The sequence below is a fragment of the Streptomyces sp. NPDC015220 genome, from assembly GCF_043079345.1.
Classification (GTDB): domain Bacteria; phylum Actinomycetota; class Actinomycetes; order Streptomycetales; family Streptomycetaceae; genus Streptomyces.
Window position 1 is genome coordinate 227,951 of record NZ_JBIBUK010000011.1, and the last position, 47,096, is coordinate 275,046.

Annotated in this window: 41 protein-coding genes and 3 pseudogenes; 19 read left to right on the forward strand and 25 right to left on the reverse strand. The window is 74.0% G+C overall.

Annotated elements, in window-relative coordinates; all coding sequences use genetic code 11:
- The first annotated feature begins 95 nt into the window (after positions 1–95).
- Positions 96–317 (forward strand): hypothetical protein, encoded by a 222-nt coding sequence (locus ACF061_RS22765; RefSeq protein ID WP_392268762.1) that lies wholly within the window; start codon positions 96–98, stop codon positions 315–317.
- Positions 318–334: 17 nt separating this feature from the next.
- On the opposite strand, the gene ACF061_RS22770 is transcribed toward ACF061_RS22765, so the two are convergent.
- From ACF061_RS22770 to ACF061_RS22780, 3 genes and pseudogenes are all read right to left on the reverse strand, one after another.
- Positions 335–634: a hypothetical protein gene (locus ACF061_RS22770; RefSeq protein WP_392268763.1), complete on the reverse strand. Its 300-nt coding sequence runs from the start codon at positions 632–634 to the stop codon at positions 335–337.
- A 161-nt stretch (positions 635–795) separates the two neighbouring features.
- On the reverse strand, positions 796–1,359 hold the full coding sequence (locus tag ACF061_RS22775; RefSeq protein ID WP_392268764.1) for a hypothetical protein: 564 nt from the start codon (positions 1,357–1,359) through the stop codon (positions 796–798).
- 49 nt (positions 1,360–1,408) lie between these two features.
- Positions 1,409–1,846, reverse strand: a pseudogene (locus ACF061_RS22780) (RNase A-like domain-containing protein); the annotation flags it as partial.
- A gap of 254 nt (positions 1,847–2,100) precedes the next feature.
- On the opposite strand from ACF061_RS22780, the gene ACF061_RS22785 reads away from it, so the two are divergent.
- Positions 2,101–3,486: an MFS transporter gene (locus tag ACF061_RS22785; RefSeq protein WP_392268765.1), complete on the forward strand. Its 1,386-nt coding sequence runs from the start codon at positions 2,101–2,103 to the stop codon at positions 3,484–3,486.
- A 47-nt stretch (positions 3,487–3,533) separates the two neighbouring features.
- Here the strand turns inward: ACF061_RS22785 and ACF061_RS22790 are convergent, their stop codons facing one another.
- From ACF061_RS22790 to ACF061_RS22815, 6 genes are all read right to left on the reverse strand, one after another.
- A complete protein-coding gene (locus tag ACF061_RS22790; RefSeq protein WP_392268766.1) occupies positions 3,534–5,498 on the reverse strand; it encodes a helix-turn-helix domain-containing protein in 1,965 nt (654 codons plus the stop codon).
- Between the two features lie 76 nt (positions 5,499–5,574).
- Positions 5,575–6,375 carry a 3-hydroxybutyrate dehydrogenase gene (locus ACF061_RS22795; RefSeq protein ID WP_392268767.1) on the reverse strand — a complete coding sequence of 267 codons (801 nt, stop codon included), beginning with the start codon at positions 6,373–6,375 and terminating at the stop codon, positions 5,575–5,577.
- 54 nt (positions 6,376–6,429) lie between these two features.
- Complete coding sequence (locus tag ACF061_RS22800) at positions 6,430–6,909, reverse strand: NUDIX domain-containing protein (RefSeq protein WP_392268768.1); 480 nt, start codon at positions 6,907–6,909, stop codon at positions 6,430–6,432.
- Positions 6,910–6,974: 65 nt separating this feature from the next.
- Complete coding sequence (gene lnt / locus ACF061_RS22805; protein WP_392268769.1) at positions 6,975–8,585, reverse strand: apolipoprotein N-acyltransferase; 1,611 nt, start codon at positions 8,583–8,585, stop codon at positions 6,975–6,977.
- Between the two features lie 236 nt (positions 8,586–8,821).
- On the reverse strand, positions 8,822–9,364 hold the full coding sequence (locus tag ACF061_RS22810; protein WP_392268770.1) for a hypothetical protein: 543 nt from the start codon (positions 9,362–9,364) through the stop codon (positions 8,822–8,824).
- Between the two features lie 56 nt (positions 9,365–9,420).
- Entirely contained in the window at positions 9,421–10,206 is a 786-nt protein-coding gene (locus ACF061_RS22815; RefSeq protein WP_392268771.1) for a glutamate racemase, read from the reverse strand.
- A gap of 57 nt (positions 10,207–10,263) precedes the next feature.
- Between ACF061_RS22815 and ACF061_RS22820 the strand changes: the two genes are divergently transcribed.
- The gene (locus ACF061_RS22820; RefSeq protein ID WP_392268772.1) at positions 10,264–11,445 is read left to right on the forward strand and encodes a glycosyltransferase; all 1,182 of its coding nucleotides are present in this window, start codon (positions 10,264–10,266) and stop codon (positions 11,443–11,445) included.
- A gap of 50 nt (positions 11,446–11,495) precedes the next feature.
- Here ACF061_RS22820 and ACF061_RS22825 read toward each other — a convergent pair whose 3' ends face one another.
- A complete protein-coding gene (locus ACF061_RS22825) occupies positions 11,496–12,806 on the reverse strand; it encodes a TerD family protein (RefSeq protein ID WP_392268813.1) in 1,311 nt (436 codons plus the stop codon).
- 285 nt (positions 12,807–13,091) lie between these two features.
- On the opposite strand from ACF061_RS22825, the gene ACF061_RS22830 reads away from it, so the two are divergent.
- From ACF061_RS22830 to ACF061_RS22850, 5 genes are all read left to right on the forward strand, one after another.
- On the forward strand, positions 13,092–13,523 hold the full coding sequence (locus ACF061_RS22830; protein ID WP_392268773.1) for a DUF6643 family protein: 432 nt from the start codon (positions 13,092–13,094) through the stop codon (positions 13,521–13,523).
- A gap of 41 nt (positions 13,524–13,564) precedes the next feature.
- Positions 13,565–14,389, forward strand: coding sequence for an MOSC domain-containing protein (locus ACF061_RS22835; RefSeq protein ID WP_392268774.1), 825 nt, complete (start codon positions 13,565–13,567; stop codon positions 14,387–14,389).
- A gap of 164 nt (positions 14,390–14,553) precedes the next feature.
- Entirely contained in the window at positions 14,554–15,159 is a 606-nt protein-coding gene (locus ACF061_RS22840; protein WP_392268775.1) for a hypothetical protein, read from the forward strand.
- Between the two features lie 154 nt (positions 15,160–15,313).
- A complete protein-coding gene (locus tag ACF061_RS22845; RefSeq protein WP_392268776.1) occupies positions 15,314–17,749 on the forward strand; it encodes a right-handed parallel beta-helix repeat-containing protein in 2,436 nt (811 codons plus the stop codon).
- Positions 17,750–18,618: 869 nt separating this feature from the next.
- On the forward strand, positions 18,619–19,446 hold the full coding sequence (locus tag ACF061_RS22850; RefSeq protein ID WP_392268777.1) for a DeoR/GlpR family DNA-binding transcription regulator: 828 nt from the start codon (positions 18,619–18,621) through the stop codon (positions 19,444–19,446).
- Between the two features lie 168 nt (positions 19,447–19,614).
- Here the strand turns inward: ACF061_RS22850 and ACF061_RS22855 are convergent, their stop codons facing one another.
- On the reverse strand, positions 19,615–20,739 hold the full coding sequence (locus ACF061_RS22855) for a PLP-dependent cysteine synthase family protein (protein WP_392268778.1): 1,125 nt from the start codon (positions 20,737–20,739) through the stop codon (positions 19,615–19,617).
- A 407-nt stretch (positions 20,740–21,146) separates the two neighbouring features.
- On the opposite strand from ACF061_RS22855, the gene ACF061_RS22860 reads away from it, so the two are divergent.
- From ACF061_RS22860 to ACF061_RS22870, 3 genes are all read left to right on the forward strand, one after another.
- A complete protein-coding gene (locus ACF061_RS22860; RefSeq protein ID WP_392268779.1) occupies positions 21,147–21,470 on the forward strand; it encodes a hypothetical protein in 324 nt (107 codons plus the stop codon).
- A gap of 196 nt (positions 21,471–21,666) precedes the next feature.
- On the forward strand, positions 21,667–22,218 hold the full coding sequence (locus ACF061_RS22865) for an ATP-binding protein (protein WP_392268780.1): 552 nt from the start codon (positions 21,667–21,669) through the stop codon (positions 22,216–22,218).
- A 964-nt stretch (positions 22,219–23,182) separates the two neighbouring features.
- On the forward strand, positions 23,183–24,199 hold the full coding sequence (locus ACF061_RS22870) for a zinc-dependent alcohol dehydrogenase family protein (RefSeq protein ID WP_392268781.1): 1,017 nt from the start codon (positions 23,183–23,185) through the stop codon (positions 24,197–24,199).
- 45 nt (positions 24,200–24,244) lie between these two features.
- Here the strand turns inward: ACF061_RS22870 and ACF061_RS22875 are convergent, their stop codons facing one another.
- Positions 24,245–25,483 (reverse strand): ROK family protein, encoded by a 1,239-nt coding sequence (locus tag ACF061_RS22875; protein WP_392268782.1) that lies wholly within the window; start codon positions 25,481–25,483, stop codon positions 24,245–24,247.
- Between the two features lie 36 nt (positions 25,484–25,519).
- Positions 25,520–26,170, reverse strand: a complete 651-nt coding sequence (locus ACF061_RS22880; protein ID WP_392268783.1) for an alpha-ketoglutarate-dependent dioxygenase AlkB family protein — start codon at positions 26,168–26,170, stop codon at positions 25,520–25,522.
- A gap of 68 nt (positions 26,171–26,238) precedes the next feature.
- Between ACF061_RS22880 and ACF061_RS22885 the strand changes: the two genes are divergently transcribed.
- Positions 26,239–27,372 carry a methyltransferase gene (locus ACF061_RS22885; RefSeq protein ID WP_392268784.1) on the forward strand — a complete coding sequence of 378 codons (1,134 nt, stop codon included), beginning with the start codon at positions 26,239–26,241 and terminating at the stop codon, positions 27,370–27,372.
- On the opposite strand, the gene ACF061_RS22890 is transcribed toward ACF061_RS22885, so the two are convergent.
- Both ACF061_RS22890 and ACF061_RS22895 read right to left on the reverse strand, forming a co-directional pair.
- Positions 27,362–28,234, reverse strand: coding sequence for a ketose-bisphosphate aldolase (locus ACF061_RS22890; RefSeq protein ID WP_392268785.1), 873 nt, complete (start codon positions 28,232–28,234; stop codon positions 27,362–27,364). The genes ACF061_RS22885 and ACF061_RS22890 overlap by 11 nt on opposite strands.
- Positions 28,235–28,263: 29 nt before the next feature.
- Positions 28,264–29,145: an SIS domain-containing protein gene (locus ACF061_RS22895; RefSeq protein WP_392268786.1), complete on the reverse strand. Its 882-nt coding sequence runs from the start codon at positions 29,143–29,145 to the stop codon at positions 28,264–28,266.
- Between the two features lie 124 nt (positions 29,146–29,269).
- On the opposite strand from ACF061_RS22895, the gene ACF061_RS22900 reads away from it, so the two are divergent.
- Positions 29,270–30,049 carry a DeoR/GlpR family DNA-binding transcription regulator gene (locus ACF061_RS22900; protein ID WP_392268787.1) on the forward strand — a complete coding sequence of 260 codons (780 nt, stop codon included), beginning with the start codon at positions 29,270–29,272 and terminating at the stop codon, positions 30,047–30,049.
- A 107-nt stretch (positions 30,050–30,156) separates the two neighbouring features.
- Here ACF061_RS22900 and ACF061_RS22905 read toward each other — a convergent pair whose 3' ends face one another.
- A complete protein-coding gene (locus ACF061_RS22905) occupies positions 30,157–30,540 on the reverse strand; it encodes a luciferase family protein (RefSeq protein WP_392268788.1) in 384 nt (127 codons plus the stop codon).
- Between the two features lie 382 nt (positions 30,541–30,922).
- Between ACF061_RS22905 and ACF061_RS22910 the strand changes: the two genes are divergently transcribed.
- Both ACF061_RS22910 and ACF061_RS22915 read left to right on the forward strand, forming a co-directional pair.
- Entirely contained in the window at positions 30,923–31,495 is a 573-nt protein-coding gene (locus tag ACF061_RS22910) for a hypothetical protein (protein ID WP_392268789.1), read from the forward strand.
- A gap of 107 nt (positions 31,496–31,602) precedes the next feature.
- Entirely contained in the window at positions 31,603–32,802 is a 1,200-nt protein-coding gene (locus tag ACF061_RS22915; RefSeq protein WP_392268790.1) for an MFS transporter, read from the forward strand.
- A gap of 10 nt (positions 32,803–32,812) precedes the next feature.
- On the opposite strand, the gene ACF061_RS22920 is transcribed toward ACF061_RS22915, so the two are convergent.
- Positions 32,813–35,356, reverse strand: a complete 2,544-nt coding sequence (locus ACF061_RS22920; RefSeq protein WP_392268791.1) for an ATP-dependent Clp protease ATP-binding subunit — start codon at positions 35,354–35,356, stop codon at positions 32,813–32,815.
- Positions 35,357–35,741: 385 nt separating this feature from the next.
- Here ACF061_RS22920 and ACF061_RS22925 point away from each other — a divergent pair, with 385 nt between their 5' ends.
- On the forward strand, positions 35,742–36,497 hold the full coding sequence (locus tag ACF061_RS22925; RefSeq protein WP_392268792.1) for a maleylpyruvate isomerase family mycothiol-dependent enzyme: 756 nt from the start codon (positions 35,742–35,744) through the stop codon (positions 36,495–36,497).
- Between the two features lie 32 nt (positions 36,498–36,529).
- Here the strand turns inward: ACF061_RS22925 and ACF061_RS22930 are convergent.
- Together ACF061_RS22930 and ACF061_RS22935 are read right to left on the reverse strand one after the other, a co-directional pair.
- Positions 36,530–37,012 (reverse strand): annotated as a pseudogene (locus tag ACF061_RS22930) (LuxR C-terminal-related transcriptional regulator); the annotation flags it as partial.
- Positions 37,013–37,305: 293 nt separating this feature from the next.
- Positions 37,306–37,995, reverse strand: a complete 690-nt coding sequence (locus tag ACF061_RS22935; RefSeq protein WP_392268793.1) for a TetR/AcrR family transcriptional regulator — start codon at positions 37,993–37,995, stop codon at positions 37,306–37,308.
- A gap of 127 nt (positions 37,996–38,122) precedes the next feature.
- On the opposite strand from ACF061_RS22935, the gene ACF061_RS22940 reads away from it, so the two are divergent.
- A complete protein-coding gene (locus tag ACF061_RS22940; RefSeq protein WP_392268794.1) occupies positions 38,123–38,575 on the forward strand; it encodes a nitroreductase family deazaflavin-dependent oxidoreductase in 453 nt (150 codons plus the stop codon).
- Here ACF061_RS22940 and ACF061_RS22945 read toward each other — a convergent pair.
- Entirely contained in the window at positions 38,565–39,842 is a 1,278-nt protein-coding gene (locus ACF061_RS22945) for a geranylgeranyl reductase family protein (RefSeq protein ID WP_392268795.1), read from the reverse strand. The two genes, ACF061_RS22940 and ACF061_RS22945, sit on opposite strands and share 11 nt — an antisense overlap.
- Positions 39,843–40,058: 216 nt before the next feature.
- On the opposite strand from ACF061_RS22945, the gene ACF061_RS22950 reads away from it, so the two are divergent.
- Positions 40,059–41,414: a dipeptidase gene (locus tag ACF061_RS22950; protein ID WP_392268796.1), complete on the forward strand. Its 1,356-nt coding sequence runs from the start codon at positions 40,059–40,061 to the stop codon at positions 41,412–41,414.
- Positions 41,415–41,619: 205 nt separating this feature from the next.
- Here the strand turns inward: ACF061_RS22950 and ACF061_RS22955 are convergent, their stop codons facing one another.
- The 3 genes from ACF061_RS22955 to ACF061_RS22965 form a co-directional block, all read right to left on the reverse strand.
- Complete coding sequence (locus tag ACF061_RS22955; RefSeq protein WP_392268797.1) at positions 41,620–42,660, reverse strand: NUDIX domain-containing protein; 1,041 nt, start codon at positions 42,658–42,660, stop codon at positions 41,620–41,622.
- Positions 42,661–42,805: 145 nt separating this feature from the next.
- On the reverse strand, positions 42,806–43,009 hold the full coding sequence (locus ACF061_RS22960) for a hypothetical protein (protein WP_392268798.1): 204 nt from the start codon (positions 43,007–43,009) through the stop codon (positions 42,806–42,808).
- An 85-nt stretch (positions 43,010–43,094) separates the two neighbouring features.
- The gene (locus ACF061_RS22965; protein WP_392268799.1) at positions 43,095–44,051 is read right to left on the reverse strand and encodes an ROK family protein; all 957 of its coding nucleotides are present in this window, start codon (positions 44,049–44,051) and stop codon (positions 43,095–43,097) included.
- A 194-nt stretch (positions 44,052–44,245) separates the two neighbouring features.
- On the opposite strand from ACF061_RS22965, the gene ACF061_RS22970 reads away from it, so the two are divergent.
- Positions 44,246–45,319, forward strand: coding sequence for a LacI family DNA-binding transcriptional regulator (locus tag ACF061_RS22970; protein ID WP_392268800.1), 1,074 nt, complete (start codon positions 44,246–44,248; stop codon positions 45,317–45,319).
- A gap of 170 nt (positions 45,320–45,489) precedes the next feature.
- Here the strand turns inward: ACF061_RS22970 and ACF061_RS22975 are convergent, their stop codons facing one another.
- Both ACF061_RS22975 and ACF061_RS22980 read right to left on the reverse strand, forming a co-directional pair.
- Positions 45,490–46,794, reverse strand: a complete 1,305-nt coding sequence (locus ACF061_RS22975) for a DUF6986 family protein (protein WP_392268801.1) — start codon at positions 46,792–46,794, stop codon at positions 45,490–45,492.
- Positions 46,795–46,985: 191 nt separating this feature from the next.
- Positions 46,986–47,096: pseudogene (locus ACF061_RS22980) on the reverse strand (electron transfer flavoprotein subunit alpha/FixB family protein); the annotation flags it as partial.

Below are 47,096 nucleotides of genomic sequence, written 5' to 3' on the forward strand. Positions count from 1 at the left end.
CCGGCCTGCGACTACGTCGGTGCACCGGCGAGTATCGCCAATCACGCGAAGCGAGCCCACCCGCCCACAGCCGACCGAGCCTGAGGAGCAGGACAATGACCGAGCCTGCCTCCAGCCGGCGCGCCGACCTGGAGAGGGCGGTGCACAGGTACGGCGGCTACTGGGACACCGAACACAGCCTGCGCACGCTGCGCGACGCCGGGCACGACCCACAGGACAAGCACATCCGCCGGATCCTCCGGGACCTCGCGGGCGCGGGTTGGCTGGTGAAGGTGGAGGACCGGCCCGTCAGGTACCTCCTTGCTGAGCCGGAATGAGCAGGGAGCGCATCACCTCAGCGTCGGCCCGGTACCTCTCCGCGGCGCGCCGTGTCCCCTCCCCGTGACAGCCGTACCGCTTGCCCTTCGGTGTGCCGGCCGTCGGCCGGCACACCGAAGGGCTCACTGACGACCGCAGCGGAACACCCGAGCCACCACAGCGCGATCGCCGCGACCCGGGTGCCGCCCTCGGCAAGAGCGTGTACCCCGACGTAGTCGAGGGTCCAGGACGCCTCCGCCGAGTTCCGGCCCGGGTGCCGCAGCACGCGGGGCTCGCCCCAGTCGGGCACCGCGACGAGCGCCACGTCGAGCGTCATGCCCAGCGGGGTGGGCGCGACTCCGCCGGCGGATCGAGCACCAGATCCACCGCCTGCCTCCCGTTCTGTCACCACCTGCTGGGTGGCTCAACGGGTCAGCACGGGAACGCCTACTCAAATGACGCCGGCTCGAACTGTGCTCATGGGGGATGGCATCCGGTTCACAGGTCGTTGAGGTTCCAGAACATGCCGACCTCTGTGTCCGAGACGACGACGAGACCGCAGTCCTCCGTGAAGACACTCATCGGGCTGTACCCCAGGGCCTCCAGCGTGAAGTCGAGTGTGCCGGGCGCGCTGCCGGTCTTGCTGACGTTGGTGTGGTACGTGGCCTCATCTCCGTACCGCGCGAGCACCGTACGTGCCATGGCCCGCAATTCGTCCGGTGACTCGGTGAAGTACTGGAGGTTGGCCAAGGTGCAGCCGCCCTCGGTGAGGGCCAGGAGCAGGTTCTCGGCACTGTCCCGGTCGATCTCGTCGAGGCGTGACGCGACGTACTCCTGGGGGTGCACGGCGAAGGGCCACGTGGGGCTCCCCGCACGCTCGGGATCCTCCTCCGCGTCGTCGACGCGGGCCCAGCCCCTCGGGTCCGGTACGGCGCGGGCCATCAGATCGAGGACGTCGAGCGTCCAGTCCTCGTGGCGGCGCGGGCCGGTGGCGATGTACGCGGTCGCATCCCTGTACAGGTGGCGTACCGCGGCGTCCCAGGACGTCTGGTCGGCGGACATGTGGTGCGGGCCTTTCTCGGCGAAGCCAGGGCTCGCAGGGCATCGACGTCATGACGGTGAACGGCGGATTTCGACTGCTGTCGTACCTGAGGCGCGTGTCGATGCCGTTCGCGTCGTACGCCTTGGCGTTGATCCCGCCCTCCTTGTACCCGGACGACGGGTCGTTCGGGTCCACCGGCTGCTCGAACACGCTGCGGCCACTGATCTCGCCGGGTGGCGCCGTGGAGAGGCACTTCTCGACCTTGCCGTCCGCCGGCGGCGGCGGTCCCTTGATCCACGCCTCGATGGCAGCCCTGTTCTGGTCGAGGTTGTACTCCGTCAGTTCCTCGGCACGCCGGTAGCTCGGGAAGGACGACGCCGCGCCGGGATACGGCTCGCCGTGCGGCCAGGCTTGAGACGGCCCGTTCGTCTGCTGCCCGCGCGGACGCTGCGCCAACTGCTCGTCCGACGTGCCGACGTGCCTGTCCAGGGTGGGGCGGTTCTCCATCAGGAAGAGCGTCAAATGAGCCTCAAGATCCCGGTTGCACGCAGCGCAGTCAGCACCAAGTCAGGACACCCCCTTCCGCCGCCCGACGAGGGCCGACCCTGTGCCGTCCGCATGGCTCTCCACGGCCCCGATGGTGGGCACGCGCACTCCCCGGGCCGAAACTATGGTGTCCCACCACATACGCCTGTGACCTGCGTGTTCCTACGGTGTGCCGACACGTACCCGTCCCCACCGCACACGAGGAAGTGGCGCACATGGCATCCCCGACCACCGCTCCCCCACCCCCCGCGAACCTCCCCCGCATCGTCGCCGCCAGCCTCATCGGCACCACCATCGAGTGGTACGACTTCTTCCTGTACGGCTCGGCCGCCGCCCTCGTGTTCAACAAGCTGTTCTTCCCGGACTCCGACCCGTTGGTCGGAACGCTGCTGTCGTTCCTGACGTACGCGGTCGGGTTCGCGGCGCGGCCGCTGGGGGCCCTGGTGTTCGGGCACTACGGCGACCGGCTGGGACGCAAGAAACTGCTGGTCCTCAGTCTGCTCATGATGGGCGGGGCGACGTTCGCCATCGGGCTGCTGCCCACGCACGCGACCGTGGGCGCCGCGGCGCCCGTGCTGCTCACCACGCTTCGTCTGGTGCAGGGCTTCGCGCTCGGCGGGGAGTGGGGCGGGGCGGTGCTGCTGGTCTCCGAGCACGGTGACGCGCGACGGCGCGGGTTCTGGGCGTCGTGGCCGCAGACCGGGGCGCCGGCCGGGCAGTTGCTCGCCACCGGTGTGCTGTCCCTGCTGACCTCCGTGCTGTCCGACGACGCCTTCGAGAGCTGGGGCTGGCGGATTCCGTTCCTGCTGTCCGGCGTGCTGGTCCTGGTCGGACTGTGGATTCGTCTCTCCGTCGACGAATCGCCCGTGTTCAAGGAGGCGTTGGCACAGGCCGAGGCCCGGAAGGCGACGCGGGCGGCCGAGGCCGAGAAGCTGCCGCTCGTCTCCGTGCTCAGGCACCACTGGCGCGATGTGCTGGTCGCCATGGGAGCCCGCATGGCGGAGAACATCAGCTACTACGTCATCACCGCCTTCATCCTCGTCTACGCCACCACCTCCGCCGGCGTCTCCAAGCAGACCGCGCTGAACGCCGTGCTGATCGCCTCCGCCGTGCACTTCGCGGTGATCCCGGCCTGGGGCGCCCTGTCGGACCGGATCGGTCGCCGCCCGGTGTACCTGCTGGGCGCCGCCGGGGTCGGACTGTGGATGTTCCCGTTCTTCTCGCTCATCGACACCGGCGGCTTCGGCAATCTCATCCTCGCGGTCACCGTCGGGCTGGTGCTGCACGGCGCGATGTACGCCCCGCAGGCGGCCTTCTTCTCGGAGATGTTCGCGACCCGGATGCGCTACTCCGGCGCCTCCATCGGCGCCCAGTTCGCCTCGGTCGCCGCGGGCGCGCCCGCCCCGCTGATCGCCACCGCCCTGCTGTCCGACTACGACAGCTCCACCCCGATCGCGCTGTACGTGATCGCGGCGGCCGTGCTCACGCTGATCGCGGTGGGCGCGGCCAAGGAGACGCGCCATCGCGACCTCACCGCGGTCGAGGCCCCGCAGGACGCCCGGCCCGCGGCCGAGCGGGCGGCCGACGCGCGTACCGTCTGATTCCGCTCACGTCCGGTCGCGGCCCCCGTGTGCTCGACGCGCGGGGGTCAGCGCCGTGCCGGCGACGAGAGCCGGTGCAGACGCAGGGCGAGCTGGAGCTCCAGCGAGCGGGCCGGCGTCTGCCAGTCCTCGCCGAGCAGCCGGCCGACGCGCTCCAGTCGCTGCGCGACGGTGTTGACGTGGACGTGCAGTTCGTCCTTGGTGCGGGCCGGGCTCATGCCGCACGCGAAGTACGCCTCCAGGGTGCGTATCAGGTCGGTGCCGCGCCGCTCGTCGTAGCCGATGACACCGCCGATGGTCCGCTCGACGAACCCGGCGACGTCCCGTTCCCCGGCCAGGAGCAGACCGAGGAAGCCGAAGTCCTCGGCGGCGGCTCCGTCGCCGGTGCGGCCCAGCAGCCGCAGCGCGTCGAGGCAGCGCCGCGCCTCCGCGTAGGCGGCCGTGACGGCGTCGGAGTGCGCGGTGAGGTCCGCCACGGGGGCGGAGGCGCCGATGGTGACCGTCTCGTGCACGGCGGCGCCGAGGTGCCGGGCCGTGCGGCGGGCCAGCTCCGTGGCGCTGTCGTCGCGCCCGAGGGGCAGCAGCAGGACCGTGCCGCCGTCGCGCGCGGCGGCCAGGCCCTGCCGGGTGGCCGCCAGGTGGGAGGCCGCCGCCCACAGGCGACGGCGGGCGGCGGCCTCCTGATCGGCGTCGGCGGCCGGGGTGTCCAGGCGGGCGGCGAGCACGACGTGCGTGGCGTCGAGGTCGGCGTGCAACCGGGCGGCGCGCTCGCGCAGCAGTCGGGGGTCGTGGTCGCGGGCGTCCAGGAGGTCGTCGAGCAGTTCACCGCGGACGCGTTGTTCGGCCTCCGCGGCCGACCGTCTGGCGAGCAGCAGCAGGGAGGTGACCATCGCGGCGCGCTCCAGGGTGCGCTGGTCGACCGGGTCGAGGTCGTGGTGGCCGCGCAGGACGAGCGCGCCGAGCAGCTCGCCGCCGGCGGTGACGGCGGCGATCCAGTCGTCGCCGTGCCGCACCGCGTGCCCTTCGGCGCGGGACGCCTCCAGCGGACCGGCCGGTGCGGCGGACGCCTCGGTGAACTCCACCGCGCCGTCGAGGACCTGGGAGACCGCGGCGGCCACGTCGTGGACCCCGCCGCCGCGCAGGACGAGTTCGGCGAGCCGGTCGTGGACGTCCGAGGCGCGTTCGATGACGGCGCTGCGATCGCGGATGATCTCGTTGGCGCGCTCCAGGCCGGCCAGGGCCGAACGGGTCTCGGTGAGCAGGTTGGCGCTGTCGATGGCGGCCGCGGCGAGGGCCGCGAAGGAGCCGAGCAGGGCGATCTGCTCCCGTTCGAAGACCCTGGCCCGCCGGTCGGCCGCGAAGAGGACGCCGATGACGTGCGGTCCGAGCATGAGGGGCACTCCGAGGATGGCGACCAGTCCCTCGTCGCGTACGCCCTCGTCGATGGTGCCGGTGTGCTGGAAGCGGGCGTCCCTGAAGTAGTCGTCGGTGACGTACGGGCGGGCCGTCTGCGCGACCAGGCCGCCGAGCCCCTCGCCCATGCCCAGGCGCAGCTGCTGGAAGCGCGCGGCCACCGAACCCTCGGTGACGCGCATGTAGGTGTCGCCACGGGCCGGGTCGTTGAGGGTGAGGTAGGCGACGTCGGTGCCGAGCAGGGAGCGGGCGCGCTGCACGATGGCCGGCAGCACCGAGTCCAGGTCCCTGAGGCCCGCGAGGTCGTGGGCGGTCTCGAACAGGGCCGACAGCTCGGCCTCGCGGCGACGGCGGCCCTCCAGCTCGGCGCGCACGCGCAGGGCGAGCAGCTTGGCGTGTTCGAGTGCGCCGATCCACTCGGGCGGCCGGCCCTCGGCGCGGGCGGCCGGCACCGGCCGCTCGTACGCGGCGGCCGGCGCGCCCCGGGCCAGCAGCTCGAGGAACGGCGCCCCGGCGCCACCGTCCGGCAGGACGCCCTCGCCGGTGGGCGCCCCCGCGTCGGTGGGGCGCCCGGCGGACTGCACATGATCGCTGGACATGCTCACAGGATTCCCCATCCGCCCGTCGCCCGCGGAGCCCTGTGGAAAACTCGGCGACGGGCGGGGGCCGGGCAGGTCAGTGGGCGGTCCAGCCGCCGTCGAGGACCAGCGACGTTCCGGTCACGAAGGACGCCTGGGGGCCGCACAGATAGGCCACGGCCTCCGCGACCTCCTCCGGTTCGATCAGGCGTTTGACGGCACTGTCCCGCAGGAGCACCTCGGACAGCACGCGTTCCTCGGGTACGCCGTGGGCCTCGGCCTGGTCGGCGAGCTGCCGCTCGACCAGGGGGGTGCGCACGTACCCGGGATTGACGCAGTTGGAGGTCACGCCGTGTGGCGCGCCTTCGAGCGCGGTCGTCTTGGACAGTCCCTCGAGACCGTGCTTGGCCGCCACGTACGCCGACTTGTAGGCCGAGGCGCGCAGGCCGTGCACCGAGGAGATGTTGACGATGCGGCCCCAGCCCTGGCCGTACATGTGCGGCAGGGCGCCCCGGATGAGCCGGAACGGCGCCTCCAGCATCACGGTCAGCACGGTGTGGAAGACCTCGGGCGGGAACTCCTCGATGGGGCGCACCAGCTGGATCCCGGCGTTGTTGACGAGGACGTCGGTGCCCGCGGCGACCTGCTCGGCGGCGTCGAGGTCGGTGAGGTCCAGGACGTGCGGCTCCAGGGTGCCGGGGAGCGCGGCGGACCGCTCGGCCAGCGCCTCCAGACCGGTCGCGTCCCGGTCGACGGCTCTGACCTTGGCCCCGGCGGCGGCCAGCCGGAGCGCACAGGCGCGGCCGATGCCGCCGGCGGCGCCGGTGACGAGCGCGGTGCGACCGCCGAGGTCGAGCGCGTGGGCTTGGGGGGCGGGGAGCGGGCTGGGCGGGGTCATGTCTCGACCCTAGGCAGCGCCCCCGGCCCGCCACATGTGGGCGTGGCCCATACTTCAGTCGGATGGCGTGGGGTCGAACCACGTGGGTGCGTCGGACATGGCCTGCTTGATGCGGAAGAGGGCGAAGTCGTCCAGGTCGGGCAGGGCGTCCACCGGGAACCAGCCCACCTCCAGCGACTCGTCGTCGTTGACCCGGGCCTCGCCGCCCACGGCACGGCAGCGGAAGGTGATGTCCATGTACTGGCAGACGTCGCCGTTGCCGTAGGTGACCGGGGCCAGCGCCTGGACGAGCACCACCCGCTCGGTGACGCAGCGCACCGCGGTCTCCTCGTGGACCTCCCGCACGGCGCAGGCGGCCGGCTGCTCGCCCGGCTCGGGGATGCCTCCGATCACCGACCACTCGCCGGTGTCGGAGCGGCGCCCCAGCAGCACTCTGTCCTCGTCGTCGAAGACGACGGCGGTGACCCCGGGCAGCCAGAGCAACTGGCTGCCGGCGAGGGCCCGGATCGTACGGATGAAGTCGGGAGTGGCCATGCACCGACCCTAACGGGCACGGCCGCGGTCATCGTGCGGCCCGGGGGCGCACGGGCGGCCTGCGGTCACGCGTCCTCGGCACGCCGTCCGCGCACGCCGGCTGTGATCGCCCACCCCAGACCGCCGGCGGCGAGCAGCACCAGGGCCATCTCGGGCAGGATCCCCAGCTCGGTGGCGGGCGTCCGCGAGGAGCGCAGCGGCACCTTCTGGACGAGATGGGCGGGCACGAACATGCCGGTCCGCTGCGTGATGCGTCCGTCGGGCATGATGACCGCGCTGACCCCGCTGGTCACCGGGACGGTGACGGCCCGGCTGTGCTCGACCGCGCGGATCCGGCTCATGGCGAGTTGCTGATAGGTCATCTCGCTGCGGTCGAAGGTCGCGTTGTTGCTCGGCACGGAGATCAGCTGGGCGCCGTGGGTGACCGTGTCGCGCACCGCCCAGTCGAAAGCGGCCTCGTAGCACGTGGCCAGGCCGACCTTGGTGCCGTCGATGTCGAACACGCCCGGCTCGGTGCCACGGCTGAAGTCCTGGCGGACCATCGAGGTCCAGTTCTCGTTGATCGCGCCGAGCAGCGAGCGCAGCGGCAGGTACTCGCCGAACGGCTGGATCTGCCGCTTGTCGTAGGTCTGCACGGGTCCCTTGACCGGGTCCCACAGGATCTGCTCGTTCAGCAGCCTGCCGTCCCGCTCCACCACGCTGCCGACCGAGACCGGCACGCCGACCGCCTTGGCGGCCGAGTCGATGACCAGGCGTGCGTCCGGATAGTCGAACGGGTCGATGTCGGAGGAGTTCTCCGGCCAGAGCACGAAGTCGGGCCTGGCGACCCTGCCCGCCTTGACGTCCGCGGCCAGCCGCAGCGTCTCGCGCGCGTGGTAGTCGAGGACGGCGCGGCGCTGGGCGTTGAACTCCAGGCCCGAGCGCGGCACGTTGCCCTGGATGACCGCGACCGTGGCGGTGCCGTCCTCGGCCTCGTCGCTCACCAGGGAACGGGCCGCCAGCGCGCCCGCCACCGGCACGGCGACGCTCAGCAGCGCGACGACGGCGGCCGGCCGCCGCAGGACGCGGGTGCGCCGGCCCTCGACCGCCAGGCGGACCGCCTCGCACAGGCCGAAGCCGCACAGGACGACCGCGAAGCCGAGCACCGGTGTACCGCCCACCGCGGCCAGCGGCAGGAACACTCCGTCCGCCTGGCCGAAGGCCACCTTGCCCCAGGGGAATCCGTTGAACGGCACACGCGCGCGGGCCGCCTCCCCGGCGATCCACACGGCCGCCGCCCACACCGGCCAGGCGGGCAGCTTCGAGACCACGGCGATGCCCGCGCCCACCAGGGCGACGAACAACGCCTCCACCGCGACCAGCGCCACCCACGGGACGGGGCCGACCTCCACACCGGTCCACACCAGCAGGGGCAGCAGGAATCCGAGCCCGAAGAGGTACCCGAGGCCCAGGGCGGCCTTCCAGCCGCGCCCGCGCAGTACCCAGCCGAGGACGGCGAAGGCCGGCAGGGCGAGCCAGGACAGCGTGCGGGGCGGGAAGCTCACGTAGAGCAGGAGGCCGGCCAGCGCCGCGGCCACGGCCGGCGCGAGCCGCATGAGCCTCGCGCCCCAGGGCGCCGGAGCCGGCCGCGGGCGCAGCCGGTCCGACTCGTCGACGGAAGTTGCGGTGACGGTCACCCCGGGAGTCTATGGCGGTGACCTGGGGCCGGACAGCACGGTCCGCGGGGCCGGTCCCGGCGACCCCGGCCCCGGCGATCCCGGCCCCGCCGCTTCCTGGCGAACCGCGTGGATCGCGTGGATCGCGTGGATCGCGTGGATCGCGCGCCGGGGGCGGCGCTCGGGCCGCCCCGGTCGCCCGCGCCCTCGCGGGCGGCCGGCCGCGCCGGACTTCACCGGCGGGCCGGTGTGGGGTCTCAGGCCTGACCGGGTGCCGGCGGGCGCAGCCGGTCCCTGATCACACGGACCGCCGATTCGGCGTTGTCGATGGTGATCGTGAACGTGTGCCCGTCCCACAGCCGCAGCACGATGCCCTCGCCGCGCCGCACGACGACCGCGGTGCCCTTCTCGGGCCGCCAGCGGTAGCCCCAGCCGCCCCAGTGACGCGGAGTGACATGGGGCGCGAAATCGGCGCCCGCGACGTGCGCCAGCGGAATGCGGCGGCGCGGCAGACCGATGTGACCGCAGCGCACCTCCAGGCACTCCTTGTCCACCCTCACCGCGACGTGCACGAAGGCGAGGGTGCCGAACAGGACCAGGAGACCGGCCGCGATGCAGCCCACGACGGACATCACCAGCGGTGCCACGCCGGAAGTCCAGGCGGAGTCGACGGCCAGCTCGATGCCGAGCGCCAGGCAGGCGGCGCCGACGAGCGCCAGCAGCCACTGGAACCGGTTGGTGGCGCGGCCCGTCCACACCTCGGGGTGCGGGCCCTTCTCACTGTGGGAGTGGTCCCTCATGTCATCGAGGTTACTCAGGTTTGCCCGCGCGGGTAGCGCGTCGCACACGCTGGGTGTCAGCGGGCGGGGGCGACCGCCTGGAGGAAGCGGCCCTCGGCGTAGGCGAGGGCGGTCCCGGGCAGCTCGGCCTGCCGTCCGCTGAGCAGCACCGTCAGACCGCTGCCCGGCGCGGCCTCCGGGGCCGGTTCCGCACCGATCCTGCGCAGCGCCTGGGCCGCGACCGCGCCGGCGGAACCGTGCAGGATGAGCGGCAAACGCCCCGGCCGCTGGACGGCCGCGCGGATGCGCTCGGCGACCAGCTCGTAATTGGTGCAGCCCATGACCAGGGTCGTCACGTCGTCGGGCGTGCGCGCGGCGGCCGCGGCGATCGCCGCCTCGACGGCGGCCTCGTCCGCGTGGTGCACGGCGTCCGCCAGACCGGGGCAGGGCACCTCGGTGACGTCCACGCCGTCGGCGAACCGCTCGATCAGCCGACGCTGGTAGGGGCTCCCGGTGGTGGCGGGCGTCGCCCAGATGGCGACGGGCCCGCCCCCGGCGGCGGCCGGCTTGATCGCGGGAACGGTGCCGATGATCGGCAGATCCGGTTCGAAGCGGGCCCGCAGCTGCGGCAGCGAGTGCACCGACGCGGTGTTGCAGGCGACGATCAGGACGTCCGGATCATGGGCGGCCGCCGCCTCGGCGACGGCCAGGGCGCGCTCGGTGATGTCCTCCGGCGTACGTGGTCCCCACGGCATCCCCTCGGGATCCCAGGAGAGCACGAGATCCGCGTCGGGCCGCAGACGGTGCATGGCGGCAGCGGCGGGGAGCAGGCCGATTCCGGAGTCCATGAGCGCGATCTTCACCCCGCAACGATAGACGATGACCTGAAACCGGCCGCCGCGGTGGGGCAGACTGCCGGGGTGAGCGTGATCGTGTGGACCGCCGTCGGATCACTGGCCGCCTGGCTGTGGCTGCTGCTCGGCCAGGGCTTCTTCTGGCGCACGGATGTACGACTGCCGCCGCGGGAGGACCCGGCCCCGCGGGACTGGCCGGCCGTGTGCGTAGTGGTGCCCGCGCGGGACGAGGCCGCCGTGCTGCGCGAGAGCCTTCCGTCACTGCTCGCCCAGGACTATCCGGGACGGGCCGAGGTCTTCCTCGTCGACGACGGCAGTTCGGACGGCACCGGTCGGCTCGCCCGCGAACTGGGGCGGCGCGGCGGCGGGCTGCCGCTCACGGTGGACTCGCCCGGAGAGCCGCCCGCCGGGTGGACCGGCAAGCTGTGGGCCGTCCGGCACGGCATCGGCCTGGCACGCGCGCGGGACCCCGAGTACCTGCTCCTCACGGACGCGGACATCGCGCACGCCCCGGACAGTCTGCGCCGGCTGGTCGCCGCGGCGCGCACCGGCGGCTTCGACGTCGTCTCCCAGATGGCCCGGCTGCGGGTGACGACCCGGTGGGAACGGCTCGTCGTGCCGGCCTTCGTCTACTTCTTCGCGCAGCTGTACCCGTTCCGGTGGATCGGCCGCCGGGGCGGGCGGACCGCGGCGGCCGCCGGAGGCTGCGTGCTGCTGCGCGCCGAGGCCGCCGAGCGGGCCCGGATCCCGGACTCGATCCGGCACGCGGTGATCGACGACGTGGCTCTCGCCCGGGCCGTCAAGCGCGGCGGCGGCCACATCTGGCTGGGGCTCGCCGACCGGGTGGACAGTGTGCGCCCGTATCCGCGGCTGCTCGACCTGTGGCGGATGGTCTCGCGCAGCGCGTACGCGCAACTGCGGCACAACCCGTTGCTGCTGCTCGGCACGGTCGCCGGACTGGCGCTGGTGTACCTGGTGCCGCCGGCGGCGCTGGCCGTGGGCCTGGCGGCGGGCGGCGGGGCCGCGGCGCTGGCCGGCGGTGCGGCGTGGCTGGTGATGGCGGGGACGTATGTGCCGATGCTGCGCTACCACGGGCTCTCGCCGTGGCTCGCCCCGCTGCTGCCGTTCACCGCGTTGCTGTACCTGCTGATGACGGTGGACTCGGCGGTGCAGCACTACCGGGGCCGGGGCGCGGCCTGGAAGGGGCGCACCTACGCGCGCCCGGACGCGCTGCCCGAGGAGGGCTGACCCCTCGGGCTCCGGCGCTCACTCGCGCCCGATCCCCCGGGCGCCCGCGCTCACTTGCGGCCGGGTGTCCAGTTCATGCCCCAGCCGTAGGCGCGGTCGATGGTGCGCTGCGGGCTCACGCCACGCTCCGGCACCAGGTAGCGGGCCTCCCGCTGGACGACGAGGTCGCCTCCGGTGTTGGTGAGCAGGGCGAGCGCGCACACGGTCGAGGGCACCGTGCACTCGTCGAGGGAGAAGTCGACCGGGGCGCCGTGCTGGGGCCGGAGGGTGACCGTGGCGTGCAGGTCGGCGAAGGAGCGGGCGCCTTCGTAGATGGTCACGAAGACGAGGATGCGCCGGAAGTCCTCGGTGTGGTCGAGGTTGACGGTGAGGTTCTCGCCACTGGCCACGGCGCCGGTGCGGTCGTCGCCGTCGAGGTGGATGAACGGGGGCCGGTGCAGCGCGCCGAAGGCGTTGCCGAGGGCCTGTACGACTCCCTTGCGGCCGTCGGACAGTTCGTAGAGGGCGCACAGGTCGAGGTCGAGGTCGGTGTGTGCCGCGTACGCCCGCCCGCGTTTGCCGGCCCAGCCGGAGAACTGCCGGCGCACCTGCCAGTTGAGGTTCACCCGCAGGGCTCCGGACGTGCCGCCCTGCTTGGCCAGCGACACCGACGGGGCGGCCTTGGTGAGCGTCACCTTGGCGAGACGGACCGGCGCCGCGGCGGGCGGCGGCGCGAGAACGGGTGCGGCCGGGGGCGGCGGGGGCACGGGCGCTCCGGCCGGTGCGGGCGGCGGCGCGGACGCGGGGGCCGCCGCCGGTGCGGGCGGCGGCCATGCCGCCCGGGGCGGACCGGCGTGCCGCGGTTCGTCCACGGTGATGCCGAAGTCCGTGGCCAGTCCCTCCAGCCCGCTGCCGTAGCCCTGGCCCACGGCCCGGAACTTCCAGGCGCCCTGGCGGCGGTAGAACTCGCCGAGCACGAAGGCCGTCTCCACGCTCGCGCCGGTGCTGTCGAAGCGCGCGGCCACGGCGCCCCCGGCCGCGTCCCGCACCTCGATGTACAGGTCCGGCACCTGGCCGAAGGTGCCGCCGTCCGCCGACGCGGCGAGCACCACCCTCTCGATCGCGGGTTCCACGTGCGCGAGATCGACCAGGAGGGTGTCGGTCGCCCGGCCGTCCGCGTCCCGCCTGCCCTCGTGCCGGACCGAGCCGGACGGGTGCGCGGGCTGGTTGTAGAAGACGAAGTCGGCGTCGGAGCGCACCTTTCCGTCCGCGGCGAGCAGCAGTGCGGAGGCGTCCACGTCGGGGACTCCGGGACCGGACCGCCGGCCCACCTCGACGCGCAGCGCCGTGGTCGGCACCGGCGTGTTGGCGCCCTTCGGCATGGACATGTTCGCCCCCATCGTGTGTCGGCCGGGCGGCGGCCCTTCGGTCCGCTCCCCGACCAGTGTGTTCCCCAACGGGCCGGGCTTCCACGGGGAGCAGTGGAACACGCCTGCCCAACCGTCGGTAACCCCGCAGATGCTCGGCTTTTACAGGACACACAGGTCCCGCGATGCCCCTTTGCGCCAAATTCGCTCCCATTGGGGATCCCGCGTCACCGCGGACACGGAAAACAACCCTCTTATCGGTCTCCCCAACCAGCACATCGTGGGCTTAACTTATGTGCCATGACCTCCCCCCGCTCCACTTATGGCGGCGGCTACTATTCCGCCTCCTTCCCGGAGACCCCGATCTACGACTCGCTCGTCGCCGAGCGAGGCACTCCGCAGATCGCCCCGATCCGGGTCCCCGCGCCGTACGACACGGGAAGCCACCTCCCCGCGCTCCCCTCGGCACTGCCCGCCCTCCCGGCGGCCCCGTCCCAGCCCTACTACGGCTACCCGCAGACGCAGCAGCCCGCTCCGCTGCAGCAGGCGCCCGCGGCGTACATCCCGCAGCAGGCCTCCGCCCCCCGCGGGTATCCCGGCCCGCAGCAGCCGATGCCGCCGCGGCCCGCGGCGAACGGCACCGGCTACGAGGCGATGCGCCCCGCGGCCCCCCGGCCGGCCGCCGCGCCCTACCAGGATCCGTACAGCGGCCAGCAGTACCGCGGATACTGATCCGTTCCCCCGCCGTCCCCGCCACCTGGCAGGATGACGGCATGGGGAATGCGGAGCTGCGATCGATTCACATCCACCCGGTCAAGGCGTTCCGGGCCGTGGGGCTCCGGGAAGCCGTCGTGGAGCCCTGGGGGCTGGCCGGGGACCGGCGTTGGGCGCTGATCGACGACGGGGGAAAGGTCGTCACGCAACGCCAGCAGCCACACCTCGCGTTGGCCGTCGCCGAGCTCGTGCCCGGCGGCGGCCTCCGGCTGTCCGCGCCCGGACGCGCCCCGATCACCGTGGCCGTACCGCGGCCGGGCGGCACGGTGACGGTCGACGTCTTCGGCACCAAGGTGGAGGGCGTGCCTGCCGACGACGCCGCGCACGCCTGGTGCAGTGCTCACGCGGGGGCCGACGTGCGTCTCGTCCACATGGACGAGCCCGGGACACGCCGCCCGCTCGACCCGGACTACGCGCTGGCGGGCGAGACGGTGAGCTTCGCCGACGGTTTCCCGCTGCTGCTGACCGCGCACTCCTCGCTGGACTCCCTCAACTCGCTGATCGCCGAGGGCGACCGAGCGGACGAGGGCCCGTTGCCGATGAACCGCTTCCGGCCGAACGTCGTGGTGGACGGCACCGCCGCGTGGGCCGAGGACGACTGGCGGCGCGTCGCGATCGGCGAGGTCACCTTCCGGGTCGCCAAGACCTGCGGCCGGTGCGTGGTGACCACCACCGACCAGGACACGGCCGAGCGCGGCAAGGAGCCCCTGCGCACCCTCGGCCGGCACCGCCGGTTCGGCGGCTCACTCGTCTTCGGGCAGAACCTGGTGCCCGAGTCGACCGGCACCATCCGCATCGGGGACCCGGTCACGATCCTCGAATGAACTCCGGTCCCCCGTGGGAACCCCGCGCCGTGGACCGGTCGTTGGGGTTCCGGGAGTTTCGTCGCGCCGCTCGGCCCGGGCGATGTCGTTCTCCCTTCGGCCGGGTTCCCGGGCGGCGGACTCCGCCGGGGAACGTCACGGAGCGGGAAGGGGGGTGCCGGACGGTGCGAGTGATCGGCGGACTCTGGCACTGGCGGCACAATCCGCTGCGGCGCACGACCGATCTGGTCGAGTCCTGGGTCGCGTTGGTGTCCCTGCTGCTGGTCCTGGTCGCCGCGCCGGTGCTGGGCACGGTGGTCGGTTCCGTCGCGCAGGACGCCCTGCAGCAGTCGGCGCGCGACCAGCAGCGGGCCCGGCACATGGTGCGCGCCACCGTCGTGGCGAAGCTCGGCCGGAGCGTGCCGGAAGCGGACCCCGAGATCCCCTCGGGACGGGGGGTCCGCAGCCGGGTCGTCGCCGACTGGACCGCGCCGGACGGCACCCGGCGGCACGGCCCGGTGACGACCGGCCTGAAGTCCCCGCACGCAGGCGACCACTTCGCGCTGTGGACCGATCTGCACGGCCGGACGGTGTCCCGCCCGCTGGACACCGGCACGGCCACCGCCCATGCCGTGGTGACCGGGCTCGGCACGGCCATGGCGGCCGCCGGGCTGGTGGAAGGCGTACGCAGGCTGGTCGTCTGGCGTCTGGTCCGCCGCCGGTACGCGCGCTGGGACCAGGCCTGGGACCGCGCGGGTCCGGACTGGGGCCGCACCGGCGCCGGCAGCTGACGGTCCACCGCCTCCGGTCAACCGATCCCGCGCGCTCACGCTACGGTGGACCGGCCGGCGCATGCGGCGACGACCCGCGACGGGCGAGCCGCGGCGGCGCGGGCCATCGAGCGAACGAGCCACAGGTACGACGAGGTGGGGGCAGAGCAACGCCATGGCACAGGGCACGGTCCAGGTGACGCACACCGGCACGTCGCGGTGGCGGCGCCGCACGGGCGAGTACGCATCGCTCGCCGCCGCCCTGGAGGCCGCGGCGGACGGCGACGTCCTCACCGTGGCCCCGGGCACCTACCGGGAGAACCTGGTCGTCCAGCGCGCGGTGACGCTGCGCGGCCCGGACGGCTCCTCCCCCGGCTCGGTGCGGATCGCGCCCGCGGACGGGGTGCCGCTGACCGTGCGCGCCTCGGCGGTGGTGCGGGACCTGCACGTGGAGGGCCAGGACACCACCGCGCCCGCCCTGTTGGTGGAGGAGGGCACGCCCGAACTCAGGGACGTGCGGATCGTGACCCGGTCCGCGTCCGGGATCGAGGTGCGCGCCGGGGCCCGGCCCACCGTGCGGCGCTGCACGGTGGACAATCCGGCCGGTGTCGGCATCGCCGTGCTCGACGGCGGCGGGGTGTTCGAGGAGTGCGAGATCGTCGCGGCCGGGCAGTCGGGCATCGCGGTCCGCGGCGGCGCCCACCCTCGGCTGGAACGCTGCCGGGTGCACCACACCTCGGGCGCGGGAATCACCGTGACCGGCGACAACTCCGCCCTTGAGGCGGTGGGGTGCGAGGTGTACGAGGTCCGGGGCTCTGGCGTGCAGGTCACCGGGCGGGGCTCCGCGCACCTCACCGACTGCGATGTGCACCGCACCACCGCGGACGGCGTGACCCTGGACACGGACGCCGTCCTCACCCTCGCCGACTGCCGTATCCACGACATCCCGGAGAACGCGGTGGACCTGCGCTCCCGTTCGGTGCTGACGCTGACGCGGACCACGGTGCGCCGTTTCGGGCGCAACGGCCTGTCGGTGTGGGACCCGGGCACCCGCGTGGACGCCAACCAGTGCGAGATCTTCGACAGCACGGGCGACTACCCCGCCGTGTGGGTCAGCGACGGCGCGACCGCGGTCCTCGACTCCTGCCGGGTGCACGACGTGCCGGACGCGCTGTTCGTCCTGGACCGCGGCTCCCGCGCGGACGTCGTGGACAGCGACCTGTCCCAGGTGCGCAACACCGCCGTGTCGGTGAGCGACGGGGCCACCGCCCAGCTCGACGACTGCCGGATAAGGGAGGCGGCCACCGGCGCCTGGTTCCGTGACCACGGCAGCGGGGGCACCCTCGACAACTGCACGGTGGACGGCACTCAGACCGGTGTGATCGTCACCAAGGGCGCCGACCCCACCATCGAGCGCTGCACGGTCGTCTCCCCCGCCGAGGCCGGGTTCTACGTCTCCGCCGGGGGCCGCGGCAGCTTCCTGGACTGCCGGGTGACGGGCAGCGGCGGTTACGGCTTCCACGTGATCGACGGCTGCCGTACGACGCTGCGCAAGTGCCGTACGGAACGGTGTGCGCGCGGCGGGTACGAGTTCGCCGACGCCGGCCCGGACGCGGCAGCCGGTTCCGGTCCCGTGGTGGAGGACTGCACCAGCGACGAGAGCGCAGGGGTGCGCCCGCCGGCGCGGGAGACGGCCGCGCAGACGGCGACCCCGTCGCCCGGTCTGCTGGGCGTGCTCCCCGGGCAGCGCGCCACCGAGCGGGAACCGCTGCCGCCGGCCCCGGAGCCGGAACGCCCCGAGCGCAGCGCGAAGGACGTGCTCGGCGAACTCGACGCGCTGGTGGGCCTCGACAGCGTCAAGCGTGAGGTGCGCGCCCTCACCGACATGATCGAGGTGGGCCGGCGCCGGCAGCAGGCCGGGCTGAAGGCCGCCTCGGTCAAGCGGCACCTGGTCTTCACCGGCTCCCCGGGCACCGGCAAGACGACCGTCGCGCGCCTGTACGGCGAGATCCTCGCCGCGCTCGGGGTCCTGGAGAAGGGCCATCTCGTCGAGGTGTCCCGGGTCGATCTGGTCGGGGAGCACATCGGCTCCACGGCCATCCGGACCCAGGAGGCGTTCGAGCGGGCGCGCGGCGGTGTGCTCTTCATCGACGAGGCGTACGCGCTCTCCCCCGAGGACGCCGGGCGTGACTTCGGCAAGGAGGCCATCGACACGCTGGTGAAACTGATGGAGGACCACCGGGACGCGGTGGTGGTGATCGTCGCTGGCTACACGGCGGAGATGGAGCGCTTCCTCTCCGTCAACCCCGGTGTGGCGTCCCGCTTCTCCCGCACCATCACCTTCAGCGACTACGGCCCCGAACAGCTCCTGCGCATCGTGGAGCAACAGGCCGAGGAACACGAGTACCGGCTGACACCGGGAGCGGAGCAGGCGCTGCTGACCTACTTCGCGCGGATCCCGAAGGGTGCCGCGTTCGGCAACGGCCGCACCGCGCGTCAGACGTTCGAGGCGATGGTGGAGCGTCACGCCGGGCGGGTGGCCCAGTTCGACGACCCCAGCACCGACGACCTCACGCTCCTCTACGCCGAGGACCTGCCCGCACTGCCCTGACCCCCGGGGCCGTCCGGATCCGCGGGCCCGCCGGTTCGGTGGCGCGGCGCAGGTGCCTTCGGGCCGCGCCGGGCCGGGAACCGCCGGCGTGCCCCGGCGAAGGCCGGGTCCGCCCGGTGGCCGGAGTGACCCAGGACCGGGGAGGGCAGCGGGTGCAGGGGTCACGGCCGAGTGCGCGCGCGTCCTTCAGCGGGGCCCGGCCCGCCTCGGGCCCGCCGTCGGTGTCCGGGCCGCGCCCGGCATGCGGCTCGGAGGCGACATCCGGACCCGAGGCGACGTCCGGACCCGAGGCGACGTCCGGACCCGAGGCGACGTCCGGACCCGAGGCGGCGTCGGTGTCGGCGTCGGCCGCGCGCCGGTGGAGGGCCGCGGTGCCGTAGCCGACGACCCGGCCCGCGCGCGTCTCCCAGCACCTCCCGGCGTGGTGCCGCCCACTTCCGTGGACCGGGAGTTCCCGAGCGATACCGGTCTCCCGTGGCCCGGACGGTGCCGCGCGGGTCGTCGTCCGGTCGCTCCCGTCGAGTCCGGTCGGCGGGTCCGCCGGTCCTCGCCGCACGCGTCCCACTCGTGCGCGCCCCCGCGCCGCGCCGTCGCCACTCCTCCCGCGGGCACGGGATGTCCGCCGGCGGCGGGCGGCGCGGGGTGTGCCGCCGGGGTGTCCCCGACCCGGTGACCGCCGCCGTGCGCCGGGCGTGCCGCACCGCGGTCCGGTGGCCCGCGTGCGGTCCGCGGGGAAGGCGATGACGCGACGGGACGCGCCCCGTGAAAGTATGGGACGCCCGCGCACCGTCAACCGTGCCGGACCTCCGCCTCGGAACCGGTGCGGCGGGCGTGTCGGACGGCTTGAGGCGAAAGGAACCGGAGCACACGTGAGTGAGAATCAGAACCTCCTCGCGGAGCAGCGCCGCGCCCTGATCCTGGACGAGGTCCGGCGCCGGGGCGGTGTCCGGGTCAACGAGCTGACCCGGAAGCTCGGCGTGTCGGACATGACGGTCCGCCGCGACCTGGACGCGCTGGCCCGTCAGGGCATGCTGGAGAAGGTGCACGGCGGGGCGGTTCCGGTCGTCGAGGCCAGTACGCACGAGCCGGGCTTCGAGGCCAAGTCGGGTCTGGAGCTGACGGCCAAGGAGGACATCGCCCGGGCGGCGGCCCAGTTGGTGGCGCCGGGTTCGGCGATCGCGCTCTCGGGCGGTACCACGACGTACGCGCTGGCCCACCATCTGGTGGACGTGCCGGACCTGACGGTGGTCACCAACTCGGTGCGGGTGGCCGACGTCTTCCACACCGCGCAGCGCACCTCCGGTCAGCGGCAGGGCTCGGCGACGGTGGTGCTGACCGGTGGGGTGCGCACCCCGTCCGACTCGCTGGTGGGACCGGTGGCCGACCAGGCGATCGCCGCTCTCCACTTCGACACGCTGTTCCTCGGGGTGCACGGGATATCGGCCGAGGCCGGACTCTCGACGCCGAACCTGGCGGAGGCCGAGACCAACCGGCGGCTGGTGCAGTCCGCACGGCGGGTCGTGGTGGTCGCCGACCACACCAAGTGGGGCGTGGTCGGCCTGAGCTCCTTCGCCGCGCTGGAGCGGATCGACACGCTGGTGACGGACGCGGGACTGCCCGCCGAGGTACGCGCCGAGATCTCGGAGCATCTGCGCCTGGTGGTGGCGGGCGAGCCCGGGGACGCGTCGGACTTCTGAGGGCCGGCCGGCCGCGGTGACAGCGCCCCCTCCGCACAGGGCCGCGGACCCGGCCGGCTCCCCGGCCGCACGCCCGACGACGGGCCGGCCACCCCGCGCCGTCCGGGCCGGCGCCACGCCATGCGGCACGTCACCGTCCGGTCCGGCGCCGTCCGGTCCGGGCAGGGCTCAGCGCGGCCACGTTCCCGTCGACAGGAACACGTCGATCGCCACCGTGTACGGTGCGCTGTCCAGCCCCTGCTCGGCCAGCCACACGTCGGAGTAGTACTTGTCGAGGTAGCGGTCCCCCGGGTCGCACAGCAGGGTCACCACGCTGCCCCGGCGGCCCTGCTCCAGCATCTCCGCGACGATCTTCAAGGCGCTCCACAGGCCGGTACCGGTGGAGCCGCCCGCCTTGCGGCCGATGGCCCGCTCCAGGGCGCGCACGGCGGCGACGGCGGCCGCGTCCGGCACCTTCATCATCCGGTCGATCGCGCCGGGTACGAAGCTCGGTTCCATACGCGGCCGGCCGATGCCCTCGATGCGTGAGCCGCGATCGCAGGTGACGTCCGGATCGCCGGTGGTCCAGCCGTCGAAGAAGCAGGAGTTGTCCGGGTCGGCTACACAGATGCGGGTGTCGTACTGCATGTAGTGGACGTAACGCGCGAGGGTCGCGGAGGTCCCGCCGGTACCGGCGGTGGCGACGATCCACGCCGGCTCCGGGAAGCGTTCCAGCTCCAGCTGGCGGAAGATGGACTCGGCGATGTTGTTGTTGCCGCGCCAGTCCGTGGCCCGCTCGGCGTAGGTGAACTGGTCCATGTAGTGGCCGCCGGTGTCCACCGCGAGCCGGGCGGAGGCCTCGTACATCGTGCGCGGGTCGTCCACGAAGTGGCACCGCCCGCCGTGGAACTCGATCAGACGGCACTTCTCCGCGCTCGTCGTGCGCGGCATCACCGCGATGAACGGCACTCCGATCAGCTTGGCGAAGTACGCCTCGGAGACCGCCGTCGAGCCGCTGGACGCCTCGATCACGGGACGGCCCGGCCGGATCCAGCCGTTGCACAGGCCGTAGAGGAAGAGCGAGCGTGCCAGGCGGTGCTTGAGGCTTCCGGTGGGGTGGGTCGACTCGTCCTTCAGGTACAGGTCGATCCCCCACTCCTCGGGGAGGGGGAAGCGCAGCAGGTGGGTGTCGGCCGAGCGGTTGGCGTCGGCCTGGACCTTGCGGACGGCCTCCTTCAGCCAGGCGCGGTATCCGGCGTCGCTGCGGTCGACGTCGAGGGTCTCGCCGGTCCGGCGCTGCTCGGTGGTGCTCACGGCAGGACTCCTTACGCTGGGCGCCGACGGCGTGTCGCACGGCCGGACGCCACCGATGATAGACATCTTCCGTACGCTTCTCACCTGCATAAACGTGTCTTTGAGCGGGTCAAAGGGAAGCCTGGACGGGGGCTCGCCAGGGCGCGCGGGAGGCGCACCGGCCGCACCGGCGGGGGCGCGCTCGCGCGAGTGCTCCGGGTGTGCCGGTGGCGAGCATGCCGCGCGCACTGGTGCTGCGTGCCGAAGGGGGGCAGACTGCACCGCCTGGGACGAGACCCCGGACAGGGGCGGCCACGCAACGGGCGGGTACGCGTTCGGCGCACCCGCCAGGTACGACGACGGACCGCGCCGGCTCGTGGACCAGGACGAGTCAGGAGCCGGCGGCGCGCGCGAGGGGACGGGCAGGGATGGCGGAACCGGAGTTCACGGCCACGGGCGTGCGGATCGCCAGAGGACTGCGCTCGCTCACCCGGGCCGGACGGGTCCGGATCAGGGAGGGCAGGCTGGAGCTGCTCACCAGCTACGGCAGCGAGATCGACAGCGCGCCGGTGCGCACGGTGCGCGCCTCCCGGCCCTGGCTGGGCCCGGACGGCCGGGCCCGCGCCGACCTCAACGGCACCCGGTACCTGCTGACCCTGGGCGACCGCGACCCGTCGCCGGGTGAGCCGGGGCCGCCCGCGGCGCACCGGTTCATCGAGGCCGTCCGCGAAGCGTCCGAACGCGGCGGCTGAGCGGTCGCGAAGGTGACGCGAACTTGCGGTGCCGAACCCCTTGCGTCACTCTGGTCTCACGTCACTCTGGGTTTACCGGCGATAACGCTGCGAACCAGCCCGCCGGCCACGACAGCAGGCGGCAGTGTCACGCAGGCGTCCTGCTGCATCCGAAACGTCGTGTTCTTCCGGACCTCAACGTCGGGGAGTCGCAGCCGTGATCAGTCACCCAAGCAGGCACTGCACGGTGGAGCTCCAAGCCCTGCCGTCGCGGATCGGCCAGGTCCGCAGAATCGTATCGGCGCACTTGCGCTACTGGCATCTGGATCCTCTGATAGACCGGGCCGCGCTCGGTGTGACGGAGTTGCTGACCAACGTCCACCAGCACGCCCGGCCCGACAAGTCGTGCACCGTCGAGCTCGAGTTCCTGCTCGACCGGCTCACCGTCTCGGTGCGCGACCACGATCCCCGTCTTCCCGTGGTGGAGGACATGGGCGACATCGCGCCACTTGCCACCGAGGGCCGGGGGTTGGCGATGGTGGCCGCGATGAGCGAGAGCTGGGGCGCGCGCCCGGACGGCGAGCAGGGCAAGGTGGTCTGGTTCACCCTGCCGACCTCGGCCGGCCCGGTCGCCGTCACGGTGCCGGCGCGGGTGCCGCGGCTGGCGAGCGGGGAGCAGCAGCCCGTGCGCCGGTTCACGGCGGTCGAGCCCGCGCTCGACGGCGCGAGGCCGGCGCACGCGTCCGCCCGGTCGACCGTACCCGGCTGACCGGGCGGCCGTACCGGGCCGCCCGGTCGACGAGCGGCCGCTCCGCGAGCGGTGCGGGACCGGGGCCGCCGCGACCGGGGACGGCATCCGTCACGGGGGTCGCGGTGGCCGGCTGTGGCCTGCACCGGGGCTCGGTGACGGCCGTCCCCGGTCCTGCCCGCCCTGGCAGGGCTCGGTGACGGCCGTCCCCGGTCCTGCCCGCCCTGGCGGCGGTCGTGGGGCGCGCCGGTCGCCGACCGACGACCGCCGTCAGCCGTCGACGCCGACCCGCACGGCCGCGGGAAGGCGCCGAGCGCCGCCGGCTCGGCCGCGGCCGAGCCGTACGGAGCCGCAGCCCCGTCCCGGACGGGGTGGTGCTCGGTCCCGCGCCGCCCCGCGCCACGGCGGTCACCCCGGCGCGCACCGTGACGAGGACATCGTCCTCGTCACGAACACCACATGTTCCGGCCGTACGGCCGGCGGGGGCGCGTGCCGTGCCGGCGGGTCGCCGTGCTCGCTCACACGTGTGCCGGGACCGAGCCCCGCGACGTGTTCGTCACCGACACGGAGGACGGCCCGCCCGACCGGTCGCCCGGCGACACGGTGGCGCGGTACCCCGCAGCCCCCCGAGGACTCCGCCCCGGCGCCGTCGGAACAGCCGCCTCCCGCCGGCCGGGGCCGAAGGAGCGCGGGTGCGGAAGGGGTCCGGGCACTTCGCACCCACGCCGGCGGGGTACCCGGGCGACGTGCTCTCCGGGCAGGTCCGGGAGGGCGGGGAGCACTCCCGCGCGGGACACGGCCCGGCGACGACGGCGAACACCCCCAGGAACCGACCATGGAACCTCCAGCGGCCCCCGGCCATGACACGGCACGCCGGCGGTGCACCGGCGGCACCCGCGCCGACGCCGGGTGATCCGGTCCGCGCGTCACCGCCCGCGCCCGCGCCCGAACCCCCACGATCCAGAGAACCACCAGGGAAGCCGCCATGCGCGCAACCATGATCCACGCCCCCGGGGACATCCGGGTGGAGAACCGTCCCGATCCGGTGATCACCGACCCGACCGACGCGGTCGTCCGCACCGTCGCCACCTGCGTGTGCGGCTCGGACCTGTGGGCGTACCGCGGGATCGAACCCGTCGACGAGCCGCATCCGATGGGCCACGAATACGTCGGCGTCGTGGAGGAGACCGGCGCCGGCGTCACCTCGGTGCGGCCGGGACAGCTCGTGATCGGGTCCTTCGCGACCTCGGACAACACCTGCCCGAACTGCCTCGCCGGCTACCAGTCCGCCTGTCTGAACGGCGAGTTCATGACCACCTGCCAGGCCGAGTACGTGCGCGTCCCGCAGGCCCAGGGCACTCTCGTCCCCGTCGCCGACGGCGCCGCCGACGAGCTGCTCCCGAGCCTGCTGACCCTGTCGGACGTGATGGGCACCGGCTGGTACGCGGCGAAGGCGGCCGAGGTGCGGCCCGGCTCCACCGCCGTCGTCGTCGGTGACGGCGCGGTCGGCCTCTGCGGTGTCATCGCCGCCGGGGAGCTCGGCGCCGAGCGCGTCATCGCCATGAGCCGCCACCAGGCGCGGCAGGAGCTGGCCGCGGAGTTCGGCGCCACCGACATCGTCGCCGAACGCGGCGAGGAGGGTGTCGAGCGGGTACGGGAGCTGACCGGCGGGATCGGCGCCGACTCCGTCCTGGAGTGCGTCGGCACCGGCGAGTCCATGCGGCAGGCACTGCGCTCGACCCGGCCCGGCGGCAACGTCGGCTTCGTCGGTCTTCCGCACGGCGTCGCGATCGACGGGCAGGAGCTGTTCTTCTCCCACGTCGGGCTGCGCGGGGGCCCCGCCCCGGTGCGCGCCTACCTGCCCGAACTCATCCAGCGGGTACTGGACGGCCGTATCGAGCCGGGCAGGGTCTTCGACCTGACCCTGCCGCTGGAGGAGGTCGCCGAGGGCTACCGGGCCATGGACGAGCGGCGGGCCGTCAAGACGCTGCTGCGGCCCTGACCCGCGTCGCCCGGGCCCCGGACACGAAGCGGCCGGGGCCCGGCTTCAGGTCAGCGCCGTGAGGGGATCGTCCAGAACCGGCTGCCAGGCCAGTTCGGCCGCGCCGACCAGGCTGTTGTGGTCCAGTGTGCAGGGCAGGATGGGGACCCCGCCGCTCTGGCCCCACAGGCTGCGGTCGGCGACGACCGCGCGCAGCCGGTCCGGATCGGCCTCCAGCAGGGTGCGGTGCAGTCCGCCGAGGATGATCCGGTCCGGGTTGAGGATGTTCACCAGCCCGGCCAGGCCCAGCCCGAGGCGGTCGACGAGGTTCTCGACGGCTCCGCGGACGGCCGGGTCGTCGTAGTGGCCGCGGATCAGGTCGTCGGCCTGCTTGAGCAGCGACACCTCGGGCCCCGGCTCGCGGCCGGCGGCGGTCAGCAGGGCCAGCGGGTCGGCCTCCACGTCGAGGCAGCCGCGGCTGCCGCAGTGGCACGGGCCGCCCTCGGGATTGACCGTGAGGTGCCCGACCTCCAGAGCCAGTCCCGAACTGCCCGTGTGCAGCCGCCCGTCCAGCACCAGCGCGCCGCCCACGCCCCGGTGCCCGGTGGCCACGCACAGCAGGTCGCGGGCACCACGCCCGGCGCCGTGCCGGTGCTCGGCGAGCGCGGCCAGGTTGACGTCGTTCGCCGTGAACGCCGGCCCGGTGATCCCGGCGTCGCGCACGCACTCCTCGAAGATCCGCCGCACGGGTGCTCCCGCGCGCCAGGCGAGGTGGAGCGGGTTCAGCGCCAGGCCCTCCGGTTCGGCGACCGCCGACGGCACGGCGAGCCCGGCGCCGACGCAGCGCCGCCCGGTGCCGCGCAGCAGCTCCGCGCCGGCCTCGACGACGGAGCCCAGCACCTTCGCCGGGTCGGCGTCCACCGTCCCGCAGCCGGGCGCGGTGGCCACGATCCGGCCGCCGAGGCCCACCAGGGCCGCGCGGAACCCGTCGGAGTGCACCTGCGCGGCAAGGGCGACGGGGCCGTCCTCGGCGACCGCGAGGCGGTGCGAGGGCCGCCCCTGCGAACCGGCCGCCGCGCCCGGCCGGGCGTCCACCCGGATCAGGCCCAGCGCCTCCAGTTCGGCGGCCACCGCGCCGGCCGTCGCCCGGGTCACCCCCAGCTCGGCGGTGAGGACGGCCCGGGTCGGGGCACGCCCGGTGTGCACGAGCTCCAACGCGGGCCCGAGCGCGCCGCGCCCCCGGTCCAGCCGCGTCCTCGAGGTGGTCCCTTCCCCCGCCGTCCGGGGGTCCGCCTTGCCGCTCATGGAGGCGAGTCTCCCATGATCCGCAGACCCGTCCGCCTACCGGCCGCTCACCCGCAGGGTGACGTTCAGCCGTCCCACCAGCCCCAGTTCGGGCGGCGCGGTGCCTTCGTGGACACGCGGCACACCGTGGTGGGCGAGCCGGGAGGGGCCGCCGAAGACGAACAGGTCGCCGCTGCGCAGTTCGACGTCCGTCCAGGGCCTGGTGCGGGTCTCGGTGTTGCCGAAGCGGAACACGCACGTGTCGCCGAGGCTCAGCGACACCACCGGCGCGTCGGACCTCTCGTCGCCGTCGCGGTGCATGCCCATGCGGGCGTCGGCGCCGTAGAAGTTGATCAGCGCGATGTCGTACGCGGCGGCCGCGAGCGCCCCGGGGCCGAGCGCGTCGGCCACCGCGCCGCGGGCCAGTTCGCCCAGCCAGGCCGGGAACGGTTTCACCGGTGCCCCGTCGCCGTCGACGACCGTGCGGGCGTAGGCGTACGGGTACCAGTGCCAGCCGAGGCAGACCTGCCGGGCGGTCATCGTGCCGCCACCGGGTGTGCGCACGGTGCGCAGACCGGCCGGCGGCCTGGCCCACTCCCGGCAGGCCTCCAGCAGCTCGCGCTGCCCCGCCGCGTCCAGCCAGTCCGGCACGTGCACCGCGCCCGGCGCGACCTCGGTACGGCTCCTGGGGAACAGCTCGGCGTCCATGGTTCCCATCCTGCCGGAACAGTGGTGAGCTGCGGCTCCGCTAGCCTGGACGGACGATGAACGACCCTATGACGACTCCCTGGGGCGAACTGGAGCTGACCCGGTTCCCCGAGGACCCGCGTGACCGGCTGCGCGCCTGGGACGCCTCCGACGAATACCTCCTGCGGCACCTGGCCGAGCAGGCGACCGACCTGTCCGGCACGGTCGTGGTCGTCGGGGACCGCTGGGGCGCGCTGGTCACGGCACTGGCGGCGCACCGGCCGGTGCAGATCACGGACTCCTTCCTCGGGCAGGAGGCGACCCGCGCCAACCTCGCCCGCCACGGTGCCGGACCCGGCGCCGTGCGGCTGCTGACCACCCAGGACCCGCCGCCTGACCGCGTCGACGTCCTCCTGGTGCGGGTGCCCAAGAGCCTCGCCCTGCTGGAGGACCAGTTGCTGCGGCTGGCGCCCGCCGTGCACGAGGACACGGTCGTCGTGGGCACCGGCATGGTGAAGGAGATCCACACCTCCACGCTGGCCCTGTTCGAGCGGATCCTCGGCCCGACCCGGACCTCGCTCGCCCAGCGCAAGGCCCGGCTGATCCTGTGCACGCCGGATCCGTCCCTGGAACGGCCCGCCGGCCCGTGGCCGTACAGCTACACCCTGCCCGAGGGCATCGGCGCGCTCTCCGGCCGGACCGTCGTCAACCACGCGGGCGTCTTCTGCGCCGACCGGCTCGACATCGGCACCCGCTTCTTCCTGAAACATCTGCCGGACGGCCGTGACGCGCGGCGGGTGGTGGACCTGGGCTGCGGCAACGGGGTCGTGGGAACGGCGATGGGGCTGGCGCACCCGGAGGCCGAGGTGCTGTTCACGGACGAGTCGTTCCAGGCGGTGGCCTCGGCCGAGGCGACGTACAAGGCGAACGGGGTGCCGGGACACGCCGAGTTCCGGGTCGGCGACGCGCTGTCCGGGGTTCCGGCCGGCAGCGTGGACCTGGTGCTCAACAACCCGCCGTTCCACTCGCACCAGGCGACCACGGACGCCACGGCGTGGCGGATGTTCACCGGGGCGCGGCGCGCCCTGCGCCCCGGCGGCGCCCTCTGGGTGGTCGGGAACCGGCACCTGGGCTACCACGTCAAGCTCCGCCGGCTGTTCGGCAACTGCCAACTGGTGGCCGGCGAACCGAAGTTCGTGGTGCTGCGGGCCGTCAAGAGGTAGGCGTCGTCCGGGGCGTGCCGACCACCCCGATGAGCCGTGTCACCTCCGCGGCCATCGCCTCCCGGCCGACACCGAGGTACTTGCGCGAGTCGACCGCCTCGGGGTGACCTGCGAGGTAGCCGCGGACCGCCCTGGTCATGGCGATGTTGAGGGCGGTGCCGACGTTGACCTTGGCGATGCCGCCGGTGACCGCCGCGGCCAGCTCGCCCTCGGGCAGGCCGGAGGAACCGTGCAGGACGAGGGGGACGTCCACGGCTCCGGCCAGGCCTTTGAGGAGGTCGTGGTCGAGGGCGGCGGTGCGCTCGGTCATGGCGTGCGCGTTGCCGACGGCCACGGCCAGGGCGTCCACTCCGGAACCGGAGACGAAGGCGTGTGCCTCACCGGGGTCGGTGCGGGCGCCGGGCGCGTGGGCGTCCAGCGGTGGCCGGCCGTCCTTGCCGCCGACCTCCCCCAACTCGGCCTCCAGCCAGAGCCCTTGCGCGTGCGCCCACTCGGCGGCGGCCCTGGTCGCGGCGAGGTTCTCGGCGTACGGCAGCCGGGAGGCGTCGTACATGACCGAGCTGAACCCCGCCTCGGGCGCCTGTCTCAGCAGGTCGTCGCTCTGCACGTGGTCGAGGTGCAGAGCGACGGGCACGGCGGCGCGTTCGGCGGCCGCGACGGCCGCGCGGGCCAGTGGCAGCAGCCGCCCGTAACGGAACCTGACCGCGTTCTCGCTGATCTGGAGGACGACCGACGCGCCGGCCTCCTCGGCGCCGGCGACGACGGCCTCGATGTGTTCCAGCGTGATGATGTTGAAGGCGACGACGGCGGAGCGCGCGGCGGCGGCGCCGCCGACCAGCTCGGAGGTGGCTGCGAGCGGCACGGCCTCTCCTTTCCGGGTGGGGGACGGCGTCAGGGAGTGAGGATGACCGAGCGCGTGAGGTGGCGCGGCTGGTCGGGATCGAGGCCGCGGGCCGCGGCGACGGCGACCGCGAGCCGTTGGGCGCGGACGAGTTCGGCGAGCGGGTCCAGGCCGCCGTCGACCCACCGGCCGCCCGTGGCCCGCACCTGTTCGGCCAGTCCGTCCGGTGCCCGGCCGAGCATCCAGGTCGCCGTGCCCCGGGTGGTGACGCTGATGGGGCCGTGCCGGTACTCCATCGCCGGGTAGGCCTCGGTCCAGGACAGCGAGGCCTCGCGCATCTTCAGCCCGGCCTCGTTGGCGAGGCCGACGGTCCAGCCGCGGCCCAGGAAGGTGAACTGCGCGCAGTCGACGAGCCCTTCGGGCAGCGGCGCGGACAGCGCGGTGCGGGCGTCGTCGACCACGGCGCCGGTGTGCAGGCCGAGGTGGGCGCGGAGCAGGGTCAGGGCGGTGGTGGCGAACCGGGTCTGCACGACGGAGCGTTCGTCCGCGAAGTCCAGTACGACCACGTCGTCGGCGGCCGACATGACCGGGGTGCCGGGGTCCGCGGTGACGGCCGTGGTGCGGGTGCGCCCCTTCAGCCGCCCGAGCAGGTCGAGCACCTCGGTGGTGGTGCCGGAGCGGGTGAGGGCGAGGACGCGGTCGTAGGCGCGGCCGTGGGGGAACTCGGAGGCGGCGAAGGCGTCGGTCTCGCCCTGCCCCGCGCCCTCGCGCAGCGCGGCGGCCGCCTGAGCCATGAAGTAGGAGGTGCCGCAGCCGACGATCGCGACCCGCTCCCCCCGCTCCGGCAGGGCCCGGCCGTGCCCCTCGGCCTCGGCCGCGACGCGCGCCCAGCACTCGGGCTGACTGGTCAGCTCGTCCTCGACGTGGCTCATGGCACACCCTCCCGATCTGACTGATTGTTCTTGCAAGATAGCGTTGCATTTCAAGCATGATCAAGCATTTCGTCGGCGGATGGGTGCGTTAGGGTCACGGAGGACCGAGGAACGGAGGCCGCCGATGTCGCGCGACGCCCGCTGGAAGGTGCTGCTGGAGCTGCTCGTCGAGCACGGCCGGCTGGAGGTCGAGGAGGCCGCGACCCGGCTCCAGGTCTCGGCCGCGACGATCCGGCGCGACTTCGACCAGCTCGCCGAGCAGCAGATGCTCGTGCGCACCAGGGGCGGCGCGGTCGTGCACGGCGTCTCCTACGAACTTCCGCTGCGCTACAAGACGGCCCGGCGCGTCGGCGAGAAGCAGCGGATCGCCAAGGCGGTGGCGGAACTGGTCGCGCCCGGCGAGGCGGTGGGCCTGACGGGCGGCACGACCACGACGGAGGTGGCCCGCGCCCTGGCGGTGCGCGCCGACCTCGCCGCCGGCTCGCCCGCCCTGACCGTCGTGACGAACGCGCTGAACATCGCCAACGAGCTCGCCGTACGGCCCCAGTTCAAGATCGTGCTCACCGGCGGGGTGGCGCGCCCGCAGTCCTACGAGCTCATCGGGCCGCTGGCGGACGGGGTGCTGAGCCAGATCACGCTCGACGTGGCGGTGCTCGGGGTGGTCGCCTTCGACGTCACGCACGGCGCGGCGGCCCACGACGAGGCGGAGGCCGCCATCAACCGGCTGCTGTGCGAGCGCGCCGAACGCGTGGTCGTCGCGGCGGACTCCAGCAAGCTCGGTCGGCGCGCCTTCGCCCGCATCTGCGCGGCCGAGAGTGTGGACACCCTGGTCACGGACTCGGCGGCCCCACAGGACACGGTGCGCAGGTTCGAGGAGGCGGGGGTCCGGGTCGTCACCGTCTGAGGCGCTGGGGCGGCCGGCCTCCGGGCCCCCGAGCCGCGGGCCGTCCCGGACGACCCGGCCGGGTCCCGGCCGCTCCGGCCGCCGGGGGCGGCGCGCCGTCCGGCCGGTCAGGTGCGGGTGAAGCCCACCCCGCGGCCGTCGTTGCAACCGGACGGCACCGGCCGGTCGTCGGCCCTGGGCCCGCTCTGGTGGGCCTTGAGCGCGACGCTCATCAGGGACAGGAGCAGATCGACGTCGGCCGACGCGTCGAGACGGATCGTCACCCAGGACGAGCCCGACACCACACGGACGGCGGCGAAACGTCTCAGGTCGCCGGCCAGCCGGCGTATGGCCCGGTCGGTCAGGTTGAGGTCGACGTCGCGGTCCGAGTGGAAGTGGGCGATCTCTCCGTACGGCGAGCTGAGCGCCTGCCCGGCGCCGCAACTCGGCACCGTTTCCATCAGGTCGGGCCAGGTGGCCAGTTGGGCGAGGGCGCGCGCGGCGAGCGTCATGGCTCCATCATGACTCGCTCACCGCACGGCAACCGATACGTGAGAAAGCCTTAACCGATCCGTGTCCAAAACCGGCCGTCATGTCCCGGCCGGCCGGGGCCGCCCCGGGCCGTCCCGGCCGGACCCGGACCGGGCGCCACGGCGACGGTGCCGACGGGTGTGCCGCGGGTGCGGCGGTGGACCGTCCCTCGGTCGTCCCGCGCCGGCCGGCCGCGGCGGAGCGCAGACCCGGCCGGCCGCCGACGCCGCAACCCGCGCCCCGGTGACCGGGTGCCCGCCCGCTCGGCGGGCCCTTCGCCGTTTCCGCCCTCAGCAGGAGCCTCTGATCGCCTCTGGGGGCACACTGGAATAAGGGCCGTCGGTGCGCGAGGGGGTGTCGAAGGTGACACGTCGTGCGGGAATGTGGCTGTGGCGGTGGCGGCGCAATCCGCTCAGGCGGACCAGTGACGTCGTCGAGGCGTGGATCCTGCTCGTCGCGTGGGTCCTCGCCGTGGTGGGCGGCCTGGTGGCGGGGCTGCTGACGGCGGGCGCGATGCAGCAGAGCGCTCAGCGGGACCGCGCGCAGATCCATCCGGTGTCGGCCGTGCTGGTCCGGGACCCGGCGCCCGGTGCCGCCCGGCCGACCGGCAGCGCCCTGGTGTGGGGCATGGTGCGCTGGACCGATCCGGACGGCTCGGTGCGCACGGGCCGGACCAGGGTCCCGGCCGACGCGGCGCCCGGCGCCCCCGTCACGGTGTGGACGAACGGGCGCGGCGCCCTGACGTCCCCGCCCCCTTCGCCCGCCGACACCGCCTTCCAGACGGTCCTGGGCGGTCTGTGGGCCGGGACGGCCACCGTGGGCCTGGTGGTGGGCGGCGCCAAGCTGGCCCGCAACCGGCTCGACCGTCGCCGCTTCGACCAGTGGGCCGAGGAATGGGCCCGGGTGGACACCTGGTGGGGGCGCAAGACGGGCTGACCCCGCCCGGCGCCCCGACTCGGGGCTCCGCCCCCGCGTCCCACCTGCGCACGGTCTCCGCGACCTCGCCCCTTGCCCTGGCGCGGCCGCCCTCCTAGCCTGACTTTGTGCCGCTCATAAACAAAGTCCGCCCGCACAGCGTCGTGCCGGACGACTCCCTCACCCGACTCCGCGTGGCCCTCACCGCCTTCTTCGCGCTCGACGGCTTCGTCTTCGCCGGGTGGGTGGTCCGCATCCCGGCCGTCAAGCACCAGACCCACGCCTCCGCGGGGTCCCTCGGCCTCGCCCTCCTGGGCGTCTCCGCCGGAGCCGTGATCACGATGACCCTCACCGGGCGTCTGTGCCGCCGCTTCGGCAGCCACCCGGTCACCGTCGTCTGCGCGGTGCTGCTCTCCCTCAGCGTCGCCCTGCCGCCGCTCACCCACTCCGCCTGGACGCTGGGCGCCGTCCTGCTGGTCTTCGGCGCGGCGTACGGCGGCATCAACGTCGCCTTCAACAGCGCGGCGGTCGATCTCGTGGCCGCGCTGCGGCGGCCGGTCATGCCGACCTTCCACGCCGCCTTCAGCCTCGGCGGCATGGTGGGCGCGGGTCTCGGCGGGCTTGTGGCCGGCCATCTGTCCGCCACCCGCCACCTGCTCGCCCTCACGGTGACCGGCCTGCTCGTCACCGCGGTCGCCGGGCGCACCCTCCTGCGGCACCCGTCGCCGGCCCCGGCGGATCGGGACCGCCCCGGGACACCGGGCGCACGCCGCACGGACGGCCGCACGCGCGGACTCGTCGTCGTCCTGGGTCTCATCGCCCTGTGCTCGTCGTACGGCGAGGGCGCCATGGCGGACTGGGGCGCCCTGCACTTCGAGCAGGACCTCGACGCCTCGGCGGGCGTGGCGGCCGCCGGCTACTCCTGCTTCGCCCTCGCGATGACGGCCGGCCGGCTGACCGGGACGGCCCTGCTCGAACGGCTGGGCCGGTCCCGGACGATCGTGGCCGGGGGGTGCACCGCCGCGGCCGGGATGCTGCTCGGCTCCCTCACCCCGTCCGTGTGGGCGGCGCTCCTCGGCTTCGCCGTCACCGGGCTCGGACTCGCCAACGTCTTCCCGGTCACCATGGAACGCGCCGGCGCGCTGGCCGGCGCGAGCGGCGTCGCCGTCGCCTCCACCCTCGGCTACGGCGGCATGCTCCTCGGGCCCCCGGCCATCGGATTCATGGCCGACTGGCTCTCCCTGCCCGCCGCGCTCACCAGCGTCGCCGCGCTGGCCGCCGTCGCCGCCGCGATCGGGTTCGCGACCCGGCGGTCCGCCTACGAGTGACCGGCCGCGGTCAGGCGATCGGTGCGGTGCCGTCGCCCGCCTCGTAGACCTTCGCGTCGGACGGCGCCGGGTGTTCGACGCGGCAGTCGAGGGCGTCGTTCACGACGTCGGCCACGATGGTGTCCCCGGGGCCGGCGGAGTCGCTCAGCAGCAGGGACGCGATGCGGTTGTCCAGTTCCGCCTGGATGGTGCGGCGCAGCGGACGGGCGCCGAACTCGGGCTGGTGCCCATGGGCGACGAGCAGCCGCTTCGCGGCCTCGGTGACCTCCAGCTCCAGTCCCTGGGCACGCACCCGCCGACGGCTCTCGTCCAGCAGCAGGTCCACGATCCGGTTCAGCTCCTCCTCCCCCAGGCCGTGGAAGATGATGATGTCGTCGATGCGGTTGAGGAACTCCGGCAGGAACCTGCCGCGCAGGTCCTCCATCAGCTGGTCCTTGATGGCGCCGGTGTCGCCCCGGTGGGCGAGGATCCGCTGGGCGCCGATGTTGGAGGTCATGATGACCACGGTGTTGCGGAAGTCGACGGTGCGGCCCTGGGCGTCGGTGAGCCGGCCGTCGTCGAGGACCTGGAGCAGGGTGTTGAAGACGTCCGGGTGGGCCTTCTCCACCTCGTCGAACAGGAGCACGCTGTAGGGCTGGCGGCGGACCTTCTCGGTGAGCTGGCCGGCCTCCTCGTGGCCGACGTAGCCGGGCGGGGCGCCGACCAGCCGGGAGACGGTGTGCTTCTCCTGGAACTCGCTCATGTCGAAGCGGACCATGCGGTTCTCGTCCCCGAAGAGCAGCTCCGCGAGCGCCTTGGCCAGTTCGGTCTTGCCGACACCGGTCGGGCCGAGGAACAGGAAGGAGCCCACGGGACGCCTGGGGTCTCCCATGCCGGCGCGGCTGCGGCGCACCGCCTGCGCGATCGCGGTGACGGCCTCGTCCTGCCCGACGACCCGGGAGTGCAGGGCGTCCTCCAGCTTCAGCAGCCGTTCCTTCTCGCTCTCGGTGAGCTGGGCGACGGGGATGCCGGTGCGTCGGGACAGCACGTCGGCGATGTCGTCGACGGTCACCTCCAGCACGCCCTCGCGGCGCTCGGCCAGTCCTTCCAGCTCGGTCTCCACCTCGACGATCCGGTCCTTCAGTTCGCTGGCCCGTTCGAAGTCCTCGGCGGCCACGGCCTGGTCCTTCTCGCGGCGCAGCTTGGCCAGCCGGTCCTCGCCCTCGGCCACCTCGGTGGAGCGGCCCAGGGAGCGCAGCCGCACCCGGGCGCCGGCCTGGTCGAGCAGGTCGATGGCCTTGTCCGGCAGGAACCGGTCGGTGACGTACCGGTCCGACAGCTCGGCCGCGGCGGCGAGGGCGTCGTCGCTGTAGCGGACCTGGTGGTGGGCCTCGTAGGAGTCGCGCAGGCCCTCCAGGATCTGCACGGTCTCCTCGACACTGGGCTCGGGCACCATGACGGGCTGGAAGCGGCGCTCCAGGGCGGCGTCCTTCTCCACGTAGCGGCGGTACTCGTCCAGGGTGGTGGCCCCCACCACGTGCAGCTCGCCGCGGGCCAGGGCCGGTTTGAGGATGTTGCCCGCGTCCATGGAGCCCTCGCCGGTGGCTCCGGCGCCGACCACGGTGTGCAGCTCGTCGAGGAACAGGATCGTCGACTCCGAGGCCGCCTTCACCTCGTCGATGACGTTCTTCAGCCGCTCCTCGAACTGGCCCCGGTACTGGGCGCCCGCCACCAGTCCGGTGAGGTCGAGGGCGACCACCCGTTTGTTCTCCAGCGTCTTCGGCACGGTCCCGGCGACGATCCGCTGGGCGAGCCCCTCGACGATCGCGGTCTTGCCCACGCCCGGCTCGCCGATCAGGACGGGGTTGTTCTTCGAGCGGCGGGAGAGGATCTCGACGGTCTGCTCGATCTCCAGGGACCGGCCGACCACCGGGTCCAGCTTTCCGGACCGCGCCTCCTCGGTCAGGTCCCGGCCGTACTGGTCCAGGGTCGGTGTGTCGCTCGGGGGCTCGCCGCCGCCCGGCGCGGCCTCGCCGCGGGCCGCCGTCTCGGCGCCGCGGCGCAGCTGCTCGGCCTCGACGCCGTGCGCGGACAGCACGCGCCCCGCCGCCGCGCCCGGCGTGTCCAGCAGCGCGGCGAGAACGTGCTCCGGGCCGATGTACGACACTCCGGCGGCCCGGGAGCGTTCGTAGGCGCGCAGCAGTACCCGCTTGGCGGCCGGGGTCAGGCCGGGCTGCGCCGAGGGGGTGCCGCTCTCTCCGGGCAGCGCGGCGGCGATGTCCGCGCCGAGCCGGTCGGGGTCGGCGCCGGCCTGGCCGAGCAGGCCGCGGGCGGGCTCGACCTGGGTGCACGCCCACAGCAGGTGCTCGGTGTCCAGGTCGGAACTGCCGTCCTCGGCCGCCTTACCGCTGGCACGGTTGATCAACTCCTGCGCGGACTCGGTCAGCAGCCGGCCGATCGGCACCCGTTGCACCTGGGGTGGCGAGGCGCCCGGCGTCATGCCGAAGAAGCGGTTCAGGATCTCCGAGAACGGGTCCTGACCGCCGTAGGAGGCGCCGAAGGGGGACATCGTCATGATCGCCGTCCGCAGCGTGGGGGAATGAGTCACCCCCAGCCCAACCCGCCGTCCCGACGGACGCAACGCGGCGTACGCCGACCCGGTGCTTCGCCGATCGGGTGCCGTGCCGTCGGCGCCGCGCCGCTCCGGCATCGCACCGACGGCCGCAGGCCGCGCCGAGCGGTCTCCACCGCGCCCGGCGGGTACGGGCCCGCCGCGCACCGCCCCCGGCCCGCGCCCCCGGTCCCCGCGCCCTCGGGCGACGCGGCCTGGGCCGACGTGAGCCCGACGCGGTGGACGGCGCGGCGCCGAGGCCAAGAGCACCGTACGGAAGGCCGCCGTGCCCGGCCGGCGGACTTCCGCCGCCGGTCCGCGGCGCGCTCCGTCCGGCACACTCTCAGGGATGGAGACCACTGAATTCCTGCACGCGCTCGACCGGGAGGGCCGTCTGCTGGCCGCGGCGGCCGAGGAGGCGGGGAGCGACGCCGAGGTGCCGACCTGCCCGGGGTGGCGGGTGCGGGACCTGCTGCGGCACACGGGCGTGGTGCACGAGTGGGCCGCCGCGTTCGTCGCCGACGGGCACACCTCGCCGCGGCCCATGGGCGACCCGCCGCGCTTCGACGGGGCCGAGCTGGTGGCCTGGTACCGCGAGCGCCACCGCCGGCTGGTCCACACCCTGCGGACGGCGCCGGCCGGGGTGGAGTGCTGGACCTTCCACCCCGCGCCGCAGTCGCCGCCGTCGCCGCTCGCCTTCTGGACCCGGCGGCAGGCACACGAGACGGCCGTCCACCGCTTCGACGCGGAGTCGGCGCGGGGCGGCGCGACGACGGCGATCGGCGGCGGGTTCGCCGTGGACGGCATCGACGAGTTGCTGCGCGGCTTCCACGCCCGCGCCAGAAGCGGTGTCCGCGTGGCCGAACCGCGGGTGCTGCGGGTGCGCGTCACGGACGCCGCCGACGACACGGACGCGGTGTGGACCGTACGGCTGTCGGACGGGCCACCGGCCACGGTCCGGAACTCCGCCGGCGCGGCCGACGCCGAACTCGCCGGTCCCGCCGACCGCTTGTACCTCGCGCTGTGGAACCGGGCGCCGGTGCCGAGCGTGACGGGCGACGGTTCGCTCCTGGCGCTGTGGCGGGAGACCTCGGCGATCGTCTGAGTCACGGCGGCCGCCGTCCGCGCCCGGCCGCCTCAGCCCAGCCAGCCCGGCCGCACCAGTCCCGACTCGTAGGCGGGCACGGCCAGTTGGGCACGGTCGCGGGCGCCGAGCTTCACCATGGCGCGGCTGACGTGGGTCTTGGCGGTCAGGGGGCTGACGACCAGTCGGCGGGCGATCTACTGGTCGGACAGGCCGATGCCGACCAGGGCCATGACCTCGCGTTCGCGCTCGGTGAGCCGGGCGAGCGCGCCGGCGGCCGCGGGTTCCTTGGAGCGGGCGGCGAACTCGGCGATCAGCCGGCGGGTGACGCCCGGTGTCAGCAGGGCGTCACCGTCGACCACCGCCCGTACCGCACGCAGGAGTTCGTCCGGTTCGGTGTCCTTGACCAGGAACCCGGAGGCGCCCGAGCGGATCGCCTCGAAGACGTACTCGTCGAGTTCGAAGGTGGTGAGCATGACCACCTTGACGTCCGCCAGGGCGGCCTCACCGGTGATGCGGCGGGTCGCGGCCCGTCCAGCGGCTCACGGTGGCCGTGCTGGTCGCGGGCGGAGAAGTGGGAGCCGGCGAGGACGAAGACGGTGAAGAGCGCGGTGGAGACCCAGGGCCGGCCGGGCTCCGGGCGGCTCCTCGCCGTCGACGCGGTTCCACCACGGCGGCCCGTGCCGCCACCACCGCGGCGGTCCGCCCGGGGACGCCTCTTCCATGACCGCCACGCTGGACGTCCCGCCCTCCCGGCCGCGTCCGCCCGGCGAGGTGATCACCCGTACTCCCCGGGGAGTACGGACGCTCCCGGTGCCCCGGCGGCCGGTCAGGACTTCAGCCCGACCCCGTGGGCGAGGCGGACCACCGCGTGCCGGAAGAACGGCTCACGGTCCTCCACCACCCGGTGGAACTGGCCGAACAGTTCGAAGCCGACCAGCCCGTACAGCTGCGCCCAGGCGGCGATGAGGGCGGCCGTCGCCTCGGGCGGCAGGCCGGGAGCGAGCTCGGCGGTCATCCGTTCGGCCTCCGCGCGCAGTTCGGCGGGGAGTGCGGGTGCGGTCAGGCCGTCCCGCTCGTGGGCGTCGCGGACGATGCCGATGAGGAGCAGGCCGACACGGGCGGCGGCCGGAACGGTCGTCTCGGGCGCGGAGTAGCCGGGTACGGGCGAGCCGTAGATGAGGGCGTACTCGTGCGGGTGCGCCAGCGCCCAGCGGCGCACCGCCTCGCACACGGCGGTCCAGCGCTCCAGCGGCCCGGCGCCGGCCGCCGCGTGGTGTGCCGCCTCGGCCGCCCCGCCCAGGGAGTCGTAGGCGTCGATGATGAGCGCGGTCAGCAGGTCGTCGCGGCTGGGAAAGTACCGGTACAGCGCGGAGGAGACCATGCCGAGTTCACGGGCCACGGCGCGCAGCGAGAGTTTCGCCGCGCCCTCGGCCGCGAGCTGTCTGCGCGCCTCGTCCTTGATGGCCGAGGTGATCTCCGTCCTGGCCCGGGCGCGGGCTCCCTTGGCGGTGTTCATGCGGAGGAGTCTCCCACGGCCTCGGAGCACCGCACACGAAAGAGAGCACTGCTCTTGATTCGAATCGCCGATCCGTGCACACTATTCTCGAACGAGAGCACTGCTCTCCCAACGTGTGGGGGTCACCATGTCGTCGTCGCCGTACTACCTCGAGGGCAGCCCGATGAACGTCCGCCTGAACGGCGTCATCGGATGGCTCGCCCGGCACGGACTGAGCCTCGCCGGCGCGGCGGAGCTGTCCGTGCCCGGCCGCAAGAGCGGCAAGCTCCAACGCGTCCCCGTCAACCCGCACACCCACGAGGGTGCTCAGTACCTCGTCTCGGCCCGCGGCCACTCCCAGTGGGTGCGCAACATGCGCGCCGCCGGCGGCGGGGAGCTGCGCGTCGGGCGGAGGGTCCGCGCGTTCACCGCGGTGGAGCTCCCCGACGCGGAGAAGCTCCCCGTGCTGCGGACCTACCTGGAGAAGTGGGGCTGGCAGGTCGACCAGTACTTCCAGGGGGTGACGGCCGGTTCCTCCGACGAGGAGATCACCGCGGCCGCCGGCGACCACCCGGTCTTCCGCATCACGGTCACGAACTGACCGCGTCCGCAGCGTCCGCCCCGTCCTCCGGCTCCCGCGCGTCGGGCGCCGGCGCGGCGGGCCGGCGGTCCATCACCGACAGCGCCCGCTGGGCCATCGGGTGGCTGCGGACCAGCTCGCCCAGCGAGGTCGAGCCCTGGGTGATGTCCTTGAACGCCTTCCAGGCGGGCCGGAAACCGGTCAGCGCGGCGTGGAAGAGGCCGGGACGGCGCTCGAAGACCGCGAGCATGCGCTTGCCGACGGCCATCTCCACGCCGAGCCCCGCCTTGATCGCGAACGCGTAGTTCAGCGCCTGCCGCCGGGCGTCCACCGCGTCGTGCGCCTCGGCGATCCGCACCGCCCACTCCCCCGCGAGCCGGCCGGACCGCAGAGCGAACGAGATGCCCTCGCGCGTCCACGGCTCCAGCATCCCGGCCGCGTCCCCGCACACCAGCACCCGGCCGCGGGAGAGCGGCGAGTCGTCGGCGCGGCAGCGGGTCAGGTGCCCGGAGGAGACGCTCGGCTCGAAACCGGCCAGCCCGAGGCGCGCGATGAAGTCCTCCAGGTACCGCTTGGTGGCGGCGCCTTCGCCGCGGGCCGAGATCACACCGACGGTCAGCGTGTCGTCCTTGGGGAACACCCAGCCGTAACTGCCCGGCATCGGGCCCCAGTCGATCAGGACACGTCCGCGCCAGTCCTCGGCGACGGTCTCGGGCACCGGGATCTCCGCCTCCAGGCCGAGGTCCACCTGGTCCAGCTTCACACCGACGTGCGCGCCTATGCGGCTGGCGCTGCCGTCGGCGCCGACCACCGCCCGCGCGAGCACCGTCTCGCCGCCCTGGAGCACCACCGCGACCGTGCGCCGGTCCGGGACCGCCGAGCCGTGCTGCTCGACCCGCGACACCGTGGCGCCGGTGCGCAGTTCGGCGCCCGCCTTCTGCGCGTGCTCGACGAGCTGCGCGTCGAACTCGGGCCGGTTGATCAGCCCGAACAGCATCTGCTTGGAGCGGCGGGTCCGGGTGAACCGCCCGTTGTTCGAGAACGTCACCGCGTGCACCCGGTCCTTGAACGGGAGCTCGAAGCCGGGTGGCAGCGAGTCGCGGGACGGACCGATGATCCCGCCGCCGCACGTCTTGTACCGCGGCAGCTCCGCCTTCTCCAGCAGCAGGACCCGCCGCCCCGCGACCGCCGCCGCGTAGGCGGCCGAGGCCCCCGCGGGTCCCGCGCCCACCACGACGACGTCCCACACCTGCTGCACGTCGTCCGCCGAAGAGTTGTCGCTGCTCACGATGGTCTACCGCTCCAGATCAAGCCGGCTGCCGCTGCTGTCTCCCGCATCCTACGGCCGCTCCCGGCAAGGTCCGCTGTGGGAGGATCGGCAGCGTGCGCGCCCGCCCCTCCGCGACGCGCCCACGCCGACACGATCACCCGGAGAACAGAAGTGCCCGGGAGTACCGGCCCAGGTACTCACCCGTGCAACGTCGCACCCACAAGGAGCGTGCCCATGTCGTCGAATCCGGTCGCCGAGACCGTCGCCTCCCTGCTGCCCGGGGCCAGAGCGGAACTGGCCGAGCTGGTGGCCTTCCGATCGGTGGCGGACTTCGACCAGTACCCGCGCAGCGAGAGCGAGGGCGCCGCGAACTGGGTCGCCGACGCGCTGCGCGCCGAGGGCTTCACGGACGTGGCGCTGCTCGACACCCCGGACGGCACCCAGTCCGTGTACGGCCACCTCCCCGGGCCCGAGGGCGCCAGGACGGTTCTTCTCTACGCCCACTACGACGTCCAGCCGCCGCTGGACGAGGCCGCCTGGGTCAGCCCGCCCTTCGAGCTGACCGAGCGCGACGGCCGCTGGTACGGGCGCGGCGCCGCCGACTGCAAGGGCGGGCTCATCATGCACCTGCTCGCGCTGCGCGCCCTCAAGGCCAACGGCGGCATACCGGTCGCCGTCAAGGTCATCGCCGAGGGCTCCGAGGAGCAGGGCACCGGGGGCCTGGAGCGCTACGCCGAGGCCCACCCCGAGCTGCTGGCGGCCGACGCCATCGTCATCGGCGACGCCGGCAACTTCCGCGTCGGGCTGCCCACCGTCACCTCCACGCTGCGCGGCATGACCCTGGTGCGGGTCGAGGTCGACACCCTCGAGGGCAACCTGCACTCCGGCCAGTTCGGCGGCGCCGCCCCGGACGCGCTCGCCGCGCTGATCCGCGCCCTGGACTCGCTGCGCGCGCAGGACGGCTCGACCACCGTGGACGGCCTGTCCGCCGGCTCCTCCTGGGAAGGCCTCCAGTACGACGAGGAACAGTTCCGCAAGGACGCCAAGGTGCTCGACGGCGTCGACCTGATCGGCTCGGGCACGGTCGCCGACCGCATCTGGGCCCGCCCGGCCGTCACCGTCCTCGGCATCGACTGCCCGCCGGTCGTCGGCGCCACCCCGTCCGTGCAGGCCGGCGCCCGTGCCCTGGTCAGCCTGCGGGTGCCGCCGGGCGTCGACGCGGCCGAGGCGACCAAGCTGCTCCAGGCCCACCTGGAGGCCCACACGCCGTGGGGCGCCCGGGTGCGCACCGAGCGGATCGGTCAGGGCCAGGCCTTCCGCGCCGACACCACCAGCCCGGCGTACCAGGCGATGGCCGACGCGATGGCGGTCGCCTACCCCGGCGAGGAGATGCAGTACGCCGGCCAGGGCGGCTCCATCCCGCTGTGCAACACCCTCGCCGCGCTCTACCCGCGGGCCGAGATCCTGCTCATCGGCCTGAGCGAGCCCGAGGCGCAGATCCACGCCGTGAACGAGAGCGTCTCCCCCGAGGAGCTGGAGCGGCTGTCGGTCGCGGAGGCGCTGTTCCTGCGCAACTACGCGGCGGGCTGAGCGCGGCACTCCGCCCTGCCGGCGGCGGAAGGCCCCCGCACCGCGCGGGAGCCACTGCCCACCGTCCTGCCGGGAACCTCGCGGGGATCCTTCCCCGGCCGCACCCGCCGCGCTTCGCCGTCGGCCGGGCCCGCCCCCGGCGCGACGGAGCCGCACCGGCGCTCGCGCGGTGGAGGGCCGCCGGGCGACACGGGCCGGCCGCGCGTCAGCCGACCGGCACCCCCGCCTCCAGGTAGACCGCCGCGCCGCGCTCACGGGCCCGCAGCGCCCAGCGCAGCCGTTCGTAGCGCACCGGCGGCAGCAGCGTCGCGGCCTCCCGCTCGGTGACGAACCGGCAGTCGCGCAGCTCGGGCCCGGGCAGCAGCAGCCGGCCGGCCGCCTCGGAGTCGAGCCTGCCGCCGTCGAAGAGCAGCCGGAGTCCGCCGAAACCGGGAGGTCTGGGCGACTCCCAGTCGACGACGAGCAGCCGGGGCGCCTCCTCCAGCCGTATCCCGGTCTCCTCGGCGACCTCGCGGATGCCGGCGCGGGCCGGCGCCTCGCCGGGTTCGACGACTCCGCCGGGAAACTCCCAGCCGGGCTTGTAGGTCGGGTCGACGAGCAGCACGCGGTCCCGTTCGTCGAAGAGGAGCACACCGGAGGCGACGGTCTCGGCGGTGGGTTCCGGGGTCTGCACGATGTCGCAGGCGGGCACGGCGCCGCTGCCGACGGCCTCGGCCACGCGGAAGGCCGTCTGGTAGGGAGTGAGGGCGCTGGTGTCGACGACATGGGCGTCGGCGGTGAGCCAGGAGGCGAGGGCGGTGCGGTAGGGCTCGATGTGGTCGTAGGACCACTGGCGTACGCGCAGCTCAGCGTCGGGCAGGCCGGGCGGGAGCTCACGGCCGGCTATCCGCTCCCGCAGGATCGTTTCGGCCGGGGCGAGGAGAATGTGCTGGACACTGATGCGGCGAGCGGCGAGGCCGCCGAAGATCTCGTCGCGGTACTCCTGGCGCAGCAGGGTCATGGGCACCACGAGGGTGCCGCCCAGTTCGGCGAGCATGGCCGCCGCCGTGTCGATCACCAGCCGCCGCCAGATCGGCAGGTCCTGGTAGTCGCCGACCTCCGCGAGGTGTTTGGGCGGCAGCAGGTGCGTGAGCGTGCCGCCGATGACCTCGGGGTCGAAGAGCGTGCTGTTCGGGATCAGCTCGATCAGTTCCCGCGCGGTGGTGGTCTTTCCCGCACCGAACGTGCCGTTGATCCAGACGATCACGGGTCCCCCTCTTCTGTTGGCCCCCTGTGGCTTGCCCGCTTCACCCTGCCACGGAAACCAGGCCCAGTTGAGGACGTCCCCGGAACGGCTCCGGGGCCCCCGGGGCGGGGACCCCGGCGCTACCGCCGTCGTCCGGCCGGCCGCCTCAGTGCTTCGGCTTCGTCGGTTTCGAGGCGGACCGGTCCATGGTGAGGCCCTGCTCGCCGACGAGACGACCGACGGCGCCCACGGCGTCCTTGACGTTCAGACCCTCGGGCGTCGGACGCTCGGCGGCGTGCGACGGGGTGACGGCGGCCACCACGAAACCGGTGGCCAGCGAGGCGAGTGCGAGCATGCTGCGCTTCTTCATGCCCGGTCAACGTCGCGGGAGGCGATTGGTCACGGTCCCGAACGGCGCGGGACGCCGCCGCCCGCCGCCACCGCCCCGGGCGAGGTCACACCCCGGCGGCCGTCGTCGCCTTCACCGGTCCGGCCAGCGCGGCGGCGGCCGCTCCCACCAGGCCGGCGTCCGTGCCCATCTGCGCCGGGACCACCGTCAGGCGCCGTACGAAGGAGAGCGTGGCGTAGTCGGCCAGAGCCCTGCGCAGCGGGCCGAGGAGCACCTCCCCCGCCTTGCCCACGCCCCCGCCGACGACCGCGATGTCGATCTCGACCAGGGTCGCGGTCGCGGCGATGCCCGCGGCCAGGGCCTGCGCGGCCCGCTCGAAGGAGGCCACGGCGACCGGGTCCCCGGCACGGGCGGCGGCGGCCACCGCCGCGGCCGACCCGTCGCCGTCGGGGCCCGGCCGCCAGCCGTTCTCCAACGCCCGGCGGGCGATGTTCGGACCACTGGCGATGCGCTCCACGCAGCCGCGTGAGCCGCACGGGCACGGGTCGCCGTCCAGGTCGACGCTGATGTGCCCGATGTGGCCGGCGTTGCCCGTCGGACCGGGGTGCAGCCGGCCGCCCAGGACCAGCCCGCCGCCCACGCCGGTGGACACCACCATGCACAGCGCGTTGTCATGCCCCCGGGCGGCGCCCTGCCAGTGCTCGGCCGCCGTGATGGCCACTCCGTCGCCGATCAGCGCCACGGGCAGCCCACCGACCGCCGAGCGGGCCCGCTCCACCAGCGGGTAGCCGCGCCAGCCCGGCACGTTGACCGGGCTGACCGTGCCGGCGGAGGCGTCCACGGGGCCCGCGCTGCCGATGCCCAGGGCCGAGACACGTCCCCACCGGGGTGAGGCCGTCAGGTCGCCGAGGACGTCCGTGACCGCCCGCATCACGGTGTCGCCGTCCTCCTGCGCGGGCGTCGCGCGCTGCGCGCGCGCCAGGATGCTGCCGCGGCCGTCCACCAGGGCGCCGGCGATCTTGGTGCCGCCGATGTCGAGCGCGGCCACGAGGTCGGTGTGCATCAGAGTCGTCTCTCCCCGTCAACCATCAAGGAACCAAGAGGTGGGCGCAGCCCGGCCGCGCGGCGGACCGAGTGTGCGATGGACAGTCTCTCGTGCCTATGACAACGTTGTCCAGGCTCTATGCTCGACGCCACATCCCCGCGCGAGCCGGGGACCGCCGCACCCACGTGGACGACGAGACAGGACGCCGCATCGTGCCAGAGACCGCCCGCCGGACAGACCGCCCCGGCGACCACCGCCCGGACCGCCTCTCCGGGACCCGTTACGGCAACCGCCCGACCATGAAGGACGTGGCGGCCCGGGCCGGTGTGGGCCTCAAGACCGTCTCCCGTGTGGTCAACGGCGAACCCGGCGTCACGGCCGACACCGAGCGGCGCGTCCAGGAGGCCATCGAGGCCCTGGGCTTCCGCCGCAACGACAGCGCCCGGGTGCTGCGCAAGGGCCGTACGGCGAGCATCGGGCTGATCCTGGAGGACCTCGCCGACCCGTTCTACGGGCCGCTCAGCCGCGCGGTCGAGGAGGTGGCCCGGACGCACGGCGCGCTGCTCATCAACGGCTCCAGCGCGGAGGACCCCGAGCGCGAGCAGGAGCTGGCGCTGGCGCTGTGCGCCCGGCGGGTGGACGGGCTGGTCGTGATCCCGGCCGGCGACGACCACCGGTATCTGGAGCCGGAGATCAAGGCGGGCGTCGCGACCGTGTTCGTGGACCGTCCGGCCGGACGGATCGACGCCGACGTGGTGCTCTCGGACAACTTCGGCGGCGCGCGGGACGGCGTCGCGCACCTGATCGCCCACGGTCACCGCCGGATCGGGTTCATCGGCGACATGCCCCGCATCCACACGGCCGCCGAGCGCCTGCGCGGCTACCGGGCGGCGATGGAGGACGCGGGGATAGCCGTGGCCGACTCCTGGATGTCGCTGGGCGTCACCGACCCGGAGCGGGTGCGCCGGGCGGCCGAGGAGATGCTGTCCGGACCGGACCCGGTCACCGCCGTCTTCACCGGCAACAACCGGGTGACGGTCACCGTGATCCGCGTCCTGGCCGGGCTCGCCCGCCCGGTCGCCCTGGTCGGCTTCGACGACATCGAGCTCGCCGATCTGCTCCAGCCGGGGGTCACCGTGGTCGCCCAGGACGCGGCGGCCCTCGGCCGCACCGCCGCCGAGCGCCTTTTCCGCCAGCTAGACGGCACCCTCCTCGCCCCGGAGCGCATCGAGCTGCCCACCCGGCTGGTGCGGCGCGGCTCGGGCGAGCTGCCGCCGTCGGGCTGAACGGACAGGGCCGGCGGGCGGTGCGCGGCGGGGCCCCGGCCGGTCCCGGCGGGGGCGCGGCGCAGAAGCGGTGCGACGCCATGACGTGCGCGGGGCGTGACCGCACGCCCCGCGCAGGTCACGCCCCTGGGGCGGGGCGCCGCTCCGTCACCGGCCGGCGCCCCGTTCCGTCACTGGCCGGAGGCCGTGAGGTCGCCGCGGCGCGGTGCGGCGAAGCCCTCCAGATCGGCCCGGGTCAGGCCGGTGAGGCGGGCCACCTCGGCGATGTCGAGGGCCCCGCAGTCCAGCCCGCGCAGCAGGTAGCCGCTGAGCGCCTTGGCGGTGGCCGGCTCGTCCATGACGTCGCCGGCGGTACGGCTCGCGTAGCGGGCGAGGCGGGCGGCCGCCTGCTCGAAGCCCTCGCGGTAGAAGGCGAACACCGCCGCGTAGCGGGTGGGGATGTGCGCCGGGTGCATGTCCCAGCCCTGGTAGTAGGCACGGGCCAGGGCGCGGCGGGTGAGGCCGTAGTGCAGCCGCCAGGCGTCGTGCACCTTCTCGGTCGGGCCGACCGGCAGAACGTTGGTGGAGCCGTCCGACACGCGGACGCCGGTGCCGGCCGCGGCGACCTGCATGACGGCCTTGGCGTGGTCGGCGGCCGGGTGGTCGCTGGCCTGGTAGGCGGCGGAGACGCCGAGGCAGGCGCTGTAGTCGAAGGTGCCGTAGTGCAGTCCGGTGGCGCGGCCCTCGGCGGCCTGGATCATACGGGCGACGGCGGCGGTGCCGTCGGCGGCGAGGATGGACTGGCTGGTCTCGATCTGGATCTCGAAGCCGAGACGCCCGGGCTCCAGCCCGTGGGCCTTCTCGAAGGCCTCCAGCAGCCGGACCATCGCGGTGACCTGCTCGGGGTACGTCACCTTCGGAAGGGTCAGGACCAGCCCGTCGGGCAGACCGCCGGCCTCCATCAGGCCGGTGAGGAAGACGTCGAGGGTGCGGATGCCCCGGTCGCGGACCGGCGCCTCCATGCACTTCATGCGGATGCCCATGTACGGCGCGGCCGTGCCGTTCGCGTACGCCTCGGCGACGACGCGGGCCGCGCGGGCGGCCGCCTCGTCCTCCTCGGCGTCGGGGCGCGGCCCGTAGCCGTCCTCGAAGTCGATGCGCAGGTCCTCGACGGGCTCGCGCTCCAGTTTGGCTCGGACCCGGGAGTACACGGGCTCGGCGAGCTCCTCGCCCAGCCCGAGGACGCCGGCGAAGGACGCGGCGTCCGGGGCGTGCTCGTCGAGCGCGGCGAGAGCCCGGTCGCCCCAGGAGCGGATGGTGTCGGCGGTGAAGACGTCACCGGGTACGTAGACGGTGTGAACGGGCTGACGGGTGCCCGGATCGCCCGGGTAGCGGCGCTCCAGCTCGGCGTCGACCGGCGCGAGGGAGGCGCTGATCTCCTCGCTGACGGCGCCCGCGAGGCTCGTCGCCACCTTCTCCTGCTGGCCCTGACCCATTCCACACCCTCCTATTTTCCGCTCTACGGAATCAACAATCCGTAGAATGAAGTTATCCGTGGATCTTCTCGCCGGTCAACACCTGTCCGCAGCCTGAGCCAACACAGACGGCGGGACAACCGGGACAGACCGAGGCCCCCGTGACCGCTCGGGTCACGGGGGCCTCGTGGGACCGGGGTCGGCCGGGGGTGTCAGCCCTTGCGGGTCTTGATCTCGTCGGTGAGCTGGGGGACGACGTCGAAGAGGTCGCCGACGACGCCGTAGTCGACCAGGTCGAAGATCGGGGCCTCGGGGTCCTTGTT

Excerpts from the sequence above, each read along its gene's own strand:
- ACF061_RS22895 (WP_392268786.1), bottom strand. The coding sequence starts at position 29,145 with ATGAGCCACGTCGAGGACGAGCTGACCAGTCAGCCCGAGTGCTGGGCG.
- ACF061_RS22800 (WP_392268768.1), bottom strand. The coding sequence starts at position 6,909 with ATGGCCACTCCCGACTTCATCCGTACGATCCGGGCCCTCGCCGGCAGC.
- ACF061_RS22950 (WP_392268796.1), top strand. The coding sequence starts at position 40,059 with ATGTCGTCGAATCCGGTCGCCGAGACCGTCGCCTCCCTGCTGCCCGGG.
- ACF061_RS22835 (WP_392268774.1), top strand. The coding sequence starts at position 13,565 with ATGGGGAATGCGGAGCTGCGATCGATTCACATCCACCCGGTCAAGGCG.
- ACF061_RS22790 (WP_392268766.1), bottom strand. The coding sequence starts at position 5,498 with ATGTCCAGCGATCATGTGCAGTCCGCCGGGCGCCCCACCGACGCGGGG.
- ACF061_RS22795 (WP_392268767.1), bottom strand. The coding sequence starts at position 6,375 with ATGACCCCGCCCAGCCCGCTCCCCGCCCCCCAAGCCCACGCGCTCGAC.
- ACF061_RS22770 (WP_392268763.1), bottom strand. The coding sequence starts at position 634 with ATGACGCTCGACGTGGCGCTCGTCGCGGTGCCCGACTGGGGCGAGCCC.
- ACF061_RS22935 (WP_392268793.1), bottom strand. The coding sequence starts at position 37,995 with ATGAACACCGCCAAGGGAGCCCGCGCCCGGGCCAGGACGGAGATCACC.
- ACF061_RS22860 (WP_392268779.1), top strand. The coding sequence starts at position 21,147 with ATGGCGGAACCGGAGTTCACGGCCACGGGCGTGCGGATCGCCAGAGGA.
- ACF061_RS22975 (WP_392268801.1), bottom strand. The coding sequence starts at position 46,794 with ATGGGTCAGGGCCAGCAGGAGAAGGTGGCGACGAGCCTCGCGGGCGCC.
- ACF061_RS22880 (WP_392268783.1), bottom strand. The coding sequence starts at position 26,170 with ATGGACGCCGAGCTGTTCCCCAGGAGCCGTACCGAGGTCGCGCCGGGC.
- ACF061_RS22810 (WP_392268770.1), bottom strand. The coding sequence starts at position 9,364 with ATGAGGGACCACTCCCACAGTGAGAAGGGCCCGCACCCCGAGGTGTGG.
- ACF061_RS22830 (WP_392268773.1), top strand. The coding sequence starts at position 13,092 with ATGACCTCCCCCCGCTCCACTTATGGCGGCGGCTACTATTCCGCCTCC.
- ACF061_RS22885 (WP_392268784.1), top strand. The coding sequence starts at position 26,239 with ATGACGACTCCCTGGGGCGAACTGGAGCTGACCCGGTTCCCCGAGGAC.
- ACF061_RS22775 (WP_392268764.1), bottom strand. The coding sequence starts at position 1,359 with ATGTCCGCCGACCAGACGTCCTGGGACGCCGCGGTACGCCACCTGTAC.
- ACF061_RS22845 (WP_392268776.1), top strand. The coding sequence starts at position 15,314 with ATGGCACAGGGCACGGTCCAGGTGACGCACACCGGCACGTCGCGGTGG.
- ACF061_RS22825 (WP_392268813.1), bottom strand. The coding sequence starts at position 12,806 with ATGCCGAAGGGCGCCAACACGCCGGTGCCGACCACGGCGCTGCGCGTC.
- ACF061_RS22960 (WP_392268798.1), bottom strand. The coding sequence starts at position 43,009 with ATGAAGAAGCGCAGCATGCTCGCACTCGCCTCGCTGGCCACCGGTTTC.
- ACF061_RS22785 (WP_392268765.1), top strand. The coding sequence starts at position 2,101 with ATGGCATCCCCGACCACCGCTCCCCCACCCCCCGCGAACCTCCCCCGC.
- ACF061_RS22940 (WP_392268794.1), top strand. The coding sequence starts at position 38,123 with ATGTCGTCGTCGCCGTACTACCTCGAGGGCAGCCCGATGAACGTCCGC.
- ACF061_RS22925 (WP_392268792.1), top strand. The coding sequence starts at position 35,742 with ATGGAGACCACTGAATTCCTGCACGCGCTCGACCGGGAGGGCCGTCTG.
- ACF061_RS22905 (WP_392268788.1), bottom strand. The coding sequence starts at position 30,540 with ATGACGCTCGCCGCGCGCGCCCTCGCCCAACTGGCCACCTGGCCCGAC.
- ACF061_RS22965 (WP_392268799.1), bottom strand. The coding sequence starts at position 44,051 with ATGCACACCGACCTCGTGGCCGCGCTCGACATCGGCGGCACCAAGATC.
- ACF061_RS22900 (WP_392268787.1), top strand. The coding sequence starts at position 29,270 with ATGTCGCGCGACGCCCGCTGGAAGGTGCTGCTGGAGCTGCTCGTCGAG.
- ACF061_RS22765 (WP_392268762.1), top strand. The coding sequence starts at position 96 with ATGACCGAGCCTGCCTCCAGCCGGCGCGCCGACCTGGAGAGGGCGGTG.
- ACF061_RS22875 (WP_392268782.1), bottom strand. The coding sequence starts at position 25,483 with ATGAGCGGCAAGGCGGACCCCCGGACGGCGGGGGAAGGGACCACCTCG.
- ACF061_RS22870 (WP_392268781.1), top strand. The coding sequence starts at position 23,183 with ATGCGCGCAACCATGATCCACGCCCCCGGGGACATCCGGGTGGAGAAC.
- ACF061_RS22920 (WP_392268791.1), bottom strand. The coding sequence starts at position 35,356 with ATGACGATGTCCCCCTTCGGCGCCTCCTACGGCGGTCAGGACCCGTTC.